Genomic DNA, 57,671 nt, shown 5'->3' with positions numbered 1-57,671 from the left:
ATGTAACGCTGTTGTATGATATGTTGGTAAGGTAATTAAATGATGGAAAATACCTGCTTCTCTTGCTCCATCTATTTGGAATGTACGGATTTTCTCATCTGCTAATTGACAAAGTTGCGAACCATCGTATACCGCATCCATTAAATTATTTCTATCATACATTGAAACATCATATCCTTGTATTACCATTTCATCATATGCTTGATTACGGAAGTTTAATGTCCAGTTAAACGATGGTGAATTGTTGTATACCAATTTCGCATTAGGTACTACAGCTTTTACTCTATTTACCATATTTGCTATTTGCCCTACATGAGGTGTAGGCGTTTCAATCCATAGTAAATCGGCACCATTTTGTAAGCTTGTAATACAATCTAGTACTACCCTATCAATATTTGTTCCTTCTCTAAACTTATATAAACCGTTTGCTAAACGTACAGGACGCACTAATTTTCCATCACGTTTTAACAATACATCATCTTCTTTTGCTTCTTCAATTGTAATTTCTTCAGCTTCTACAAATGCTAAATATTGAGAGGCTAAATCTCCTGGTTCTTGACTTACTGGTAATTTTTGAGTTAATCCTGCTCCTTCCGAATCGGTTCTAGCTACAATAACTCCATCTTCTACACCTAACTCTAAAAAAGCATATCGAATTGCATTTAATTTTGCTGTAAAATCTTCATGTGGCACGGTTACTTTACCATCTTGATGTCCACACTGTTTAGCATCTGAAACTTGATTCTCTATCTGAATAGCACAAGCACCAGCCTGAATCATTTTTTTAGCTAACAAATAAGTAGCTTCTTCATTTCCAAAACCTGCATCAATATCAGCAATAATTGGAACTATATGTGTTTCGAAATTATCAATTTCACTCTGTACATCTTCTCCGTTTTCTAACCTTCTAAACAAATCATTCAACTCAATAGCGTCTGCTTGACGTAGAAAATCATAAATTTCTTCAATCAAAGACGGTACTGCTGTTTTTTCATGCATTGATTGATCTGGTAATGGACCAAACTCTGAACGCAATGCAGCTACCATCCATCCTGAAAGGTATAAATATCGTTTACTCGTTGTTTTGTGATGTTTCTTTACTGCAATCATTTTCTGTTGTGCCACGAATCCGTGCCAGCACCCCAATGATTGTGTATAATTAGATGAATCTGCATCGTAAGCTGCCATATCTTTTCGCATGATTGCAGCGGTATATCTAGCGATATCTAAACCTGTTTTAAAACGATTTTGCGCTACCATTCTAGCTGCATTTTCTGGAGAAACTGAGTTCCAAGTTGTCCCGTACTTTTTCTTTAATTCTTTTACAGTTTGTAAAGCAGAACTATAATTAGCGTGTGCTAAATTTTTCATAATTTTGTAATTGATAAGGTTATTAATTTTTATTGATAGCTTGCCCTCTTAAATGTTGCCGCATTTTTGGGGGCTTTTTCTCGATAATCGAGATTTAAATATTTTAAGTTTAGTCTTTAATTTAAATTGCTTTTCTCTACAAATATCTTCTAAGCTTACACCTAAATGGCTTGCTCTATAAATGTTTATATGCTGGTAAGGTTAAAAACTCAACAAATTCTTTGTTTAAAATTAACTCGTCAAATAATTGAACGGCTAATTCAAACTTTCCATTGTCATACCTGTCATCACCTACATAACTTCTTATTTTTTTGAGCTCTTCTTTTTTGAATTGCTCATACATGCCTTCAGTAAATGTTCTACCGTCTTCAAGCATTACACTTTTATGCAACCATTGCCATAGCTGTGTTCTGGAAATTTCAGCAGTTGCTGCGTCCTCCATTAAATTATACAAAGCAGCAGCTCCTTGTCCCATTAACCACGACTCTACATAAAGAATACCAACGTTAATATTTTCTCGTATTCCTTTTTCTGTAATAGTCCCTTCTGGCAATTCAACTAAATCCTTTTCAGTAATTGTTAAATCTTCTAGCTTTTTATCTATCTGATTCGCATTAGGCATTGTTGCATTAAAAACGTCCATTGCAATTGCTACTAAACCAGGATGCGCCACCCAAGTTCCGTCATGACCATTCCTAACTTCTTGCTCCTTATCTTTCTTCACCTTTGAAAAAGCTTCTTTATTCAACTCTTCATTATTCTTTACAGGAATTTGTGCTGCCATTCCTCCCATAGCATGTACACCTCGTTTGTGACACGACTGAATAACTCGTAACGAATACGCTTTCATAAATGGGCTACTCATGGTTACTTGTGAACGGTTTGGCACAATAAAATCAGTATGATTTCTGAACTTTTTAATGTATGAAAAGATATAATCCCAACGACCACAGTTTAAACCTGCCATATGATCTTTTAACTCATAAATAATTTCATCCAACTGAAAACTCGCTGTAATTGTTTCTATTAACACCGTTGCTTTAATTGTTTTTTGTGGCACACCCATATACTCTTGCGCAAATACAAAAACATCATTCCACCAACGAGCTTCTTTGTAATGTTCTAGTTTAGGTAAATAAAAATAAGTTGCACTCCCCTGTCCTTGTAACGTTTTGATATTATGGAAAAAAAACAACCCAAAATCAACTAAAGAACCAGACATTTCTACGCCATCAATCAACAAATGTTTTTCATTTAAATGTAATCCTCTTGGTCTTACCAACAATGTAGCTACACTATCTTTTAATTTATAAGTCTTATCTTTTGCTTCATTATAAAATGAAATTGTTTTATTTACTGCATCTCGTAGATTTACTTGACCATCTAAAATATTTTGAATAGTTGGTGAATTACTATCTTCAAAATCTGCCATAAACGTTTTTGCACCAGAATTTAATGCATTGATAATCATTTTACGCTCTACTGGTCCAGTAATCTCTACTCTCCTATCCAACAAATCTTCAGGCAATGAAGCACATACCCAATCACTCTCTCTTATCTCTTTAGTTTCTAAAGGAAAAGAAGGATAGTTTCCTGCATCAAAATAAGCTTGTTCGATTTCTCTTTCAGCTAATAATTGAAGTCTTTGACTATTAAATTTCTCTTGAAGTTGAATTAAAAATGCTTTGGCTTCATTGGTCAAAACACTTTTATACTCGGCTTGATCAAAACCTACACATTGAATTTCTTTTGCTAAAACATCTTGATTCATACTATTTTATTTTTTTCTTATTGATTGACAGTTCAATATTAAAAAAAAGAACTCAAACAAAAAAGCGAACGTTCGCTAAAAATACAAAATTTACTAATTTTTATTAATTCGCTAATTTTTATACCTTTGAATTACGAATCTTTTAATAAAAACACCTTGGAAGAAGAATATATCAGATTAGTTTTCGGATTAAAACTGAAACAAATACGTACCGATAAAAACCTATCACTCTTTGGATTAGCCAAATTAACAGGTTTATCAAAATCATATTTAAATGAAATTGAGAAAGGAAAAAAGTATCCTAAGACCGATAAAATTGTTATTCTTTCTGAGAAGCTAGAAGTGCCTTATGACCATTTAGTATCTCTAAAACTAGATAAAAACCTAGCACCAATTGGTGAAATTTTACAATCTAAAATTTTAAAAGAAATTCCTTTAGACCTATTTGGTATTAAAGAAAATAACCTGATTGATATTATCGCCAATGCTCCTGCAAAGGTTAATGCGTTTATAAGTACCATTATTAAGATTTCGCAAAACTACAACTTAACAAGAGAAAGCTTTTTTCTTGCTGCATTACGTTCATACCAAGAGGCACACAACAATTATTTTGAAGATATTGAAACAAAGGTTACCGATTTTATTGAGGCTTATCAAATAAATCCAAATAAACCTATTACTTCAAAAGACTTAGAAGAAATTTTAGTTGAAGAATATGGTTACACTATTGATAGTGAAGAACTATCTAAACATCAAAAACTATCTGAACTCAGAAACATCTATATTCCAAAGAATAAAACACTCCTTATATATAACGACATAAACGAAGCGCAAAAAACATTCATTTTTGCTAAAGAAATAGCCTATAATTATTTAGAGATTGAAGACAGACTATACACGTTTCCATGGATAAAATTTGAAAGTTTTGATGAAGTATTAAATAATTTTATAGCTTCTTACTTTGCTGGTGCTTTAATTATTCCAAAAGATGATTTAATTCAAAAACTAACACAACTTTTTTCTTTAGAAACCTGGCAGCCTATACAATTGCATAAAATTATTAGAAGTTATAATTGTTCTGACGAAACATTCTATCAACGTTTAACCAATATTTTACCTAAGCATTTTAATATTAAGAACCTGTTCTTTTTACGTTTTACACATAAAGAAGGTTCTCCTGTACATAGACTTTCAAAAGAGCTACATATTACACAACAACAATCTCCACATGCCAATCGTAACAATGAACATTATTGCAGAAGATGGATTGCCATTAAAACAATTCAGGACTTGGAAGTTTCAGAAGAAAAAAAATCGGCTTATGGAATTCAAATATCATCGTACGAAAATTCTCAAAAGGAGTATTTAGTTCTTTCTGCAGCTACCGCAGATCCTTTTAAAGAAAAAATTAATCGTAGTGTAAGTATAGGTATGTTACTTTCTCCACACTTAAAACGCAAACTTCATTTTTTTAATGAAGATACTTTTACTAAAAAAACAGTAGGTGTTACTTGCGAAACATGCGCAGTACAAAACTGTAACGAACGAGTGGCTGAACCTTATATTTTAATGAAACAATCTAGAAATAAAGAAATAGAAAACACTGTTGAAAACATCATTCAATCGTATACCTAAACACCTTGTTTTGTACGTTGTTTTTCTTATTTTAGCACACGCAAACAAATAACTTACCATGGATCTTAACTTCAATAAAAACGAAGACCACAATAAACTTTTAGTATCAGATTTACGTAGACGCTTAGCCAAAGTTAAATTAGGCGGTGGACAAAAACGTATTGATAAGCATCATGAGAAAGGAAAATTAACAGCTCGTGAACGTATTGATTATTTATTAGACAATAAGTCTAAGTCTATCGAAATTGCTGCTTTTGCAGGTGAAGATATGTATCAAGAACACGGTGGATGTCCTTCAGGTGGTGTGGTTGTAAAAATGGGATATGTTAGTGGTAAACAATGTATTGTTGTTGCTAACGATGCTACAGTAAAAGCTGGTGCTTGGTTCCCAATTACAGGAAAGAAAAATTTAAGAGCTCAAGAAATAGCAATTGAAAATAAATTACCTATTATTTATTTGGTAGATTCTGCTGGAGTTTATTTACCAATGCAGGATGAAATTTTTCCTGATAAAGAACACTTCGGAAGAATTTTTAGAAACAATGCTGTAATGAGTAGCATGGGAATTACCCAAATTGCTGCAGTTATGGGAAGTTGTGTTGCTGGTGGCGCTTACTTACCTATTATGAGTGATGAAGCACTTATTGTAGACAAAACAGGAAGTATTTTCTTAGCTGGTAGTTATTTAGTTAAGGCTGCTATTGGTGAAACTATTGATAATGAAACATTAGGTGGAGCAACTACGCACTGTGAAGTATCTGGTGTTACCGATTATAAAGCAAAAGATGATAAAGATGCTTTAGATACCATTAAAAACTTAATGGATAAAATTGGAGATTATGACAAAGCTGGATTTAATCGCAAAGAAGCGTTCCCTCCAAAAGAAAATGAAGATGATATTTTTGGAATTTTACCAAAAGCTCGTAATGAGCAATACGACATGATGGAAATCATCAAGCGTTTGGTTGATAATTCTGAATTTGAAGAATACAAAGCAGGTTACGGTCAAACCATTATTACTGGATATGCTCGTATTGATGGATGGGCAGTAGGTATCGTTGCTAACCAACGTAAAATTGTAAAATCGAAAGGAGCCAAAACCAAACCTAGCGAAATGCAGTTTGGTGGAGTAATTTACAACGATTCTGCTGATAAAGCTACTCGATTTATTGCCAACTGTAATCAAAAGAAAATCCCGTTAGTTTTCTTACAAGATGTTACTGGATTTATGGTGGGAAGTAAATCTGAGCATAGCGGAATTATTAAAGATGGAGCTAAAATGGTGAACGCTGTTAGTAATTCTGTGGTTCCTAAATTTACAGTAGTTATAGGTAATTCTTACGGAGCAGGAAATTACGCTATGTGTGGTAAGGCCTATGACCCTCGTCTTATTTTTGCATGGCCAAGTGCTGAACTAGCTGTGATGAGTGGAGCATCTGCTGCAAAAGTATTACTACAAATTGAAACTGCCGCTTTAAAGAAAAAAGGAGAAGAAATAACTCCTGAAAAAGAAGCAGAATTATTTGATAAAATAAAATCGAGATACGATAATCAAATATCTCCTTACTATGCTGCTGCAAGAATTTGGACCGATGCTGTGATTAATCCTCTAGATACCAGAACATGGATTTCTATGGGAATAGAAGCTGCTGACCACGCTCCTATTGAAAAACCTTTTAATTTGGGAGTTTTACAAGTTTAAAACAAAGAAAGTAGCATGAAGAGGAAAGTATTTTGGGGCATTATTGCCCTTATAATTGGATTTGTAATCTACCAGGTTTATATTTTCACCCTATCTGAAAATGATAATATCAAATCTATTTACTTAGTTCCTGATAATGCTGTTTTTATAGTTGATACTGAAAGGCCTATTGACACTTGGGATGAAATAAGCTCAAGTGAAATTTGGACACATCTTCAATCCAATCAACAAATCAATAAGCTATCTGAAGGTCTCCATAGTTTAGATGAAACTTTTAAAGCAAAAAAGGAAATTTTTGACTTTATCGGGGAACGTAATCTGGTGATCTCAGTACATGTATTTAGCCCCAGAAAATATGGGCTGTTATACGTTGCTGATTTACAAAAATTCTCCAAACTTATTTTTCTAAAAAGAGCTATAAGTAATTTAGCAGGTGAAGATTATAAAGTAACCAAACGAGTATATAAAGAACAGGAAATTATAGAACTGTATAATAAGAAGACTAGAGAAACTTTACATCTTTCCTTTATTAAAAACCAAGTTATAGCTTCCTATACTCACCTCTTAGTTGAAAAATCAATAGATCAATACTTAAATCCTGTTATTGGACGTGATATAAATTTTATAGAAATAAAAAAGAAAACAGATACTGATGGATTTTTTAATATCTATTTACAACATAAATATCTAAAAGACTATTTAAATTGTTTTACCAGTTCTAGCAATTTAGATTTCTTAAATAAAGAAGCTTTTTTTTACACAGGTTTAGACATTTCAATTATAGAGGGAGTTATAATTCAAGCCACAGGTTATACTAACGTTGACACTAATTCACAAACCTATTTAAAAGTATTACAAAAGTCTGGAGTTGGTAAGCGTAGTGTTGCTAAAATAGCTCCAAAGAACACCTCTTTATACCTTAGCTTTGCTTTTGATGATTTTAAAACATTCAATAGTAATCTAGAAAAACTCCAACAAGAAAGTCCTGCCGATTTTAAGATGTATTCTGATCAACTTGCGATGATTGAGGATAAGTTAGACATTAATGTTTCTGAAAACATTTATAGTTGGATTGGTAGTGAAATAGCTTTAATTCATTTTAACACTGAGCTTTCAAAAAACAAAAAAGATGTCGCTGCTATTATTAAAGCTGATGATATTGATGACGCTAAAGAAAACCTTCAGCTTGTTCTTTCTAAAATTAAAGAAAATACCCCTTTAAAATACAAGCAAATCGATTACAGAGGTTATCCTATTAACTTTTTTGATTTAAAAGGATTCTTTAAAATGTTAGCAGGAAACATGTTCTCTAAAATGGAGAAGCCTTACTTTACAATTATTGATGATTTTGTAGTTTTTAGTACTAGTCCAAATACTATTAAAGAAATTATTAATAACCACTTAATAGGATACACACTAGAAAGCTCTGAAAAATTCGATGATTTTAATTATCATTTTGAGAAAAAATCTAGTGTCTTTGCTTATGTAAACACTCCAAACTCCTACAAAGATCTTTTAAGTTTAGTTGACAACAAAACTCGACGTGAACTTCAAAAAAACAAACCTTATATAACTTGCTTTTCACAAATTGGAATGCAGCTAATTGCTTCTGATGACTTATTTGAAAGTAATATTTCTCTTGTTTTTGAAGATCCTAAAAACATTGATATAAACACTAAAAAAGATAAAGAATTAAGAGAGAGACTATTATTAGAGTTAACTCCCTACAAAGATTCTACAAATACTCAAAATTCAACAACATTTTTTAAGCTTACGCCAATACACCCTTCTGATTTAAGCGCTAAATCATACAAAGAGTTTTATAAAAACGGAAAACTAAAATTTGAAGTTGATTTAGAAGATGGCTTAAAAGATGGTTCTTATAAGTCCTTTTATGAAAACGGAAACGTAAAAGTTAAAGGGCATTATAAAAATGATAAGCAAAGTGGAACTTGGAAAGCATATGATGAACAAACAGGTGATGTAATTTTCAAAAAACATTTTTAATTGCAATATTTTATAGCATTAGTTACATTTGCCAAGCAAAATTAAAACAGAATACACATGGGAAGAGCATTCGAATTTAGGAAAGCAAGAAAAATGAAACGTTGGTCAGCCATGGCTAAAACCTTTACTCGTATTGGTAAAGATATCGTTATGGCAGTTAAAGAAGGTGGTCCAAACCCCGAAACCAACTCTCGTTTGCGTGTAGTAATTCAAAATGCTAAGGCTGCCAACATGCCGAAAGATAATGTTGAACGTGCCATTAAAAAAGCATCTGATAAAAGTACTGAAAACTATAAAGAAGTATTATTTGAAGGATATGCGCCTCACGGTATTGCTGTTTTGGTAGAAACCGCTACTGATAATAATAACCGTACAGTGGCTAATGTACGTGCTGCTTTTAATAAATGTAATGGAAACTTAGGAACCTCTGGTTCTGTTGCTTTTATGTTTGACCATGTGGTTAACTTTAAAGTAAAAGAAGATTCATTAGGAATGGATTTAGAAGAGTTTGAAATGGAAATGATTGACTTTGAAGTTGAAGAAGTTTTTGCCGACGAAGAAGATAGTTCGGTTATGTTGTACGCTCCTTTTGAACAATTCGGTGCTATTCAAAAATATTTAGAAGAAAATAATATTGAAATTCTTTCTTCTGAGTTTGAACGTATTCCAACAACCACTACTGCGATTTCAGATGAACAAAAAGAAGAGGTAAATAAACTTTTAGAAAGATTGGAAGAAGATGATGACGTAAACAACGTTTATCATTCAATGGAAGAGTAACAAACATCTTCTTATTCAAAACATATATATAAATCCAACGATCTTTATCGTTGGATTTTTTTATATATTTATCTCAACCAAACTTCTCACTATTATGATTTTCTACGGAACAAAAGGAGCGCATTTACACAGCGAAAAAGTTAGCGGTGTAAAATGTAATCACTGCGAACAACAAAACGCTCACACCATTAGTATTTTTGGCAAATATTTTTACATTTATTGGATACCTATTTTTCCTATAGGTAAAAAAGGAGTCTCTGAATGTAATCATTGTAAAGCTACGTACGAACGTAAAAACATGAGCGAACAATTAAAACTAGCTCACGACAACGTAAAACGAAATGCTAAAACACCTTTTACACACTGGATAGGTTCTTTATTAATGGGAGCTATAATTCTCTTTGGAATCTACTCAGCACAACAGCATGACAAAAATGTTGTTACCTACATTAACTCTCCTCAAGTTAACGATATTGTTGAATACAAATCATCCGACAAAGCCTACTCTACCGTGAAAGTAACAAACGTTACTACCGATTCTATTTTCTTTGTAGCCAACTCTATGGAAATAAGCAGAAGAAGCAAGCTTTATAAAATAGATAAAGAAGAAAACTACAATGCTGAACGATTCGGAATGAGTTTAATTGATTATAAAAAAGCTTTTGACGCTAAAGATTTTTTAGATGTTGACAGATAAAAAACAGGGCATTTAGCCCTGTTTTTTTTATTCTTAATTATACGTTTTCACTAATCTAACGAACTCTGCTTTATAACCATCCTTATCCTCTCCTATTTCTCCCTCTATCAAACTAAGTACATCTTCAATTTTTGAATTATTTTTAAATTTTGATTTACTTAATTGCATTCCAAATAAAGCTACTGCTGAAATAAAATTCATATCATTCGTTGATGCCAATACTTCATTTTTTACAGTTTTCACCAACTCTATGCTCTTAGTCCCTTTTGGTAATTTATACCTAAACTTCACGGTTAATAATTCATCATTAAAATTATTCAGTTGTTTATTTTGAGTATACTTTAATTTAGGTGATTTTTTTAGAAATTTACTTTTTACTCCTACAGGAATTACTTCATACAATGCTGTTACTGTATGACCACTACCTAATTCTCCAGCATCCTTTGTATCATCTACAAAATCTTCATCATTCAACAATCTATTTTCATATCCTATTAAACGATACGCTTGCACTTTTTCTGGATTAAATTCTACCTGAATTTTCACATCCTTTGCAATTGTATATAAAGTACCTCCAAATTCTTTACCAAATACTTTTTGTGCTTCTTGCATCGTGTCAATATACGCATGGTTTCCATTTCCCTTATCTGCTAAAACTTCTAATTTATCATCTTGGTAGTTTCCGTAACCAAAACCTAAAACCGATAAAAATACACCTGATTTTCTTTTTTCTTCTATCAATTCTTCCATTGCAGCATTGCTTGAAGCTCCTACATTAAAATCACCGTCTGTAGCCAAAATAACTCGGTTATTTCCATCTTTTATATAATTTTCCTTTGCTAGTTTATAAGCTAACTCAATTCCTTCTCCTCCTGCTGTTGAGCCTCCTGCTTCTAATTGATTCAAGGCTTCAAGTATCGTTTCTTTTTCACTTCCTGATGTAGGTTTTAAAACTACCCCTGCTGCTCCTGCGTACACAACAATTGCTACTTTATCTTTTTCTCTCAGCTGATTTACTAATAACTTAAAAGCTGACTTTAACAATGGTAGCTTGTTTTGATCTGACATAGACCCCGAAACATCTATTAAAAAAGTCAAATTAGAAGCCGGTAAATTCTCTTGCTTGTATTCTTTTCCTTTTAACCCAATTCTTACCAACTGAGTATTTTTATTCCATGGAGTCGTAATAATCTCTGTAGTAATTGAAAAAGGATGTTTTCCTTTAGGTTGCGGGTAGTTATAATCAAAGTAATTAATCATTTCTTCAATCTTAACTGCTCCTTTTGGTATTTTTTGACCGCTATTAATCATTCTTCTTATGTTACTGTAAGAAGCTTTATCAACATCAATAGAAAATGTAGACAAAGGAGAGTTAACAGGGCTTTTAAAAATATTCTCACTTCTTCTTGCATAAGAATCTTTATTTTCAATTTGATTATGCCCTCTAATTCCAACAGTTCCTGTAGAAAAAACCTTTTTACCTTTTAAAGTACCATAACCTGTTACTACAATCTCTTCTAAGAGACTATCATTTTCCATTACAACATTTATTAACGAACTTTTTCCTACTTTTTTCTTCACTGTTTTCATACCTACAAAAGAAAACACCAAAACATCACCTTGTATAGCTGATATAGAGTATTTACCATCAAAATTAGTTTCAGTTCCATTGGTTGTTCCTTTTACCACAATAGTAACTCCCGGTAACGGACCTGATTCATCTGAAACTACACCTGTAATTGTTCTTTGTTGCGCTGCAAGTGCTATTGAACTCAACAATATCATTGCATAAAATAGTTTTTTAAACATAGCTTTTCGTTTTAAAGTTTACATAAAACTAGCTAACGCTATATTTTTATAAAACCTTAAATGAGTAAACAAGCTTATTAGAAAAGTAAACGATACTTTTTAGTGAGGTAAAATTTTAGCGAGTGTTTTTTTACGTTGAATTTTTTTTGTTTCAGTTTCTATGAATTTATCTACAAAATAAATTGCTTTTGGGATTTCATACTTAGTAAGCCCCAATAGGTTTTTCACTTCGTTCGAAATGACGTCATTTTTCTCTCCTTCTACTATCAAAATTAATTTCTCTCCTAGTTTTTTGTCGTTGATACCTGTAACAAAAAAGCGATTTGAAATAATTTTTGAGAGTTTTTCTTCTATTTTCTCTGGATGTAGCTTTACTCCTCCAGAATTAATCACGTTGTCATAACGTCCCAACCATTCAAATTCAGTATCAGAAATCAAACGAATTACATCGTTTGTTATAATTTTTTCTTCGGCTACTTTTGGCGCATTAATCACTAAGCAACCTCGATTGTCATGAGAGAGTTGTACATTAGGAAGTGTCTTGTAGTAAGGTTTCTCACTATCGTTCGAAATGATATTGTTTAACTTTTTAACAGCAATATGTGTAATTGTTTCTGTCATTCCGTAAGTGGCATAAATTTCAGTTGATTTATTTTGAATAGCTTCAATTAAATCATTTGCTACAACTCCTCCTCCTACAATAAGCTTCTTTATTTTATCTATATCTCCTAAAGAGCTTCGTAATTGTAAAGGTACCATCGCAGAAAGATCATACTCTTTTATAATTTCAACTTTAGATGTTGGAGCAAGCACATCTATACTCCAACCTAAGGTTAATGCACGAACTAACATCATTTTCCCAGCAATATAATCGGTTGATAAGCACAATAAAGCTGTAGTATTTTCTTTTAACCTGAAAAAAGTTCCAGTGGCTTTTGCTGAGTTTACCATAAACTCTTTTTTCAATCGAATTGGCTTAGGTTTTCCCGTAGAACCTGATGTTTGTACTACTACAAAATCTTCTGTGCTAAACCAATCTAATAAAAATTGATATACAGAATCGTTTATAGTTTTCGAAAAGATCAATAATTCATTTTCATTAGAAAAAGACTTTCCGTTTAACTGAAAACTATTATGAAAGTTTAAATTGTCCACTTTGTTTGGAGTACTATTTTGTTGTTATTACTGGTTTCTCTATGTTACCAAATAGTTTTTCTTTCCAATTTTCCCAACCATATTTTTTTGAGAACAGTAGCAACATTAAAGGATATAAAACAAATACTGGTAAAAACATCTCTATCCCTACCGAAGGATCTGAAGTATCAACAAATAAAGCATCCGTTTGAAAAACGGTCCAATCTGTTGTTACCAAGAATGCAGCTACAATATTATTAATAGCATGCAAACCTAATGCTAGTTCTGTTCCTTCATCCATTAGTGTTGTTATTCCGAAAAAGAAACCTGTTCCTATATAAAAAACCATTGAAATATACCCTAGCTTCTCTACTTCTGGATTTGCTCCGTGTAATAAACCAAAAGCTACCGAAGTTACTATTAATGGAACCCATCTGTTTTTAAACCAAGTACCAAGTCCTTGCATAAAATATCCTCTAAAAAGTAATTCTTCAAAACTTGTTTGAATGGGTAAAAACAAAAAAGATACTACTACTAAAGTAAAAAAAGGAAGAGGCTTAAAGTTCCATGTATAATTTTCAGGAGATAAAAGAATGTCAGAAGATACCACTACTACAGATATTACTCCCCATACTAAGAAACCAAACCAAAAGCGATTCCAATCTATTTTATTTCTACTTGTTATAACTGTTTTAATAGCTCTCTTATGAATATATTTTATTCCTAAAAACAATGAAACTAATCCAAAGGCAAACATCACCACCATCATAAATAAAAACAAGTTTTTATTTATTCCTAAGCTCATAAAGCTATCGTCTGCAGCTCTTAAAAACTCACTAGTGTTTTCAGAATGTAAAATTGCTGTAACAGCCAAAGGGATTACACCTATAAATTGCCACCCTAATAAAACTATAAAAATAACTAGTAAGTATAAATACCACTGGTTTTGCCCTTTATATGCTTGTTGTATAAAATTCATTGTTATATATTAAAGTGCCAATTTTTGTTTGTATTGTATCCTAAACTTCCATTCGATACTTCCAAAGGACTCTCAAAATTGTTGGTAAACAAACTACCTGTTCCTAAACCTTGTGGCAACGGGTTATTTAATGTGTACGTCCATTGTGCTATTGCATTTAGTCCTATATTGCTTTCCAAGGCACTGGTTATCCAATTACCTGCGTTATGGTTGGATGCTATTTGAATCCATTCGTTACTTCCTTTAAACCCACCAACCAAACTTGGTTTTAAAATAATGTATTGGGGTTGAATTGTAGCTATACATTTTTCTTTCTCTTCTGAAGAAAACACACCTATCAATTCTTCATCTAGCGCAATTGGTAATGGTGTTTTTTCACATAAACTTGCCATTTCTTGCCACTGCCCTTGTTTTATCGGTTGTTCTATAGAGTGTAATTCTAACTCAGATAATCGTTGTAATTTTTCTAAGGCATTTTTGGGTAAGAAAGCTCCGTTAGCATCTACACGAAGTTCTATTTCTTTTGCCGAAAATTCTTTTCGTATTGATTTTAGCAAGGCTATCTCTGTATCAAAATCAATAGCTCCAATTTTCATTTTTATGGTGGTAAAACCTTGTTGCAACTTATCTTTTATTTGTTGCTGCATAAAGGCTTTATCTCCCATCCAAATTAATCCGTTTATAGAAATTTGTTGCTTTCCTTCAGTAAAGTCAGATGGAAATAATTCAAACGGTTTATTGCTTTCTAAGGATAAAAATGCTTGTTCTAATCCAAACTGTATCGACGGGAACTCTATGAGTTCGGGTAATAATTTCTCTAAACCAGAATTAATATTGTTACACACCCAGTGTAATTTCTCTTCATAATTAGGTTTATCATCAGCACTTAAACCTCTGAATAAACCACATTCTCCAAAGCCTTTCTTTCCTTCTCTTTCTAGAATTAGAAACCAAGTTTCTTTAGTTCTTAAAACTCCACGAGAGGTTCCACTTGCTTGCTTAAAGTTCAGTAAATATTTATGGCAGGTAGCTTTTATCAATTGTAAGTATTTTAGTTATGAGCTTCAGAAGCTTTTTTAAAGTTCTCTAAATATTGTTGACTCATTTTTTTAAGTGCTCCTTTAAAGTACGGGAACAAACAACTCATTACATACGATTCACTAGTACAGGTGGTAGTTTGTAATATCTTAGTTGAGTTTCCTTCTGAAGTGAATGTATAATCATCTGTTTTTAGCATATTTTCTGCATCAAAGTGAAGAGTAAGTTTTTCATTTTCTTTATATGCTAATACTTCTTCTGTCATAGTTACCAATTTACCTTGATTTTCGACAACTACTTTATATTTACTACCTATTTTATTAGTTTGTTCTTCTAAAGTTTCAATTGACTTCACCTCTGGCATCCACTCTTTCATTAATTCTTCATCCTGAAAATCCAAAAAAACTTCATTTACTGGCTTATTAATTGTTACTTCATTGGTATAAACTACTTCTTGTACTACTATTCCTGTTAAAAAAAATGCAAGAATTAAAACTGTTATAGCTCCTAAAATTATTTTGATTGTTTTCATGTATATAATACCTCAATAAAAAGTTTACTTAAATAGTTATTGTTTGTCCGATTTCTAAAATCACTAATTCCTTCTTAGCTTGTGTAAACTTTTCTTTGGCTTCATCTAAATTTATTTCTATTGGAGGAAAAGTATTAAAGTGACACCCTATAACCTTATTACAAATTACTAAGTCACTTGCTATTATAGCATCATCTACTCCCATAGTAAAGTTATCTCCTATAGGAAATATAGAGGCTGTTAAGTTTGTAGACATTGGTATTAATTGCATATCCATTGTAACAGCTGTATCTCCAGAGACGTACAAGGACTTTTCTCCTGCGGTTATTACAAAACCACCTGGTTGTCCTCCATAACTTCCATCAGCAAATGAAGAGGTATGAATAGCATTTACATATTTTGCAGAAAACACATCATTTTTATACGTACCTCCATGATTTACTGGATGTCCTTTCAAACCTTTAGCAGCATAATATGTTACAATTTCAAAGTTTGAAATGATTGTAGCTTCTGTTCTTTCTACAATGCGCTCTACATCTAATACATGATCTTGATGCGCATGTGTAAGTAATATATAATCTGCTTTTACTTGATCTACGTCTATATTTGATGCTAGTGGATTTCCTGTTATAAAAGGGTCAACTAATACGTGTGTTCCGTTAATTTCAATACCAAAACATGCATGACCGTAAAAAGTGATTTTCATGTATTTATTCTTTTCGTTTAATTCGTTTCTTTATGAATATAATTAATAAAACTATTAAAAGTATAAATGGCCAAATGTTTACCAAACCGATAAAAAACCATTTTATATTGTCTATTCCGTTAGTAAAAGCATCAGCTATACGTCTTCCAAAAGTTTTTGAATAAGCTTTACTTACTTCTTCTTTATAAAATCGAATTGTTAAGGTTGAGAAAGACACTTGATTTTGTAAGTATTTCAAACGTCCTTCCATCGATTCTATTTCAGATCTTACATTTGTTAATTCTCGCTCAACTTCTAAAATTTCTTTTACTGAACTAGCTTTTTTTAGTATTTCGCTATATCGTTGTTCTAATTCTTTTTTTACCTTCAAACGTGCTTGTACATCCAAAAATTGCTCTGTTACATCGTTTACAGAAATATTCTTATTATCAAACCTTTCTACTTTTGATGAAATTTCATTAAAAAAAGGATCAAAGTTTTCAGATGGAATTCGGACAGTTAAATTAGATGTTATATTTTGAGAAGACTTGTACTCGTTATCAGCAGAAATATATCCGTTATATTTTTTAACTGCTTGCTCTATATGATTTCTTGTTTCTAATAAATTATCTGTTTCAAAAGAAATATCGCCTGTTTTAATAAGCTTTCTTTCTATTGTCACTTCTTTGTTGTCAGTTACATTTTCTGATGATTCTACAACTTCTTCAGCAATGTCAAAATTTTCTGAAGCTTTAAGGCTTCCGTAAGAGTTGGGATTTTCTCCTTTGTTATTACAACTAGTTAGCAATAGAACTGCTCCTAAAAAAAATGAAATAATTCTCATAGTGTTAAATTTTATCGGGAAGTTACAAAATTTGACCTAATCCGAATAAAATTGAAAAAAGAAAGGTACTGAGTGCCACTTTTTTAAGCTCTCCATCTAACAACGCTTCTTCTTTATTTTTATATATAAAAACTAAATGCTTTACCAAAGGAAGATAAGCTATGACAAACAAAAATTGGTAAGGTGATTGAAACTTAATTACCGTGTACAATAATGCAAATATAAAAGACGCTACAATTAAAAAATAATGATAAAATTTTGCAGATTCTGCTCCCATTTTTACTACAAGCGTATTTTTTTCTGACACTGCATCATTCTCTCTATCACGCATGTTATTTAAATTTAGCACTGCAGTACTTAACAATCCAACTGTAATTGCTGGTAAAAAAATGATAAAGTTCAATTGTTTTGTATATAAAAAATAGGTTCCAACAACTGCTAATAATCCGAAAAAGATAAAAACGAAAACGTCTCCAAATCCGCTATAACCATAAGCAGATTTTCCTACAGTATATTTTATAGCAGCAACAATTGAAGCAATTCCTAATCCAAAGAAAATTACTGAATACAAAAAGTTGTCTTTTCCAAAGGAAACATAAATCAGTATCAATGCTATAATAGTCGTAATGACTCCTGTAACAATCATTGCGTTTTTCATTTGCTTTGGAGTAATTGCTCCTGAAGCCACCATTCGTGCTTCTCCTTCCCTTTCATTATCTGTACCTTTTATTCCATCTCCGTAATCATTAGCAAAGTTAGATAACACTTGAAAACCAATAGTGGTTAAAATGGCTAACCAAAAAATAGAAGACTCCAATATATTTTTTCTTCCAACACAAATAGTTGTATCAAAAAGAGTTGAAGATACTTTCAAAAAAGATTCATTTAATCCTAAAAAGGCTCCAACAATAATTCCTGAAACGGATAATGGTAAGGTACGTAAACGTGCTGCTTTTATGTAGTTTTTCATTGAGATAGTATGATTTTCAAAGATAGTTATTTACGCATAAAAAAAGGAAAGCTAAGCTTTCCTTTTATCTTAAAGTATATGAGTAGTTTATTTATTTACTACTGCATCAAAACCTACTTTTATTCCTGGTTTATCTATAAAATATTCTCTTTTATCTACTAAAACATTATCTCTAAAGACTTCCATTGTTATCGTATAGACGCTAAAATTGTCTGTGGCTTTATCTTCGTATTCAAAAGCTAAGTTAGCTGCAAAATTGATTTCATCTGTATAAGATTTCTTATAAGGAAAAACATTAGTTTCCGTTTCGTTATCATATTTAAAAAAACCTGACTCTAAAAAAACAGTTTTAACTCTACCATTGTTGTCATTACTTGTACTCGTTATATTAAATGTTATTGTTGCCAAGGCTCCATTTCCATCAAGAGATAAATCAGTATCATCACAGGATGTTAATAAAACCAAGCACAGAAAGGTAAAAAGGTATCTCATTCTTTTTATTTTTTGAATTATTTTTCAACAAACTTACTACAAAGAAAAAAGTGTGCTACTCTCGTAACACACTTTTAAGAAAAGTTTATATTTCTTTACTAAAGGTTATTAGCTTCTGCTATTAACTCTGCAATATCTTTTACTTGTATTTGCGATTCTTTTTCTTTGAACTTTACACCATCAGTCATCATGGTATTACAGTAAGGACATCCAGTAGCTATAATTTGTGGGTTTGTTTCTAAGGCATCTTCTGTTCTTAACACATTTATATCCTTATCTCCCTTTTCTGGTTCTTTAAACATCTGTGCTCCTCCTGCCCCACAACATAAAGCCGTTGATTTATGGCGTTTCATCTCAGTCATCTTTACTCCTAAACGACGAATTAATTCACGTGGACTTTCATATACATCATTTGCACGTCCTAAGTAACATGGGTCGTGATAAGTTAAACGCTTACCATTTAAATTTTCGTCTTCAATAGTTAAACGTCCTTCTTTAATTAGTTTACTAATATATTGAGTATGATGATACACTTTATACTTTCCTCCTAATCCAGGGTATTCATTTTTTAAAGTATTAAATGAATGTGGATCACAAGTAACAATTGTTTTTACTTCGTAAGCATTTAAAACTTCAATATTAGTAACAGCTTGCATTTGAAATAAAAACTCATTTCCTGCTCGCTTTGCCGCATCTCCTGTTGAACTTTCTTCGGTACCTAATACTGCAAAATCAACCCCAGCTTGTTGTAATATTTTTACAAAAGCTCTTGTTATTTTTTTTGCTCTATCATCATAACTTCCTGCAGCTCCTACCCAAAACAACACTTCTGGTTGTTTTCCTTGAGCCATCATATCTGCCATTGTTGGTACGTTCATAATTCTTTATCGTTTAATTGTTGAACTATTTTTTTGTTTACAACCTCAAACTACTACCGAGGTTACTTTTTAATTTTTACAGAATAGAATAGTAAATAACTACTCTTCGTCTTTCCAATTTAATCTATCCATTTGGCTGTACTGCCAAGGTGCTCCGTTATTTTCAATATTGGTCATCATCATATTTAACTCTTGTGGAGCTGCTGATTCTTCCATCACTAAATAACGGCGCATATCCATAATAATAGATAATGGATCGATACCAATAGGACATTCTTGTACACAAGCATTACAACTTGTACATGCCCATAATTCTTCTGGAGTAATATAGTCGTTTAATAATTGCTTTCCGTCGTCTTTAAACTCACCTCCATTTTCATCAATATTCATTCCTACTTCTTCTAAACGGTCGCGTGTTTTCATCATAATAGCACGTGGTGATAATTCTTTTCCTGTTAAGTTAGCAGGACAAGATGATGTACAACGTCCACACTCTGTACAAGTGTAAGCATTCATTAACTGTACCCAGTTCAAATCAGTTACATCTGAAGCTCCAAATTTCTCTGGTTCACCCTCATCCTCTCCTTCTTCAGGCATAGCATATGGGTCAGCATCTGGATCCATCATCATTTTTACTTCCTTCGTTACCGCTTCTAAATTATTAAACTGTCCTTTAGGATTTAAGTTTGCAAAAAACGTGTTAGGGAAAGCTAATAAAATATGTAAATGTTTAGAATAGTATAAATAGTTTAAGAAAATTAAAATTCCTACAATATGTAACCACCAAGCTGTTTTTTCAATAGTATGTAATGACTCTGTAGAAAAGCCATCAAACCAAGGTGCAATAAATTGAGAAATTACATTCCCTACTCCTGCTTCTTGAAAAGCAACATCTGTTGCATTCATTACTAAGAATAACGTCATTAATACCATTTCAAAGTATAAAATGATATTACCATCATTTTTAGGCCAACCTTCCATTTCTTTGTTCCAAAAACGCTTTACCTTTTCAATATTTCTTCGGAACCAAAAAACTGTTACTGCTACTAAAACTAATAATGCTAATACTTCAAAGTTACCTATTAAGAATCCGTATAGAGCATCTCCTATTATTGGTTGAAAAACGCGGTGTGTACCAAATAGTCCATCAATAACAATCTCTAACATTTCGATATTGATTAAAATAAAACCAACATATACAACTATATGTAAAATACCTGAAACTGGACGACGTACCATTTTATATTGCCCTAAAGCTATTTTTGCCATGTTTTTCCATCGCTCAGGTTTTCTATCCGTTCTATCAATGTCTTTTCCTAATTTGATGTTTCGTATTAACTTACGAACATTCATTACAAAATACCCGATACCTGCAATTAAGATAAGTGCAAAAAAGATGTTTGGTACGTATTTCTCCATCGTTCTTTAATTATTAAGTTTTGTTAGATTTATAAAATGTGAGCTTATTTATTACTTACATTTTTGGTATTATTTTCTTCGTTATACGGCTTTGCTTTTTTTCCAAATAACGAGAAGTGTACAAACCGTTTTGGGTTTAGTTTCATTTCTCTCAACAACTCTTCTAATTCTTTAGAAGCATTTGTAAGGTTGGTATACATTTTCTCATCAGTCATTAACTTTCCTAAAGTTCCTTTTCCTGATTTCATATTAGCTAACAAACCGTTAACATTTGCTAAAGTTGCTTCAAGTTTTTTTACTGACTCTCCTAAATTAGCTTTTACTAAATCATCTGATACCTTAGAAAAATTATCAGTAATCTTTTTGGTATTAGCTAAGGTAGCGTTTAAGTTTCCTTTATTATCTGCTAATAATGTATTTACAGAAGATAATGTTTTACGAACATCTGAAATAGTTCCTTCTAAACCTAAAATACTTCTGTTTAAGCTCTGGCGAGATTTTTCATCTAATACTTGGTTAAACCCAATTAATAAAGAGTCTGCCCCTACTAAAACATTTTCTAATTTTGCTTGAATAGGATTTAGTTTTTCTCCTACTGATGAAAATATATCTGATTCAACCTCTCCTTTTAAATAATCTCCTGACTTAGCTATTTCTCCATCATACTTAGGAACAATTGCCAAATTCTGACCTCCCATTAAGCTTGCTGAATAAATTTTAGCAATACTGTTTTTAGAGAAATTAAAGTCGGTGTCTAATGAAATTTTTACAATTAAGTTCCCTTTTTTATCTGGGCTTTCATTGAATCTAATTTCATCTACTTTTCCTACTTTCAAGCCATTAATGGTAACAGAGCTAGCTTCGTTAAGACCATTAATATTATTGTACTCTACAAAAAAGTGTCTTGCATTAGCACTGAACAAATCTTGTCCTTTTAAGAAGTTATAACCCCAAATAAATAGCGCAATAACAACGACAGCAACAATTCCTGTTTTTAGTTCTTTAGACATAGAATATATTTATACGAGCGAAAATAATAATAATTTTGGGAGTATAAATATAGAATACCTCTAAATTAACGGTTTTTCAATGCTTCTTTTATTGAAATTCGCTTTCCGTTTTTAAAAGCTACCACCCAAGCATCTTTATATCCTTTGCTTCTTACCTCTGGTAACACTTTTTTTATTCCAGATAAACTCGGTGAGTTCCCGTAGTAATATTTGTAATAATCATCTATAAATAAAGACTCTACATTTTCTAACCCTTTAAAACTACCTGTAGAAAGTTTTTTTCTAGATGCTGCTATCTGTACTCTAAACACAACACCTGTTGATACTTCTTTTGGTTCTGTATTTTTTTTCTTTGGAGCAGTTTCTTTTTTAACAACTTTCTTAGGTATTTCTTTTTTTATAATTGGTTTAGAAACCTCTTTTTCTACTAACGGTGCATTAACTGTTAGTGTTTCACTAATTGTGTTTAGCTTCAATCGCTCAAAATACTTTCTTATTGCTTGAGCTATCGACTTCGCCATTCTTATTTGGCCTTTTCTAGAATTTAGAAATTTACCTTCATTTTTATTAGTTAAAAAACCTAACTCTATCAAAACACTTGGCATAACAGTTTCTCTTAATACTAAAAAGTTCGCCTGTTTTACCTTTCTATTATTTCTTTTTATTGCTACAAAGTTATTCTGAACTAAACCTGCAATTCCTAAGCTATTTTCTAGGTTTTCTTCTTGAAGTACTGACAACCCTATTACTGATTCTGGTGAGTTCGGGTCATAATCATAGTTTTGTTTATAATTATCCTCTAATAAAATTACCGAGTTCTCTTTCTTTGCAATCTCCAAGTTCTCTTTATTTCCACTTAGCCCTAATACAAAAGTACTTGCTCCGTGCGGATCTGGTCTTCTAAAAGCATCACAGTGAATAGACACAAATAAATCCGCTTTCTTATCATTGGCTATTTTAGCACGATTATGCAGCTCTACAAAAACATCTTTTTTACGAGTGTAAACCACTTCAATATCTTTTGATGTTAACAACTCCTTACCTACATCTAGTGCTACTCTTAAAGCGATATTTTTTTCTCTAAAACCATTTCCTAGGTTTCCAGGATCTTTTCCTCCATGGCCTGCATCAAGAACAACTGTGTATTTTTTTTGAGCTGAAACCGATAATATCCCTCCATACAAAACAGTTAAAGAGGTTAGAATGATTAAGCTTAATTTTGAGATATTATATTTACGGAAATTTAAGAATTGCATCAATAAAATTTAACTATTTTTGGTTTTTAAAATATAGGCATTCAAATAGCACGCCAAAGTTTTTAAATATAACACAAAAATAGTATTAATAATATTGCGAGCAAATCCTACTTACATACTTTTAGCTTTCTACCTTTTTTGTTTTCAGCTTAGTACTGCGCAAGAATTTGGCAAGAAAGGTATTACTCCTCAAAAACCTAATAAAGACTCTATTTTTACTAGTTCTAAAGACACCTTAATAGGTTTAAAAAACAATGCTCTTGTTAACAAAAAAAGAGATACTGTTGCTAACGATTCTATTAAACCAAAAGAAGTAATTGATGGTATAATTACCCATGATGCTGAAGATTATACGATACAAAACGCCAAAGACAAAACAATTACCTTATACAATAAAGCTCATGTAACCTATACTGATATTGATTTAAAAGCTGGAGTTATTATTCTAGATTATAAAAACAATATGGTATACGCCAAAGGTATTAAGGATAGTACTGGCTATCATCAAAGACCTCAATTTAAACAAGGCGGGCAAGAATCTGAGCAAGACTCTATTTTATTTAACTTTAAAACTAAGAAAGCTTTAGTTTATGGTGTTAAAACGGATCAAGCAGGAATTATTACTTACGGAGAAAAAACAAAACGAGTAAATGACTCTACCATTTACATGCGAAGGTTACGTTTTACCACTTCAAAAAAGAAAATTCCAGATTACTATATTCAAACAAACAAAGCAAAACTAGTTCCGGGTAAAAAAATTATTGTTGGTGGTAGTAACCTAGTCTTGGCAGATGTTCCTACTCCAGTGTACTTACCTTTTGCTTATTTCCCTATGACAGATAAGAGAACTTCAGGATTTATTATTCCTTCCTGGGGAGAAAGCAACAGTCAAGGTTTTTTTATGCAAAACGGAGGGTACTACTTTGCTTTAAGTGACTATTTTGATTTAACTGTATTAGGAGATTTATATACTAATGGTAGCTGGGGATTAAATGCTTCCTCTAACTACTATGTTCGTTATAAGTTTAGTGGAAATTTTAGCGTTCGTTTTGAAAATATTATTCAAGGTATACGTGGTTTAAGCGATTATCAAAAATCTACTAATTTTAATCTTAGATGGAGTCATAGTCAAGATGCAAAATCGAGTCCAAACTCTCGTTTTTCTGCCTCTGTTAACTTAGGGAGTAGTAAGTATTATCGTCAATCTTTAAATGAGTTTAATAGTTCTCAATTCTTAAACAATACATTAAGCTCTTCTATTTCATACTATAAAAATTTTGTTGGCACTCCTTTTAATGTTAGTGTAACAGCTACTCACTCACAAAATACCAATACAGAGTCCATTACTATGACACTTCCTTCTTTACAACTTAATATGGATCGTATTTATCCGTTTGCAGGAAAGGGAGGAATTAAGAAGAATGCTATTCAACGTATGGGCCTTAACTATAGTATGCAAGGTCAATATCAGATTAATACTACTGACGATGAGTTTTTTACTTCTAAGATGTTTAAAACAGCAAAAAAGGGAGTACAACATAACTTAAGTACAAATACAAGTTTAAAAGCTTTTAAATACTTTACATTATCCCCTAGTGTAAACTATAAGGATGTATGGTACTTTGATCAAATCAAAAAACGATATGATCCTACTGCCGTAAACAAAGACGGTAATTTTGGTGCTGCTGTTAATGATACTATCAGTGGCTTTACTCGTTATAATGAATATAATTTCGGAGTTTCATTATCTACCAACATATATGGTACGTTTAACTTTAAAAAAGGACGTTTAAAAGCAATTCGTCATACGATTAGACCCTCTATTTCATACGGATATCGTCCTAATTTTGCAGATGATTACGATTTAACAGTTCGTCAAAGTTCTGATCCAAATGACTTACTAACCTACTCTCCTTTTGATGGTGGAATTTATGGAGAACCAGGAAGAGGTGTTTCAAATTCAATCGGAATCTCTGTAAATAATGTCTTAGAAGCTAAAGTATCTCCTAAAGACCCCGATAGTGATGAAGAAGATAAAAAAATTACAATTCTTAACAATTTAAATTTTAGCACAAGCTACAACATAGCTGCCGATAGTTTACGTTGGTCTCCTGTAAGAGCTAATGCTGGTACACGTCTTTTTAAAGACAAACTAGCTTTAAATATGAATGCTACTTTCGATCCTTATCAAGTAAACAATAAAGGTCTAAGAATAAATAAATTTAATGGTAGCCTTCTTAGGATGACTAATTTAGGCGTAACAGCAAACTACTCTATTTCTAGTAAAGATTTTGAAAAGAATAAAGATAGTAAAGATGAGTCTGACAATAAAAGTGGAAATGGAGCCCAAGACACCCCAGACGTTTTTGGAGAAGATATAGGCCCTACCAATGGCTTCCCTAACAATAGAAGTAACAAAAAAGGTGAAAGCGAAACTAAAGAAACTGAGCTTTACAAGGCTAAAATTCCTTGGACTCTTAATTTAGCGTATAGTATGAGCTATACAGATAACGGTTTAGAAAGTAAAATTGGTAATAATACATTAATGTTTAGTGGTGATGTTGAACTTTCACCTAAATGGAAAGTTGGCTTTTCTTCTGGTTACGATATCAAAGACAACGCTTTTACCTATACAAGATTGAATTTTTCGAGAGATTTAGATAGTTGGCGATTCAACTTTAACTGGACTCCTTTTGGTGTTAACTCTTCTTATAATTTCTTTATTGGGGTGAAATCTTCAGTATTAAGTGACTTAAAATGGGATAAAAACAAACCACCAGATAGAGTTTTATTTTAGAAGTTAGAAAAATCTAACTTTTCCCTTTTAACAAAGCAAACAACTTTATAAACTCAAACTTAAATGAAAAAAATAATAACAACAGACAAAGCTCCTGCTCCAATTGGCCCATATAACCAAGCTGTACTTAGTGGGAATACTTTATACACTTCTGGACAAATAGCAATTAACCCTAAAACTGGTGAATTAGTTTTAAACTCTATTGAAGCAGAAACGAAACAGGTAATGCAAAATATGAAAGAAGTATTAGCTGCTGCTGATATGACATTTGAAAACGTTATTAAAACTTCTATTTTTATTTCTGATATGCATAACTTTTCAAAAATTAATGCTGTTTATGGTGAGTATTTTGATGACGCTACTGCTCCTGCTCGTGAAACAGTAGAGGTTGCGAACTTACCCAAGTTTGTAAATGTTGAAATAAGTATGATTGCTATTAAATAAACTAATAATAAAACATTAAATAAATAAAAAATCCACTTTTTGAAAGTGGATTTTTTATTATATCGCTTTGATTAATAATTCTGCTGTTGAAGGATTCGTAGCTAACGGTACATCATGTACATCACACAAACGCATTAGCATAGAAATATCTGGTTCATGCGGATGTTTTGCTAAAGGATCTCTAAAAAACAACACCATTTGACATTTCCCTTCTGCTACTCTACCTGCAATTTGCGCATCACCTCCAATAGGTCCTGACAAATATTTTGTTACTTCAAAACCTGCTTTTTCAGCTTTCTCCCCTGTTGTTCCTGTAGATATTAGCTGAATACTTTTTTGGCGTAAGACTTCTTTGTGTTCATTTAAAAACTGAACCATTTCAGCTTTCATTCCATCGTGTGCTATAATTGCTATTTCCATAAATAGTGTTTAAAAAAGTATTCCCGCCAAAAGCGGGAATACAATATTACAAAATATTTTATGCTTTTATAAAGAAGCCGAATACTCCAACAAGTCTACAATTTTTGTTGCGTAACCAAACTCGTTATCATACCAAGATATTACTTTAAAAAAGTTTTCATTTAATTCTAAACAAGCATCAGCATCAATTACTGAAGTTCTGGTTTCAGACACAAAATCTTGTGACACTACCTCATCTTCAGTATATCCAATAATTCCTTTGAATTCACCTTCTGAAGCTTCTTTTAATGTTGCTAAAATTTCTTTTAATGAAGTCGATTTATCTGTTCTGAACGTTAAATCTACTAAAGAAACATCTGCCACAGGAACTCTAACTGCCATTCCTGTTAATTTACCCTCTAACTCAGGAATAACCTTCGTTACAGCTTTTGCTGCACCTGTTGAAGTAGGAATAATATTATTTACTACCGAACGTCCTCTTCTCCATTTCTTATTAGGTCCGTCAACAGTATTCTGTGTTGATGTCGCAGCATGAACTGTTGTCATTAATCCCTCTTTCAATCCAAAATTATCATGAATTACTTTTGTTAATGGTCCTAAACAGTTTGTTGTACATGAAGCATTTGAAAAAATAGTTTCATCAGCAGTTAAATCTTTATGATTTACTCCCATCACGTACATATTAGCATCTTTAGAAGGTGCTGATATAATTACTTTCTTTGCTCCTCCAGTAATATGCTTTGCTGCTTTATCTTTATCGGTAAAAAAACCTGTAGATTCGATTACATATTCTGCTCCTGCTTCATTCCATTTTAAGTTTTCAGGATTTCTTTCAGCAGTAATTCTTATTGTTTGTCCATTTACTACTAAGTTTCCATCTTTCACTTCAATATCTCCTTCAAATCGTCCATGAACAGAATCATACTTCAATAAATAGGCTAAATAATCTACATCTAACAAATCGTTAATAGCCACAACTTGAATGTTGTCTCTTTTCATTGCAGAACGGAATGCTAATCGACCAATCCTTCCAAATCCGTTAATTCCTATTTTTATCATTATTTAAAATTTTATATTCGTGTTTAAGTGGTCATTATATCTGACACTCTTAGTAACTCAGTATCAATATTATGTTGACCTTTGATTGCTTTTTCTAAATCAGTAGCTACTACTTTATTATCTTTTAACCCTACCATCAAGTTTGTCTTTCCATCAAGTAATAATTCTACGGCGCTTACTCCTAATCTACTCGCTAAAACTCTATCAAAACATGATGGAGAACCTCCTCGCTGCATATGTCCTAACACAGAAACCCTCACTTCATATTCAGGTAAGTTTTCCTCTACATAATCAGCTAATTCAAATACGTTCTTTCCTGTTTTATCCCCTTCTGAAACAACTACAATACTTGATGATTTCCCTGACCTTCTACTCTTCTTCAAAGATTCTAACATTCTTTCCAGTCCTAAGTCTTCTTCAGGAATTAAAATCTCTTCTGCTCCTGCTCCAACACCAGCGTTTAATGCTATAAATCCTGCATCACGCCCCATAACCTCAACAAAGAAAAGTCGATTATGAGAAGATGCTGTGTCTCTAATTTTATCAATAGCTTCTACAGCTGTATTCAAAGCTGTATCGTAACCAAGTGTATGACTTGTTCCAGAAATATCATTATCTATGGTTCCTGGAATACCTATAATAGGGAAATTGAATTCTTTATTAAAAATCACTCCTCCTGTAAAAGAACCATCTCCACCAATTACCACCAAAGCATCTACATTGTTCTTTTTTAAACTTTCATAGGCTTTTTGCCTCCCTTCTTTTGTTCTAAAATCTTTTGAGCGAGCCGATTTTAAAATGGTACCTCCTTTGTGAATGATATTATTCACGCTTCTAGCGGTTAATGGAATTAAATCACCTTCTATCAATCCTTGATACCCTCTGTAAATCCCCATACAATCTGTTCGGTAATAAGCACAAGTCCTTACAACAGATCGTATCGCGGCATTCATTCCTGGAGCATCCCCTCCAGAAGTCATCACTGCTATTTTTTTAATTTTTCTCATAAAACGAATATCAAATTTACTCAATTTTAGTCATTTTTAAGTAAAAAAACAGCAAATTCATTTTGCTTTTTAATTGAAGTTTAATGTTTGATTTTATTTGATTACTTCCAAGCGATGTAACAAAGCAAAATAGATAATCAATATCTTTGAGATACACTATTATTGTAAAGCTTTACCCTTGTATTAATTTTTGCTTTTAAGTTCAAAAACAGATATTATAAAGCACTAAAGTTAAATATGTTCACATTGTAAAACATCAAGTTTAGGAAGAAGATATATTAGCAATAAAGTTTTAATCTATACTTTTAAGTTAGAAGAATTGAGGTATTAATTTTAACAATAAAATTTAAATAGCTACTGAACTGCTTTATCGTAACTAGATATAATTTTTTGTATTCTTTTATTTTCGAAAACAGAAGGATATAATTCTTTTACTATTGTATGGTACTCAAAATCGATGGCTAAAGCATTATTCAGATGTGTTACACTATATTCTTCTTTTCCAAGAATCATAAACAACCCACAAAGTCTATATTCAATTTCTGCAAACTCTTTATATGTTTTTTTTGCCTGAATTAATATCTTAAGAGCCTCATTGAACTCTCCTAAGAACAATAATATATCTGCCAATGCAACATATATTTCAATTTCTCTATCCCCGAGTGATAAGCAAGTTCTGAAAGCTTTAACAGATTCTTCGTAAAAATTGAGTTTTAAATTGATATCTCCATAACGCCTCCAATATAAAACGTTTGCTTCATCTATATGAATAGCTTTATTAATGTAATAAAGTGCCTTTTGATAATTTCCTTGGTTATAACAAGCATTAGTTAATAAAATCCAACCTCTATCTAAAAGAGGGTCTTCATGTACTGCCTTTTTATAAAAATGTATTGCTGTTTGTGTATTCTCAAGTTTCTCATAACATTCTCCTATTCTTATGTAAGCATAAGCCGTTGGATCATCTAACTCAAGTGTAACCAAATAATTTTCTATAGCTTCTTCATAACGCTTTAACTCTTCTAAGGATTTTGCTTTTTCTAAATACCCTCCTATAAAGCTATCATCAATTAATACAGCATAATCAAAAGCCGTTAATGCTTCTTTAAACATTCCTAGCTCAAAATATTGTCTCCCCAATTGATGCCACGCTACTTCGCAATATGGATTTTTATCTAAATATGAATTTAAAAATTTTATTGCATCTTCATGACTATCCTCCATGTCAAAACAATAAACTATATTGTATAACGATGAATAATCTTCATAATCTACCTCAATACATTTAGCAAAGTTTAAACGCGCATTTTCAAAATCATCAAGATATAAATACTCCATACCTATCATAGACCAAATATCAGATGGATCCTCAATATATTGTAACGACTCTTTTAAAATAGCAATTGCTTCGGTGTGCTGTTTCTTTTTAGATAAGATAATTGCTTTTTGAATAAATACCTCATCGTTATGAGGTTCTACAGCTTCAATATTAGAAAGCATCTTAATTGCTTCATGCAATTCATCTTCAAAAATTAAAATTTCTACTTTCATTAATTTTAATTGAATTGAAGAAGGATGCTGCTCTAAACCTAACTGTACAGCTTTTTTTGCCAACGACTGTTTACCTATATTTAAATAATGCTCTATAATTGTTTCAAATTCTACAGCATCAAAAAAATATACCTCATTGGTTTTCAACATGGATTCAAATTTTGATAATGACATAGGCTACAGATTTGAATTTATATAAAGTTACTACAAGATCAGTACCTATTTACCCATGTGTTTATTTCTTTTCAACAATTTAATTAACAATATTAGGCTCTCTTTCTTATTAACACTAAGTTATTTGAAAGAGTTAATTATTTTTCTATATTTGAAAGAACAAAAAATTAATATCTAATTTTAAACAAAAAATCATGAGTAAATTTGACGAAAAAGTAGCGCTTTATAAAAAATTTATGGACGATAGAGATATTCGTTCTAATACTGATTTATTAACTGCTGTTACTAAAGGATTAGGGCCTTCTATTTATAAAAATGATGCTGAAACAGTATCAGGTAGTGATCCTAAAGAACTAGAAACAGTTAAGAAAAACTTCTTAATGAAAAAATTAGGTTTAGCTGATGGACCTGAATTAGATAAGGCTATTGAAGAAGTGATGGAGAGAATTGGAAAGTCTGAAAGAAATAAGTATCGTGCAGTTGTATACTACATGTTAGTTAAGAAATTTGATAAAGAGTCTGTTTACGGAATGTAGTAACTTTCTTTTTAAGAAAATATAAGTCCTGTATTTGAGTTTTAAATACAGGATTTTTTTATTTTAGCCACCAACAAACAACTTATATTTATGTCGCAATTTATTAGCGTTTTTGACATGCTTAAAATTGGGGTGGGACCTTCTAGTTCTCATACCCTAGGCCCTTGGAGAGCGGCTCAACAATGGATACAAAAATTAAAAGAGACAAATGAATTTCTTTTAATTGAAGAAATAAAAGTAGACTTGTATGGTTCTCTTTCATTAACAGGTAAAGGGCATGCGACAGATTTAGCTGTTTTATTAGGTTTAAGTGGAGCTGATCCTGAATATATTCCAATTGAAACAATTGATGTTATTATCAATGATATTAAAACCAAAGAGCTTTTATTTTTTAATAATGAAAGAAATATTTCTTTTGCCAATGGAGCTGTAAAATTCAATAAAGAGTTTTTACCTTTTCATGCAAATGGAATGACTTTTAGAGGATATGCTAACGGTGTAGAGATTTCTACAGAAACATACTATTCTATTGGTGGGGGATTTATTGTGCAAGAAGACGATAATCTTGCTGAAGATATTGAAATTAACAAACAAAACTTCCCTTTCCCTATCAACAGAGCTACTGAGCTTGAAGCCTATTGTGAAAAGCAAGGGTTAAACATTTCTGATATTGTTTACCAAAACGAACTTGTAATAAATTCTGCTGAAGAAATAGATAAAGAGTTACATCGTATATGGAGTACCATGTTAGAATGCATGTACATAGGTTGTCATACTCAAGGAATTTTACCTGGTGGGTTAAATGTAAAGCGACGTGCATTTGAAACACACCAAAGACTTATTAAAGATGCTCAATACACTAATCAACAAGAATGGATTACTGCTATTAGAGGCACCGAAGTTAAGTTTCGTGAAATTTTAAAATGGGTAAGTTGTTTAGCTTTATCTGTTAACGAGGTGAATGCTTCTTTAGGTAGAGTTGTTACTGCTCCAACTAATGGAAGTGCTGGTGTAATTCCCGCTGTAATCATGTATTACTTAGTAATAGAAAACCACGACGCTACTTTTGAGCATGTTAAAAAATTCTTACTAGTTGCCGGGGAAATAGGTAGTATTTTTAAGAAAAATGCAACAATTTCTGCTGCTATGGGTGGTTGTCAAGCTGAAATTGGAGTTTCATCTGCCATGGCCGCTGCTGCATTAACTGAATTATTAGGCGGAACTCCGTCTCAATGCTTAGTTGCTGCTGAAATTGCTATGGAACATCATTTGGGACTTACTTGTGATCCTATTGGCGGATTAGTACAAGTACCTTGTATTGAACGTAACGCTATGGGGGCAATTAAAGCTATTAATGCTGCTGAGTTAGCCTTAGAAACTAACCCAAAAGAATCTAAAGTTCCTTTAGACAAAGTAGTAGACACTATGTGGGAAACTGCTAAAGATATGAATAGAAACTATAAGGAGACTTCAGAAGGTGGTTTAGCTGTTACTGTTCGTTTAGCTGATTGTTAAGAATCATTTTATTTCAACAGGTTCTCCTAAAAACTTAGGACTTACATTTAAGAGAATATCAACAAATACTTTTACCCTTGCTAAATATTCTCTTAATTGAACTTTTATAGCTTTTTTTCCTGAAACACCTCTAGCATTATACCCTATTGCTTCAATATCAAAGTGGTTTGCCAAATACAATGCTCTTTCATTATGAAATTGTTGAGATATTATAGTTACAGAGGTTTGACCGAAAACGTCTTTAACTCTTACTATCGAATCTAAGGTTCTAAAACCAGCATAATCTAAAAAAATTTTATCCTCAGGAATTCCTGCTTCAATCAAATCATTTTTAAAATCAGTTGGCTCATCATATCCTTCAGAACCATTATCTCCACTCACTAAGATAAAATCAATCTTTTCAGCTTTATATAATTCCACAGCAGCACTCAATCTGAATTGATAATACAAATTTACCCTGCCATCAGACAAATACTTTACTGTACCCAATAACAGCCCTACTTTATTTTTAGGTATATTTTCTGTAGAATTAAATAGTTTTCCTTCTGCTTTATTAATTATTACTTTGTTTGAAACATAGATAGAAACAATAATTAGTAAACAACTTAAAAGAAAAAGAATAGCAACTTTTTTTCGTTTCATTTATCTTGTAAATACTAATTCAGTTTCGGTAGACATTTCTTCAGAAAAACCATATCCTTCCACATCAAAACCTTTTAACCCCTCTAAAGTTTCTACATTATTATCTATAATATAACGTACCATTAATCCACGAGCTTTTTTAGCAAAAGTCATAATAGTTTTATACTGTCCATTTTTAAAATCTTTAAAAACAGGAGTTATCATAGGTACTTTTAATGCTTTTTTGGGAAGCGCTTTAAAATACTCTGTACTTGCTAAATTAATTAACAACTCACCATCTCTTAATTCTTCATTTAGTGACTCAGCCAATGTAGTATCCCAAAACTTATATAAATTTTCCTTTCTACCTACTTTTAACTTAGTTCCCATTTCTAAACGATAAGGCTGAATTAAATCTAAAGGTTTTAACAAACCATACAACCCTGATAAAATTCTTAACTTCTCTTGTAAAACTGGAATTTTGTCTTCTGATATAGAATTGGCATCAATACCTCTGTACACTTCACCTGTAAATGCGAATACAGCTTGTTTGGCATTATCTAAAGAAAAAGGAGGTTGCCAATCTTGATTTCTATCATAATTTAAACTTGCTAAATCATCAGAAATCTTCATTAACTCACTTAATTTTTTTCTCGATAATGTTTTTAACTTCTTATTCAATTTTTCAGATTGCTCTAAAAAACTAGGTTGTGTATATACATCGGTAGTAGCTTTGTTTTCAAAGTCTAACGATTTTGCTGGTGATATAATAATTTTCATGCTGTAAATATTTAAAGTAAAAATAAGAAGCTATTTTAAAATCATCAATTACTTCAGGTAATTTATATTGATTGTAGTATTGATTTTTTTAATACTAAACCTGTAACCCGTCATAAGCCAAGAACACGTTTTTAGGCAACTCTTTTTCAACCTCATCATGTAATCCTAGAAGCTCACTAATATGCGTTAAATATGCTTTCTTTGGTTTAATCTCTTCTATAAAACTTAACGATTCTTCTAAGTTAAAATGTGTGTTATGAGGTTCTCTTCGCAAACCTGTCACAACTAAAACATCAAGGTTTTTTAGCTTTTCTTTCTCTTCTTCTGAAATAGTTTTAATATCGGTTATATATGCTACATTATTAAAACGGTATCCGAGAATTGGTAAATCACCGTGCATTACTTCAATGGGAGTTACCTCTACCCCCTCTAACTCAAAACTTTCTTTATGTGAAATAATAGTTGGAGCCACACTTGGTGCACTTGGATATCGATTTTCTGTTGCAAAAATATAATCGTATCTTTTTTGTAAAATACCTAGTACTCTTTTTGTTAAATATATGGGTACTGGTCCTATTTGAAAGCAGTACGGACGTATTTCATCTAAACCAGCTATATGATCTGCATGTTCATGGGTAAATAAAATCCCGTTGATTGATGCCACTTCTTCACGCATCATTTGCTGACGAAAATCTGGTCCACAATCAATCACATAATTAATATCATTCCATGAAACTAACACTGAAGATCGTAATCTTTTGTCTTTCGGGTTTTTAGATAAAGCTACAGGATGTTTACTTGTAATCATTGGAACTCCAGTAGAAGTTCCTGTTCCTAAAAAAGTTATTTTTACTTGATTTTTTTTCTTCATTTTCACCACAAAAATACAACAAAAATTGTCTGTTCGTTTGTAATTTCAGTACATTTGTACTACGTAACAAAAAACAACGAAATGGCAATTACGTTAAAAGGAGATCAAAAGATAAGTACTGTACCAACTACCAAAATGAAATCGTTAAAGATTAACTTAAACGCTCATATATATGGAACTTTTGCAGAGATTGGAGCTGGTCAAGAAACTGTTCGTAATTTTTTTAGAGCCGGTGGAGCTTCTGGTACAATAGCAAAAGCTATGAGTGCTTACGATAAAGATTTTTCTGATGCCATTTATGGAGTTGAAAAAGACAATCGTTATGTTACTGAACCTCGATTAAAAAAGATGCTAAAGCATGAAATGGATTTAATTGAGGAGCGTCTTGATCGTCAAAAGCATCCTGATAAATTATTTTTTAGTTATGCTAACACAGTAGCAACCATTAACTTTACCAAGAAATTCAAAGGTCATGGTTGGGTTGGTATTCGTTTTCAATTAGATCCATTAGAAGATTACAACGAAATTGTTTTACACCTCCGTTTTAAAGAAACTGATGCTCGTCAGCAACAAGAAACGTTAGGTGTTTTAGGTGTAAACTTAATTTATGGAGCATACTACTTAAATGACAATCCAAAAGACTTATTAAAGTCTTTTTACGACAACATTGATAAAGACCGTTTAGAGATTGATATGATTAACTTCTCTGGTCCTCGCTTTATGTATGTTGATAATCGTTTAATGAGTTTACAACTTGTTAAAAATGGGATGACTAATGCTGTAATGTTTGGCCCTGATGGGAACAACTTATTACCAGCACAAGTACTTTACAAAAAGAATATATTAGCACTTCGTGGTAGCTACAGACCTGTTACCAAGGTAAACATGGATATGTTTGAACGTGCTAAGCAACTATTCTTTGACGAGAATAAGGTAGACCCGAAAAAGACAAAAATTATTTTTGAGATTACCTTGAGTAACCTTCGTGCTGAAGGAGAAATTAATGAACGTGACTTTTTAGATAGAGCCGAACTTTTATGTTCTCTTGGTCAAAATGTTATGATAACCAACTATCAAGAGTACTTCAAGCTAGTAGAATACTTTAGTGAATATACTAAAGAACGTATGGGACTTGCTATGGGAGTTTACAACTTGATTCAGATTTTTGATGAAAAATACTACCGTGATTTAAGTGGTGGTATTTTAGAAGCTTTTGGTAAACTTTTCTACAGAGACTTAAAAGTATACATGTATCCTTATAAAAATGAGGAAACAGGAGAGTATATAACTAGTGAAAATCTAAAAGTACACCCTAGAATGAAAGAACTTTATAAGTTCTTTAAAAACAATGGTCGTTTAATTGATATTAAAGATTTCAATCCTAATATTTTACATATTTTCTCAAGAAAAGTTTTAAAGAAGATAAAAAATGGAGAAGAAGGATGGGAAGAAATGCTTCCTAAAGGGGTTTCTGAAACTATCAAGGAAAAACGTTTATTTGGATGCACAAAAAGAATTAAGTAACCTTTTTACACTTCTTTTTAAACCTTTTATTATCTTTAAAGTCTAACAGCTAAATAGTTTTTAGTTGATTGACGAAATTACACTTATAGATCAATTACAGCAATCTACTACCAAAGAGGTTGCTTTTAAAAGCCTAGTATCGCAATATAAAGAGCGATTGTATTGGCATATACGAAAGATTGTAATTTCTCATGAAGATTCTGATGATGTTTTACAAAACACCTTTATAAAGGTTTACAAAAATATTAATCAGTTTAAAAGAGATAGCAAACTATTTTCTTGGATGTACCGAATAGCAACTAACGAAGCTATAACCTTCATCAATAAAAAAGCTAAAGAAAAAAACATTCATATTTCCGATTATCAACTACAAATCACTTCTACTCTAGATAGTGATTATTGGTTTTCAGGCGATGAAATTCAGCTTATTTTACAAAAAGCAATTGCTACATTGCCTCAAAAACAACAATTAGTCTTTAATATGAAGTACTTTGATGAAATGAAATATGAGGAAATTTCTGAGATTCTTGACACATCAGTTGGTGCTTTAAAAGCCTCGTATCATATAGCTGCAAAAAAAATAGAACATTTTATAAAGAACTACAATTAAACCTTTTACAAAAAGAAGAGTCTTACTAGAGTAATGAATGAAAAATTAAAACATACTATAAATTTTATAAACCAAAAAGCTGGTAAAAATTGTGGTTTTTCAGTTCCTCAAAACTATTTTGAAGAAATTGAAGAAAGGATTAACACTTCCATTTTTATAGATAGTTTACCTAAAAAGAAAGCATTCAACACTCCTTATGATTATTTTGACAAGATTGAAGCTCAAATACAATCAAAATTAGAAACAGAACAAACTACAGAAACTAAAGTAATTTCTTTACGTAAAAGAATTCTACAATATATTCCTGTAGCAGCTGCGGCTTCAGTTTTACTTTTTATTGGTATTAATTATTTTAATACTCAAAAAATTACTTTTGAAGATATTACTATTACTGATATAGAATCTTGGTATGAAAATGGATATGGTGACATTGATAACAGCGAACTTGCAGCAACATTAAACACTTCTGAACTAGACGAAGATATATTGGCCACTATTAGTGATGAAACACTAGAAGACTACTTAAACTCTATTGATACGCCAACACTTATAAACGAAATAGAACAATGATGAAGAAATATTTACTTATATTATTTATAGCTTTCACATCCATCTTTTCTGTTCAAGCACAAACAAGGAAGGGAAATTATGAAAAAATTAAAGCTTTTAAGGTTGCTTTTCTTTCTGAAAAGTTAAACTTAACAGAAGAAGAAGCCGATAAATTTTGGCCACTATACAATGTATACGACAAAAAAATGATTGAACTTCATAAAGCAGAACGCTACAGTATAAAAAAGAAGATACTTAGTTGTGGAGGAATTGATAGCTTAACCGATAAAGAATCTAAAGAAATTGTCAATAAAATTAAGTCTGTTTCAAAAGAACAATATAAAACTAAAACTAATTTTTATGACAAACTTTCTACCTTTTTATCAGATAAAAAAATCCTCACCTTGGAGGTGGCTGAACACGAATTTCACCGAAAGCTTATAAAAAAGCTAAAAGGTGAAAAAAGAAAACATCGAAAATAAAAAAAGGAAGCTTTTAAGCTTCCTTTTTTTTACTTATCGACTAAGGCTAAACAAACATATAAATCTGGTTTATTAGCCGTAAATTGTTTTAGCCAAATAGTTAGTTCATCTATTTCATAAGGTAGTAATCTACCTAAAGCTTTTTCAAGCTCTTTACAAAATAAATCAGCGTTAAAACTAACCTTTTGAAGTACAGTTTTCGTGTACTCGTACATAGCTCTTGCCATATTTATTGGGGTTATCTGTTATTAAATACTGAACGTAATTTACGAAAATTTATTCCAATGTTGGTGTTAAAATTTATCAAAAAAAAAGCGAGACTTGAATACGTCTCGCTTTTTAAACATATAATTTATAGTATTTATAAACTATTTACTTTTTCTATTAAAGCGTTTGCTCTTGACTCTAACTCAGCGCTTACTGATTTATAGTGAGCCTTTTTATCTTCAACATTTTTTGCATTCACCTTTGCAATTAAATCATCAAAAGTTACAATAACTTCATCTACAATAGCATTTGCTTTTGCTTTATCAGCTTCAGGGTTTAACTCTCTAGTTATTTGACAAATACTAATAATGTCTCCTAATGTATAGTTAATATCTTTCTTTAAATTTTTTATGCTTGCCATAATTATAAATTTTGATGCAAAATTAATCGATTTTATCTAATTCTTGTTGAAATTTTTCAAAAAACTGCCCTACATGATATCCATCTACCAAAACATGGTTTACATTTATCGCTACAGGCATTAATATTTTTTCCTTTTGCTGCTTTATTTTACCAAAAGCCAATTGAGGTACGCTATCGTTTTTATTCCCTGAAAAAGGTTCTTTATGACCTGTAAAACTTACCCAAGGAATCGCTGAAGAGTGTATACATCCTAAAGAATACCTTGGAGGTAATAAGTTAGTAGAATTTTGTATTCGCTCTTTTTCTTCTATGTAATTTTGATTAAAAATTTCAAAATCTTCTGAGTAATCAAAATAAGAAAAGCCAAATGTTGTGTCTACTCTTGCAACTGTTGTTGATGCATTAATTACATCATAAACTGTCACTTTATCCTCTTCAATTCTATATTTAAAATTTTCAACAGCGTTTATAGCTTTCATACATGCGTGAAAATATCTAATAAAAAAGGATTGGTTTTTATCTTTTGCTGATTGATAAGCCTTAGATACATCCACATCTGCAACTAGACCAAAAGTAGGGTCTTCTAAAGTTCTAAAGTGTTTAAAAAGTTCTTTTCTGTTCCAACTTTCAATATCTAGATATTTCATCTATAAAAACTTTAACACATCTGTAATATTAGATACTGTTTTGTAAGCATCTGATTTTTGTTCTTCATTAACCTCTTCGTGTGCCCATGTTGTATGAAACGGAACATGAACTGCAGTTGCCCCTATTTCTATTAATGGCAAGACATCTGATTTTAATGAGTTTCCAATCATTAAAAACTCTGAAGGATTAATATCTAAACGTTTTACTAATTTTTTATAATCAGCTTTCTTTTTCTCGCTCATCACTTCTGTATGATGAAAATATTTTAAAATTCCTGATTTAGCCAACTTACGCTCTTGATCTAACAAATCTCCTTTTGTTGCTACAATTAACTTATATTTTCCGTGTAGTTCTTGCAACACCTCTTCTACCCCATCTAATAACTCTATGGGTTTTTCTAACATATCTTTTCCTATTTCAAGAATTGCTTCCATTTTTTTAGGGCTGATTTTATAATTAGAAATTTCGAGAGCACATTCAACCATTGACAACATAAAACCTTTTACTCCATAGCCATAAATCTTAAGGTTTTCTATCTCCTTTTTAAATAATTCTTGATGGATTTTATTCTCTGTTTCATAATCAGACAACAATCGAGCAAAATCATCTTCAGCATCACGAAAATAAGTCTCGTTTACCCAAAGTGTATCATCTGCGTCAAAAGATATTATTTTAATATTATTCATTTTCTAGTTGTTTTATAGCTTTTTCTAAATCTTCAGGAGTATCAATACCAATACTCTCTACTGAAGTTTCTATCATTTTTATTTTTTTTCCTACTTCTAAGTAACGAATACATTCAATTTTTTCAGCAGCCTCTATTGGTGTCATAGGCGTATGATAAAAATCAATTAACGCTTCTTTTCTAAAAGCATAAACTCCTTTATGCTTATAGTAGTTAACAGTTACCTCTTTATCTCGATGATAAGGAATTACACTTCTTGAAAAGTAAATAGCAAAATCATTTGCATCAGTAATTACCTTTACGTTATTTGGGTTTTGAATATCTTCCTCATTCGTCATTTTTACTTTTAGTGATGCTAAATCAATTTCCTTTTGAGAATCTGATTTAAAGACTTTAATTAATTTTGATAAGGAAACCGTATCGATAAATGGCTCATCTCCTTGTACATTTACCACAATATCTACATCTAAATTTTCAACTGCTTCTGCTATTCTATCAGAACCACATTCATGCTCCTTTTTACTCATTAACACCTTTCCTCCTACCTTCTCTATAGAATTGTATATTACTTCGGAATCGGTTACCACATATACCTCATCAAAAAGGTTTGCCTTTACTGCTGCTTCATAAGTTCTTACAATCACAGATTTTCCTCCTAAATCTTTCATCAATTTCCCTGGAAAACGTGATGCACTATAACGTGCAGGAATCATTGCTATTATCTTCATAAATAATACGAGTGTTTATGTATCAAAGATACATATTTAAACTACTATTGTAAAAACCTATAAAGTTCACATTGATAAAACTTTAACATTAAATACTTTTTGATTTTGTTTAATTATTGAAAACTTTTACTACTTTTGAATCATTATGAAGGCGCTTTTAGGCACATACACGTTTATTTTTAACACAATCAACTCGATTATGTGTAATGCCCGCATGCATAAACAATATGTATATGTAACTAAAAGTACCCCAAAAAACAGATTTAAACATCGATTTTAAATAATCAATTTTAATATAAATTTAACCAAAGGTGCTTTTCTAGAAAAGCACCTTTTTTATTTACTAATATTTTAAATTCTAACATTATGAACACTTTTAAGTATCGAAACTCAATTAGAAAACATGTAGCCTCAACTGTAATGTACTCAGTACAAAATCCATTTTACAGAGATCCTGAATTACTAATACTTAATCCTTAAAATTATCATGAAAACATTAAATATCACATCAAACAATCAGCCAAATCAATTTATAGTTAACAAAAAGCAGGTTAGCAAAAATAAAGTGTTAAAAACTTCAGTTTTATACGATAAAATTGAATCTAGCGCGAATACTTCTTTAGGCTTTTATCCAGACTCTTCTAATTTTAGCTTTAACAGTATCGAGTTTGATCTGTTAGGCAACGCATACCTTAATGATAAGCTTGTTATCAAAAACAATATTAAAAAATTGAGTGATACTGAGATTATTTTCAATATAACAGTATCTAAAAAAGAAGAAAAGAAACAAAATATTATATGTACAGCTACTTTTGGCTATACAATTAAAAAAGCATCTTAATTATTCCTATAAATTGATTTTACTATCGATTAAGCAATCGTTAAGTTAGTTTGGTTTGTTATAAGCTTAGGAGGTTTTTCTCTTAAGCTTATTTTACACACGTTTCTAATAGTTCTGAAGATTTTTTTGATAAAATTTCCACTTTATCAATACATGCTGGTATCAAAATTGTTTCTCCTTTTCTTACAACTTCTTGTTGACTTTCATAAAAGAATGTTACCTCTCCTTCTACACACATGTAAATTACAAAACAATCTTTTTTAGATAAATCAATTTCTTTCTTTCCTTCTACTGGGAGTATATTAGTTGTAAAATAAGGACATGTAACTACTTGATTTGCTACATTCTTTTGTTTCTTATAAGTTGTTTTGTAGGAATTCTTCGCTGAGAAATCAATAGCTTCTAATGCCTTTTCTGTATGAAGTTCTCGATAATTACCATCTATATCTTTCCTATCCCAATCATAAATACGATAAGTTATATCTGAGGTTTGCTGAATTTCTGCAATCAATAAGCCAGCACCAATAGCGTGTACTCTTCCTGGTGGCACAAAATAAACATCTCCTTTAGATACTTTATCTACATTTAAAATACTTAAGAGAGTTTTGTTATTGAGGTGCTGTATGTATTCTTCTTTACTTGAGTTTTCTTTGAATCCTATGATAATGTTAGCTTCACTATCAGCTTGCATTACATACCACATCTCTGTCTTTCCAAAAGATTCTTGGAGCCCTGCCAAGTCATCATCAGGATGTACTTGAATACTTAAAACCTCTTTAGCGTCTATGAATTTTATTAATAATGGAAACTGTTCTCCAAAAGTTTTATATACATAGTTACCTACTAAATTGTGCTTATACTCTTTTAAAAGGCTTCTTAATGTTCTTCCTTTAAGATTACCATTACTAACGATTGATTCATCTCCATCAACATCAGAAATTTCCCAGCTCTCTCCTATATTGGATCCATCTGAATTTTTATGAAGTAATTGGTTAAGTTTTTTTCCTCCCCAAATTTTTTGTTTTAAAATTGGAGTAAATCGTAGTAATTGGTTTATCATAGATTATGCACCTCTATAAGTTACGTAGTTTCTTGGTGTTTCGTATAATGTAACTTCTAAGTCTAGTTTTTCTGGAATACTTACACGTAACTTGTTATAAATTACCACCGATATATTTTCTACTGTAGGATTAACATTCTTAAACTCCTCAACTTCAATATTTAAGTTTTTATGATCCAAAGCGTCTTCTACTTTCAACTTAATTAAGTCTTTTAACTTACCAAGATCATATACATATCCTGTTTCTTGGTCTATTTCACCAGTTAATGAAACAATTAGTTCATAATTATGACCATGGTAATTGGGATTACTACATTTACCAAAAACTTCGTAATTTTTCTCATCAGACCATTTAGGATTAAATAATCTATGGGCTGCATTAAAATGTGCTTTTCTATGAACTGTTACTTTAGGCATAATTAAATATACTTAGATATTTTATCGTAAGATTCTTTAAAAATTATTTTAAACCAAGCTGTATACTTTTCTGGATGATTTTCTATATCGTTTTTCACCTCCTCTAAAGGCATCCATTTATACGAAGCTACTTCCTCAGGGTTTATAATAGGTTCGTCGTTAAATCTACCAATCATTACATGGTCGTATTCATGTTCTGTTAAGCCATTATCAAATGGTGCTTTATAAATAAAAGAAAATACTTCTTCCAACTCACATGAAAACCCCATTTCTTCTTGTAATCTACGTTTCCCAGCTCCAATATTCGACTCTCCATCTCTCTGATGCGAACAACAAGTATTTGTCCATAATAAAGGAGAATGGTATTTTTCAGCAGCACGTTGTTGTAGCATCAATTCATTTTTATCATTAAAAACAAATACCGAGAAAGCTCTGTGCAACAAAGCTTTTTCATGTGCTTCAATTTTTTCCATTAACCCTATCGGATTGTCTTGCTGATCAACTAAAATTACTTGTTCTTTCATCTAGAAAATTTACGAAAAGCAAACTTACGAAATTGAGACCAGTTCAACAATTAAAACCTTTTGAACAGTTCGCTTTAAAATGTATCTTTGCAACCTTAAAATTTATAGATGAGTTTTTTAGAAGAAATACAGAAGAGGCGTACATTCGGAATTATATCACACCCCGATGCTGGTAAAACTACCCTAACTGAAAAGTTATTACTTTTTGGTGGAGCAATTCAAGAAGCTGGTGCGGTAAAGAATAATAAAATTAAAAAAGGAGCTACTTCCGATTTTATGGAAATTGAGCGCCAACGTGGTATCTCTGTTGCCACTTCTGTATTAGCTTTCATTTATAAAGACAAAAAAATAAATATTCTAGATACACCTGGTCACAAAGACTTTGCCGAAGATACCTTTAGAACGTTAACTGCAGTCGATAGTGTTATTGTAGTGATTGATGTTGCAAAAGGGGTTGAGGAACAAACCGAAAAATTAGTAGAGGTTTGTCGTATGCGAAAAATCCCTATGATTGTTTTTATTAACAAGTTAGACCGTGAAGGTAAAGACGCATTTGATTTATTAGATGAAGTTGAGCAAAAACTAGGCTTAAAAGTAACTCCATTAAGTTTTCCTATCGGAATGGGATACGATTTTAAAGGAATTTATAACATTTGGGAAAAGAAATTAAATATTTTTTCTGGAGACAATAAACAAACCATCTCAGAAGGTGTTGAATTTGATGATATAGATAATCCTGAACTAGATAAAATTGTTGGAGAAAATTCAGCAAATACACTTCGTGAGGAGTTGGAGTTAGTAAATGAAGTTTACCCTGACTTTGACCAAGAAGCTTATGTTAATGGAGACTTACAACCTGTATTTTTTGGTTCAGCTTTAAATAACTTTGGTGTAAAGGAATTATTAGATTGCTTTATTGATATTGCTCCAAATCCACAACCAAAACAAGCTGAAGAACGTTTAGTAGATTCTAAAGAAGAAAAACTAACTGGATTTGTATTTAAGATTCATGCTAACATGGATCCTAAACACCGTGATCGTTTGGCTTTCGTAAAGATTGTATCAGGAACTTTTAAAAGAAATACTCCTTATCTACACGTTCGTAACGGTAAAAAAGTAAAATTCTCTAGTCCGAATGCCTTTTTTGCAGAAAAGAAAGAGATTGTAGAAGAATCTTTCCCGGGAGACATCGTTGGTTTACACGACACAGGAAACTTCAAAATTGGAGATACTTTAACCGAAGGAGAACAATTAAACTTTAAAGGAATTCCTAGTTTCTCTCCAGAACATTTCCGTTATGTAAATAATGCTGACCCAATGAAGGCTAAACAACTTTACAAAGGTTTAGACCAATTGATGGATGAAGGGGTTGCACAGTTATTTACCTTAGAAATGAACAATCGAAGAATTATAGGTACCGTTGGAGCCCTACAGTATGAGGTAATTCAATACCGTTTAGAGCATGAATATGGTGCTAAATGTTCATATGAAAATATTGCTGTACACAAAGCTTGTTGGGTTGAACCAGAAGACCCTAAAAACGAAGAGTTTAAAGAGTTCAAACGTGTTAAGCAACGTTATTTAGCTAAAGACAAGCAAGGTCAACTAGTGTTTTTAGCCGATTCACCATTTACTATTCAAATGACTCAAAGTAAATATCCAACGGTTAAATTACATTTCACTAGTGAGTTTTAGCCAATAACTGGCGTTAACCACCTATTTGATTATGGAAAACAAAAATTATATTGTCTTTACGAGAAACAAAGTAATCTTCTTAAAGAAATTACTTCACTACGTTCGTAATGACATATACATCTTTATTCTCTTCTCTCTTCTTTCTTCTCTTACAATCTACAGTCAAGAGAATTTATCGAGTTTACAAGGAAAAGAGTTACACAATAAGGTTCGTTTGAATTTTATTCCTGTTGAAATGCCTTCGGATAAGTTCCCTGACTTAAAACCAACGATGGGATTAACTGGTTTACATTATCAAATTCCTATTAATGATTGGTTGTACGGTGGTGCTGGATTTCATTTCGCTGTAACCGGAGATCAAGGAGGATTATTTACCTTAGGTGCTGAGTTAGGAATTAATAAAAAACTATACAAAAACTTATATATTGATGCTAACTTCCACTTTGGTGGCGGTGGCGGGTATCGCTACCTGGTAAACGACGGCGGTTTTATCAACCCTAATATCGGATTACAATACAAGAAGAATGATTATTCTTTTGGAATACAATACAGCCACGTAAACTTTTTATCAGGAGAAATAAAAAGTAACTCCGTTTCTTTCTTTGTAGAAATACCAAGTATTTTACGTTTTACTGATTATAACAAAGCTCATCAAGAATTTGTAGCTGAAAATTTGTCTCCAGATAGTTTTTGGAATAAACCCGCTGTTAAAAATGCACAACAAATCCGTTTTGATTTTTTTAAACCTATCGGAAGTTCAAAAAAAGACAATGGTGATGATTTAAATGAAATACTGTATGTACTTGGGTTTGAATATCAAAAATACTTGAACGAAAACACCTTTTTATTTGCACATACCGATGCTATTTACAAAGGTTTACGTGCCGGTTTTATGGATTTATTTGTAGGTGCTGGATATCACCCATATCAATCAAAATACATTAATATCTTCGGGAAATTAGGTATTGGTGCTGCTGGTGGTCGTGTAGCTCCTGAAGGCGGATTGATGATCTACCCTTCCGCAGGAATTGACTTAAAACTATTTAAAAACATTGCCATTAGTGGTCATGGCGGATATTATCGTGCCATTGCTGGTGATTTAGAAGCGTATACTTTCGGGTTTGGTTTAAAATACTTCGGATTAAATGGCGGAACATCTTCCGAAGAAAACAGTACTTATAGTACAAAAGGGTTACGTTTTGAAGTGCAAAACCAAAGTTATTTTGATGTTGCAAAAACTGATGATGTTTACGACGCTACTGAAATTGATTTACAATTAATTGGTTTTAAAGTTAACTATGATTTAAATCATTCGCTATATATTGCTGGTGAAGCAGGTTTTGCCTATGATGGTCGTTCAGGTGGTTATGCTCACGGATTAGTAGGTGGAGGTATTTACAGTCCTCGTTTTTTTAACAATAAAATGCGTGGTTTTATAGAAATTATGGTTGGTGCTGGTGGAGGTGCTGGTGTAGATACTGACGAAGGAATTATAATTCGCCCTACGTTTGGTTTAAGTTATGATATAGTAAATCAAGTTTCTATAATTGCATCTGGAGGTAGATACTATTCTCCTTTTGGGAATGTTAATTCAAACAATATTAACATAGGTTTAAGCTTTAACCTTTCAACTTTATCAGTAAAAAACTAACTTTGTCATTGCTAAGAAAAACAATGATTTAGCTATTTTAATAAAAAGATTCTTTTTTCCCTTAAATTTTGGACACTGGAATCATACATATATAAATAAACAAGAGAAAAATGGATAACGGAATTTATGCAAAGTTCACCACTCCAAAAGGTGATATTTTAGTAAACTTAGAATACGAAAAAACTCCTGGAACTGTAGGTAACTTTGTTGCTTTAGCAGAAGGAAATTTAGAAAACTCAGCAAAACCACAGGGAACTCCTTATTATAATGGATTAAAATTCCACCGTGTAATTGCTGATTTTATGATTCAAGGTGGTTGCCCTCAAGGAACAGGAACAGGAAACCCAGGTTACAAATTTGATGACGAAATTCACCCTGAATTAAAACACGACGCACCAGGAAAATTATCTATGGCAAACGCAGGACCTGGAACCAACGGTTCTCAATTTTTCATTACACATGTTGCTACTCCTTGGTTAGACGGTAAACATACTGTTTTTGGTAGTGTTATTGAAGGACAAGACGTTGTTGATGCTATTGCTCAAGACGATACTATGGATGTAGAGATTATCCGTGTTGGTGATGCAGCTGAAGCTTTTAATGCTGTAGAAGCTTTTAGAACTTTTGAAGGAGCTCGTGAAAAACGTGAAGCTGAAGCAAAAGCTAAACAAAAGGAGTTATTAGATCAAGTAGCTGCTGGATACGATGAAACTCCAAGTGGTTTACGTTATAAGATCTTACAAAACGGAGATGGAAAACAAGCTACTAAAGGGGCTATGGTTTCTGTTCACTATAAAGGTCAGTTATTAGATGGAACTGTATTTGATTCTTCTTACAAACGTAAACAACCTATCGATTTTGCTATTGGCGTAGGTCAAGTAATTCCTGGTTGGGATGAAGGTATTCAGTTATTAAAAGTGGGTGATAAAGCTCGTTTAGTAATTCCTTCTGACTTAGCATATGGTGCACAAGGTGCTGGTGGTGTAATTCCTCCAAACGCAACTTTAATCTTTGATGTTGAGTTAATGAATGTAAAATAATAATTTACAACATATTATATAGTCAATAAAGCCTTCATAGTTTATGGAGGCTTTATTTATATTCTAACACCCCTTAATATTTAATTAATATTCATAACATTAAAGAACATATTACTTAATAGATTTATCATAATTACTTAAGAGCAAAAGAATAAAAAAGAGTGATTTTTACATCACCAAACAAGCTCTTAAGTCCTATGAAAACAACTTTACTTTTTTTAACATCTCTTCTTTTCTCTTCTATTACAATAAAAGCTCAAGAAGTATGTACTACACCAGAAGATAATGCTATTGATTTAAATATCATAAGTGTGAAAAAATGCGATGTTGTTAATGAAAAACAAAATCCAAGAGAAAGAACTACAAAAATATTAATTACCAGAAATAGAATAAAAAAAATAAGAAAAACACCTCAAAAAAGTCAATCAAGCTTAAATGCTTCTTCTGAAGTTTCTATTATTACAACAAACAATGATATATCTATAAAAAACTCTTTAGAATCTCAAACTAAAGAAGTTTTATTTTCTGTTGTTGAACAAGTTCCTTTATTTCCTAAATGTAAAAATAGCTCTAACGAAAAAGCAAAAAAATGTTTTAAAGACAATATGCAAAAACATTTTTTAAAAAATTATTTCCCTGAAGTCTTTTCAGAAGAAGGTATACATGGTAGAATTTTAATCCAATTTACTATAGATATTTACGGTAATCCAAAAAACATTCAAGTTGTTAGCTCTAAACCTAGCAAAATTATTACTAGTGAAATTAACCGAATTATCAACAAACTTCCTCAGTTAGAATCAGGTAAGGAAAAAGGAATTCCTGTAGATGTTACCTACTCTTTTCCTATAAATTTAATCTTAAATTAATATAAGATGTTTATCTAGGTTTTCAGATAATTTTATTTTCGTGCTTCTTAAAAAATTCCTCTTTAACACACACAAATGAAACATATCTTTACCTTTTTTTTATTTTCAATATCATTTTCTTTTGCTCAAGAAAAATGTGAAACTCCAAATGAAAATATCCAAGATTTAAATACTATTAGTATTACTAAATGCTCTATAGAAGATGTAAAAGAAGCTCTGGAAACTGAAAAAGTTAAAGAAATTTCGACAAGAAAAAGGCATCGTAAACTTAGAAAAGCGAATGCCATTTCAACAAAATCAAATAAAGTAGAGGAAATAAAAAGTAAAAATTCTCTTGTTGAAAAACTAAATCTGAAAGAAGATATTTTAACTTCTCTAGATAAAGTTCCTTTTCATTTAGTTGAACAAATTCCTTTGTTTAATGAGTGTAAAAAAACTCCCATTCTGCAACAGTCAAAATGTTTTGAAAAAGAAATGATAAAACACATTGTTAGAAATTTTGATTATCCAAAGGAAGCTTTACGAAAAAAGATTGAAGGTAAAATTCTAGTACAATTTACTATTGATAAGAAAGGAAATGTTGTTGACATAAAGAAAAAAGGGCCTGAAAATAGTGAGCTTTTAAAAAAGGAAGCTCATAGATTAATTGATGCTCTTCCTAAATTTATTCCTGGTAGCCATAAAGGAAATTTTGTTAATGTAAAATACGCTTTACCTATAATTTTTAGAGTTCCATAAAAATTAATTTTATTTATTTTTCCCGTTAAATAGCTCTTTATAAAACTGAATAACATAATAAATTTGTTATATTCTATTTTTTATTTATATTTACGGCGTTAGTTAACGATTAATTAACTTTACCAAACACTTAAAAATAGAGCACAATGATTAAAAAATTCCCCTCAGTAGTAGCCGCCATGCTACTTTCTTTAGCGGCTGTAGGACAGGAAGTATGTACTACTCCAGATGAGCAAATCGCAGATCCTAACAGTATAACAAAATGTGCAATTGAAGACACCGAAAATGGTGCAAAAAAACAACTATCTATTGAAGTCTCTACCAGAAGACGTGTTGTTCGTAAGAACAAAGAAGCAGTTTCTGCTATTGGAGGTATTAATTCTTCACAAAAGGTAGCTGACATTAAAAAGAAATCTTTATTAATTGGTAAGCTTGAACTAGAAGATAATTCTTCTACAATAGAGAAAGTACCTTTTAATTTAGTAGAAGAAATTCCTTTGTTTAGCAAGTGTAACAACGTTCCTTTAATTAAGCAGGCAAAGTGTTTTGAAACTAATATGACTAAACATATAATTAAAAACTTCAACTATCCTCAAGATGCTATTGATGCAGGAATACAAGGTAGGGTTTTAGTACAATTTACTATAAACGAGCAAGGAAATGTTGAAGATATTTTAATGCGTGGACCTAAAGGTGGTGAGTCTTTAGAAAAAGAAGCTGAAAGAATCATTAATGATCTTCCAAAATTTATTCCAGGAAAGCACAACGGTAGAACTGTTAAGGTAAAATACGGAGTACCTATTACGTTTAAATCATCTGGAGCAACTAATAATAATAGTAATTCATCAAAAGCTACGAAAAAGGTTGTTGCTAAGAAAACTTCTAATGTTGTTAAAAAGGAAAAAGTTATTACTGACTTTGTAAAGTTTGTGGAGGTACAAAGTATTCCTCAGTTTAAAGCTTGTACAAAGGTTCCTGATATGCAAAAATTAACATGTTTTAATGAAAGAATGGTTAGCCATATTCAAAGAAACTTTAACTACCCAGCTGCTGCAGCTCAACAAAACATTGAAGGTAGAGTTTGGGTACGCTTCATAATTGACAAAAAAGGAGAAGTGACTAATATTAAAATGAAAGGTCCTGAAAATGGTCAATTATTAGAGCAAGAAGCTAAGAGAATGGTTTCTAAACTACCTAAATTTGTTCCAGGAGAACATAATGGTAAAACAGCAAATGTTGAATACTACATTCCTGTTAACTTTAAATTACATGAATAAAAACTCTTAAAAGTGTTTATATATAAAAAAGCTTCTAATTAAATTTAGAAGCTTTTTTATTTTTATATAGACTAGTTAATATACTTTTTTTCCAAAGTACAGTACTTAATAATTTCAAAAACCAATACAGATTAGAGTACTATATTGATTGATATACCTACTGCTTCATTAATATGTAAATGATACATGCTTTAGTTTTTAACCCAGTTTATGACGTATAATAAACAAACTTCTACACCTAATTAATCTTCTATTGTATTATCCTTTTAAAACAGAAAAGAGGCAGTATTTAATTAAATACTACCTCTTTCTTTTTTATTACTCTAATCTAATAATTACTTCTTCTCTTCTGGAAATAATATTTTCTTTAAAGCTTCTTTGTCTTTTCTGATTTTCTCTTTTTGCTCTTGAATCTTTTTATCAAGTTCACTAAGCCTTTCATTAGCTTTACGTACTACTTCTTCCTTTTCTTTAGCTTCTTCTTCTGAAATTTCCTTATTCTCTTTAGCTTCTTTTATTCTCTCTTGAGCTTTTTTTACCTTTTCTCTTCCTCTATTTAAAACACCTTCACTATCACGGATGTTTTTTTCTTGCTCTTCAACTCTTTGTTTAGCTTCATTTGATCTCATTTTTCCAAACTCTCTTCCACTCATTCCATTCTTATCTCGACCATAAGCATTACCTTTTCCTTTGTTCTCTTTATTTACTTCAGATTTTTTCTGCTTTTTATCTTTCTTTTCTTTCAACTGTTTTTCCTTCTTCATTTCTTGAGCTTTGTCTTTCCCTTTTTCTTTTGTCTTATCAACTTCTTGCTCAAGTTCTTCTTTTACTTCTTTTGCTTTCTCTTTTCCTTTTTGCTTAACCTCTACATTTTTTTCTTTTCCTTTACCCTTTCCTTGTGCAAATGTTTGCTGAGTTCCTATAAAGGCAAAAAGCATTACGATTGATACTATTAGTTTTATGTTTTTCATAATGATTAAGTTTTTTAGTTTATATACTATCTATTTCTTGCAACTGTTCTTCAAGCTTCTTAGTTGCTTCATTTAATTTATCTATACCAGCTTTTACTTCGTTTTCAATAGAGTCTATTTTTTTAATAGCTGCTTCAATTTTCTGTTTTTCTTCTTGTTCTTTCTTTTTATCTGTACAAGAAATCATAAAAAGAATTCCGAATGTTAAAATCAATAGTTTTTTCATAATTTAATTAATAGGTTAATATATACTAAGACACTTAAATTGCTACAAAGTCACTATGATGTATAGCTATTTAAGTAAAAAACCAGCAAGATGCTGGTTTTTTATTTTTTTAAAAATGATTAAGGTTTGATACTTTCTTCCTCAGCTAATAAACCAAAGAACTTATCTAAATTTGGTAAAATTACAATTCTAGTTCTTCTGTTTCTAGCTCTATTAGCAGCTGAACTATTTTCTACAAGTGGTACTGAGCTACCTCTTCCCGAAGCTATCAATCTGCTTGGATCAACCTTATATTTTTTCTCTAAAAGTCTAACAATAGACGTTGCTCTTTTTACACTTAAGTCCCAGTTGTCCTCAACAACTTCATTTCGAATTGGTCTTGAATCAGTATGTCCTTCAATCATTACATCCATACTTGGCTCAGAGTTAATTACATCTGCTAATTTTTTTATTAGTTTATGTGCATTCTTTTTAACTCTGTAACTTGCTGTATTGAATAACATTTTATCTGAAACAGAAATCATTACAACCGTTTGATCAATATCAATATTTACATCTTCATCGTTTTCTAACTCTGATGTATTTATTGATTTTTTAAGGTTATGAGCAATCGCTACATTCATTGAATCCTTTAACGTTTTAGCATTAGCTAACTCAGTTGGATCAACATTTTTAAGCGTTTCCCTCATTTTTTCTTTTACAGAATTAGAAATTACAGCTGATTTTCCAACCATGTCTAACTTAACGTTATTTTCTTCATGGAGTGATTCATTTACACTTTTTAATGAATTAATTTTTTCATTGTAATCATCAACTCTCTTCTCAATTTTAGCAAACTTAGCTTCAAGCTGCTCCTTTTCTAGAGTTGTCTTTTGTAAATTTCCTCTTGTATCATTGTACTTCTGTTCTAACTCAACATACTTCTTTTTTGACACACAAGACGTCATTGTTAAAGCCAATAACGCCAAAGGAATAAATAGTTTTTTCATAATTAATAATAATGATAATAAGTTAATGTAACCTTATAACTTAATTTTTCCCATAATATTATACTAGTAGAAATAAAAAACTCCTTTTAAAAAAGGAGTTTTTTAACTTGATAACATTACTGTTATTTATGTAAGAATCTTAATTTCTATAATTCACTTTTACTTCTTTATCTATTTTATCACAATCTTCTTCTTTTCCTTTAAAACACTTATTATTCTCAGGTCTTAAACTTCGTCCTGACCTCTTTAAATTCTTACTTAAAAACTCTAAAAAATTACTTTTTTTAGTAGCTATTCTTTTCCTTACTCTTCTTTTTTCTTGTTCTTGTCGTATTTCTATAGATTCACTTCCTTTTATAATATAAAAATATGAACGTCTGTTTAATTGGTACTCTTCTTCAGTACAACTTTTTCCGTCTACACAATCATTTAATGGTTTATCTTCTCCGTAACCTATAGCACTTTCAATTCTATTACTTGCAATACCTCTTGATAAAATATAATCTCTAGTAGATTTTGCTCTTTTATCAGACAAGATTCTATTATAATCTTTACGACCACGACTATCTGTATGTGATTCTATTTTAATCACTAACTCTGGGTGGTTTGTCATTACTGTTACAATATTTTCTAACTCATATTCGGCATCCTCTCTAATAACAGATTTATCATAATCAAAATAAATAGGTTTTATTACTATTTGGTTTCCTATAATTAGCGGTGTTAATTTTATGTTTGTTGTAACTTCATTATTTCTTTTACTATTGGTTGATACAACGCTTCTACCCGATCTATGGTCTAATTTAGTTGCTGTAACTGTATAGGTATTATTACATGGTACATCTTTAAAAGTATAGTTACCTGAATCATCAGAGATTGTTTCTGCTATAATTTCTTTTTTATTATTAATTAGTTTTACAACAACAGCATCAACTGGAGCATTTGTTTTATTGTTTTTTATTACTCCTCTAACTATTTGTGTACAAACTGGTGGATCTGTATAAATAAAGAAACTGTAAATATCATCATCTCCTTTTCCCTTTTCTCTATTTGACGAGAAGAAACCTCTTTTTCCATTTTTACTTATAAAAAACGAAAAGTCATCCTTTTTACTATTAAATGGATGTCCTAAATTTTCTGGTGAAGACAATGTACCATCGTCATTAATCTTTGCCTGAAAAATATCAAGAAGACCTAAACCTAAATGTCCATTTGATGAGAAATATAGTACATTATCATTTCCTACATAAGGAAAAACTTCTTTCTCGGATGTATTCACATTACTTCCTAAATTTACAGGCTTTCCGTACTCGTCTTTACCTTTTATTTCTACCTTATAAATATCAGATTGTCCATATCCTCCAGGCATATTAGAAACAAAATATAATGTTTTTTCATCTGGACTTAAGGCTGGATGTCCCGAGGAATACTCATCATTATTAAATGGTAACTCTTTAACATTAACCCAATAACCATTCACATAACTAGCTTTATAAATTTTTAAGTTAGATGTATTTTTCTTACTACTTCTGGCTCTCTTTCCTTCTGAATTATTTCTTGTAAAATAAATAGTTTTTCCATCTTTTGTAAAGATAGGTGTAGATTCATGAAGTTCAGAAGCTATTGGTTCTCCAAGCTTTTGAACGTTACCTAAAACTAAGATAGTATCTTGTTTACTACCTTCTAATGTTTGTATATCCTCTTCTGCCTTGTAAATATTTAAGAATGGTTGGTTATTCCATTTATATATTTTTTGTCTTTTTGAATCATTAGGTACAGAGGATGTAAAATATGATTTTCCATTCAATAAGAAACCTCCAAAATCTGAGTATGGGGTATTTATTGCTAAATTTCTTACTCCTATCCTTTTTTCTTGACTGTTGTAATCTGATAAATAACTATCTTTCTTGAGTTCTTCATTTAGGCTACTTTTTTGAGCTTGAGCTAATGTTAAAAATATTGAGTCTGATTTTTTATATTTCCCATTACTCCTTAAAGCTTGAGCATATTTAAATAAATGTTTTCCTTCAACCTTTTCGTTAAAATTAGAAATAAGTTTTTGGTACCAAACTTCTGCTTCTTTAGTATCTGAATTATTATAGTAAGATTCTGCTAACCTACTTAATACATGTTGTGAACTATCTCCTTTAATTAATACTAAATCTTTATATAATTTGGCTGATTGAACATAAGAAAACTCTTCAAAATAACGATCTGCTACTTTTCTACTTTGACCAAAACCATTTACAGCCAACATTAACAATGCTGCTAACGCTAGTAATTTTTTAAAATTCATTTTTTCCTTTTTTAGAAGAATCTTGGGGACCTATATCTAATATCTTTAAATATTTCATACTGTAACATAATTTCGTGTGTTCCCGAATTTGTTACATTATAGTTTGATGTTGTTAAATCATATGAATATCCAATAAGCAAAGAGTCTGTTGCTTGAAAACCTAAAAGTGCGCTTACAGAATCATCCCATCTCCATGAAGCTCCAACTCTAAATTTTTCATTAAACAATAAATTTGCTGAGATATCTAATGATAGCGGAGCTCCTGAAACTCCTTTTAATAAAGCAGCTGGTTTAAATTTTAAATCTTCGTTTATATCAAAAACATACCCTGCTATTAAGAAAAAGTGCATTCTTTCTACAGCTACTTCTCCTGGAGTATCGGCATCGTAATGCTCCATTCTTAAAATATTTGGTACTGATAATCCGACATACCACTGTGGTTGGTGATAATAAATACCTGCTCCAACTGTTGGTAAGAACTTATTGATATTATCTTGAAAAACTACTTCATCATCTTTATATGTTCCTTTTGACCAATCTATATTTAACAGCCTACCTCCTAAGCGTAAACCAAAAGCTAAATTTCCTTCTTCTCCGGTTTGAATATTATAAGAAACATTAGCATCTAAATATATTTCACTAGAAGGACCTACTTGGTCATTCATTAAGTTAATTCCTAACCCTAACCCTGAGTACCCTAAAGGAGTATCATATGATAAATTTTGAGTATTAGGAGCTCCTTCAAAACCTACCCATTGCATTCTACCTAGGGCAGTAATTACTGTATGCCCTCTTGATCCTGCATAAGCTGGATTCACATTCATGGTATTATACATATACTGAGTATACTGAGGATCTTGTTGTGCATGAATATCTGTCGTTAAACAGATACTCATTGCACATATTAAGATTAAACTTAAATATAATTTCATTTGATTAAAACTTTTATTCATCAGTCTTTTTTATAAATCTAGATTATCTATTAATGTAAATCCAGCCTTTTTTAACTTTACTTCCATTTCCAAGGTCTAAAATATAGAAGTATGTTCCAACTGGCAATTTATCACCTACATTTATATTTGCTCTTCCTTCAGAAATTCCCCTGAACACAATACTACTATTATTATATCCTTTTGCTCTATATACCGTGTTACCCCATCTATTAAAAATTTCAATAGTATTACTAGGGAAGTTCTCAATACAATCAATATGTAAATAGTTATTTGCAGAATCTCCATTAGGACTCATAAGATTATTAACTTTTACACAAGTATCTTCATCAATAGCATCACCAAAGCCGTCTAATCCATCTACACTATCTGAAATACCATCTCCATCAGAATCTATTCCACTATCATCTACTATGCCATTTCCTCCACTATTAGGATCAGTTGGATCTGTATCATTATCTGGAGAGTTTGCATCTCCATGACCATCTAACCCATCCACACTATCAGCTATACCATCTCCATCTGTATCTTCAGAAGGATTGTCTACTTGACCATCTCCATCTTCATCAGAATTCCCTCCTTCTACTACATCATTAATTCCATCATCATCACTATCTAAATCTTGATAATCAGGAATACCATCTCCATCTGTATCTGGTTCTTCATCATTATCTACTGAATCATCAGCCTGTCCATCTCCATTAGCATCTGTATACCCTGAATCATTAGAGTCTATAACACCATCTCCGTTGGTGTCTAAATCTCCATCTCCTCCTTCTATCACGTCATTAATACCATCGTTATCTGAATCTAAATCTAATGAGTCTGGAACCCCATCATTATCTGTATCTACTGCACCATCTCCTTCATCTACATCTGGGATACCATCATTATCATCATCTACGTCTATGGCATCTGGTATACCATCATTATCTGTATCTACACAATCTTCTCCTGATAATCTACCATTCACTACAAAATCTTCAGAAGATCCTCTTGCACAACTACCACTTGCACTTACCGTATAGGTAATTCCAAAAACATATCCGCTAATAACACCATTTTCATCAACATTTAATGTAGAATCGTTGAAAATATAGGTTAAACTTGAATCGTAATTACTAATTACAGCTCTACCTGGTGTTGAACATGTAGCTCTTTCAACTGATATAATTGGTGCTGAAGGAGCTGCTTCTTCTGTTACTACTACCTCTGATATTGCATCTGTTGTACATGAGTTTGTTGCTGGTACCGTATAGGTATAAGTTCCTCCTCCAGCTAAAACTGGTGACCAACTTCCATTGTTATCTGGTGTACCTCCTAAAGATGCAAATAACTGTGCCTCTGTAACTGTTGTTCCTTCACAGATTGTTAACGTTCCGTTGGTTCCTGCATTTGGTGCTCCTGTTATAGTTAAAACTACAGATGTTCTTGTTAAACTAGTACAAGTACCATCGTTATACTCTGCGTAATAGGTAGCATTCCCTACT

At 31.4% G+C, this 57,671-nt stretch carries 56 protein-coding genes (1 of these 56 running past the window's edge); 20 read left to right on the top strand and 36 right to left on the bottom strand.

Translation table 11 applies throughout. From position 1 onward, the window contains the following. Positions 1 to 1,371, bottom strand: the 5' portion of a protein-coding gene (locus tag ACKTTR_RS06410) for an isocitrate lyase (RefSeq protein WP_408027050.1). 261 nt of this gene lie to the left of the window's left edge; only the first 1,371 of its 1,632 coding nucleotides appear in the window; it begins with the start codon at positions 1,369 to 1,371; its stop codon lies off the left edge, out of view. Positions 1,372 to 1,546: 175 nt separating this feature from the next. Next, positions 1,547 to 3,142, bottom strand: coding sequence for a malate synthase A (aceB, locus tag ACKTTR_RS06405; protein WP_408027049.1), 1,596 nt, complete (start codon positions 3,140 to 3,142; stop codon positions 1,547 to 1,549). Positions 3,143 to 3,298: 156 nt separating this feature from the next. Here aceB and ACKTTR_RS06400 point away from each other — a divergent pair, with 156 nt between their 5' ends. From ACKTTR_RS06400 to ACKTTR_RS06380, 5 genes are all read left to right on the top strand, one after another. Continuing rightward, a complete protein-coding gene (locus tag ACKTTR_RS06400) occupies positions 3,299 to 4,777 on the top strand; it encodes a helix-turn-helix domain-containing protein (RefSeq protein ID WP_408027990.1) in 1,479 nt (492 codons plus the stop codon). 58 nt (positions 4,778 to 4,835) lie between these two features. After that, a complete protein-coding gene (locus ACKTTR_RS06395) occupies positions 4,836 to 6,479 on the top strand; it encodes an acyl-CoA carboxylase subunit beta (RefSeq protein WP_408027048.1) in 1,644 nt (547 codons plus the stop codon). Positions 6,480 to 6,494: 15 nt separating this feature from the next. Then, the gene (locus tag ACKTTR_RS06390) at positions 6,495 to 8,486 is read left to right on the top strand and encodes a DUF3352 domain-containing protein (protein WP_408027047.1); all 1,992 of its coding nucleotides are present in this window, start codon (positions 6,495 to 6,497) and stop codon (positions 8,484 to 8,486) included. A gap of 57 nt (positions 8,487 to 8,543) precedes the next feature. After that, entirely contained in the window at positions 8,544 to 9,266 is a 723-nt protein-coding gene (locus ACKTTR_RS06385; protein WP_099216239.1) for a YebC/PmpR family DNA-binding transcriptional regulator, read from the top strand. 94 nt (positions 9,267 to 9,360) lie between these two features. Beyond that, positions 9,361 to 9,963, top strand: coding sequence for a hypothetical protein (locus ACKTTR_RS06380; RefSeq protein WP_408027046.1), 603 nt, complete (start codon positions 9,361 to 9,363; stop codon positions 9,961 to 9,963). 33 nt (positions 9,964 to 9,996) lie between these two features. Here the strand turns inward: ACKTTR_RS06380 and ACKTTR_RS06375 are convergent, their stop codons facing one another. From ACKTTR_RS06375 to ACKTTR_RS06315, 13 genes are all read right to left on the bottom strand, one after another. Next, the gene (locus ACKTTR_RS06375) at positions 9,997 to 11,772 is read right to left on the bottom strand and encodes a vWA domain-containing protein (RefSeq protein ID WP_408027045.1); all 1,776 of its coding nucleotides are present in this window, start codon (positions 11,770 to 11,772) and stop codon (positions 9,997 to 9,999) included. 99 nt (positions 11,773 to 11,871) lie between these two features. After that, on the bottom strand, positions 11,872 to 12,927 hold the full coding sequence (locus tag ACKTTR_RS06370; RefSeq protein WP_408027044.1) for an AMP-binding protein: 1,056 nt from the start codon (positions 12,925 to 12,927) through the stop codon (positions 11,872 to 11,874). Positions 12,928 to 12,940: 13 nt separating this feature from the next. Further along, positions 12,941 to 13,885 (bottom strand): CPBP family intramembrane glutamic endopeptidase, encoded by a 945-nt coding sequence (locus ACKTTR_RS06365; protein WP_408027043.1) that lies wholly within the window; start codon positions 13,883 to 13,885, stop codon positions 12,941 to 12,943. A gap of 2 nt (positions 13,886 to 13,887) precedes the next feature. Then, positions 13,888 to 14,925, bottom strand: a complete 1,038-nt coding sequence (locus tag ACKTTR_RS06360; protein ID WP_408027042.1) for an o-succinylbenzoate synthase — start codon at positions 14,923 to 14,925, stop codon at positions 13,888 to 13,890. An 11-nt stretch (positions 14,926 to 14,936) separates the two neighbouring features. Beyond that, complete coding sequence (locus ACKTTR_RS06355) at positions 14,937 to 15,455, bottom strand: SRPBCC family protein (protein WP_408027041.1); 519 nt, start codon at positions 15,453 to 15,455, stop codon at positions 14,937 to 14,939. A gap of 28 nt (positions 15,456 to 15,483) precedes the next feature. Next, on the bottom strand, positions 15,484 to 16,161 hold the full coding sequence (locus ACKTTR_RS06350) for a metal-dependent hydrolase (protein ID WP_408027040.1): 678 nt from the start codon (positions 16,159 to 16,161) through the stop codon (positions 15,484 to 15,486). Between the two features lie 4 nt (positions 16,162 to 16,165). After that, a complete protein-coding gene (locus ACKTTR_RS06345; RefSeq protein ID WP_408027039.1) occupies positions 16,166 to 16,984 on the bottom strand; it encodes a DUF4349 domain-containing protein in 819 nt (272 codons plus the stop codon). 22 nt (positions 16,985 to 17,006) lie between these two features. Beyond that, entirely contained in the window at positions 17,007 to 17,960 is a 954-nt protein-coding gene (gene menA, locus ACKTTR_RS06340; RefSeq protein WP_408027989.1) for a 1,4-dihydroxy-2-naphthoate octaprenyltransferase, read from the bottom strand. An 81-nt stretch (positions 17,961 to 18,041) separates the two neighbouring features. Next, positions 18,042 to 18,446, bottom strand: coding sequence for a hypothetical protein (locus tag ACKTTR_RS06335; RefSeq protein ID WP_408027038.1), 405 nt, complete (start codon positions 18,444 to 18,446; stop codon positions 18,042 to 18,044). Between the two features lie 98 nt (positions 18,447 to 18,544). Then, entirely contained in the window at positions 18,545 to 19,324 is a 780-nt protein-coding gene (locus ACKTTR_RS06330; protein ID WP_099216248.1) for a (Fe-S)-binding protein, read from the bottom strand. Between the two features lie 99 nt (positions 19,325 to 19,423). After that, positions 19,424 to 20,743 (bottom strand): 4Fe-4S dicluster domain-containing protein, encoded by a 1,320-nt coding sequence (locus tag ACKTTR_RS06325; RefSeq protein WP_408027037.1) that lies wholly within the window; start codon positions 20,741 to 20,743, stop codon positions 19,424 to 19,426. A 44-nt stretch (positions 20,744 to 20,787) separates the two neighbouring features. Beyond that, entirely contained in the window at positions 20,788 to 21,753 is a 966-nt protein-coding gene (locus tag ACKTTR_RS06320) for an MlaD family protein (RefSeq protein ID WP_408027036.1), read from the bottom strand. Positions 21,754 to 21,818: 65 nt separating this feature from the next. Further along, positions 21,819 to 23,009, bottom strand: a complete 1,191-nt coding sequence (locus ACKTTR_RS06315; protein WP_408027035.1) for an N-acetylmuramoyl-L-alanine amidase family protein — start codon at positions 23,007 to 23,009, stop codon at positions 21,819 to 21,821. Positions 23,010 to 23,103: 94 nt separating this feature from the next. Between ACKTTR_RS06315 and ACKTTR_RS06310 the strand changes: the two genes are divergently transcribed. Both ACKTTR_RS06310 and ACKTTR_RS06305 read left to right on the top strand, forming a co-directional pair. Further along, complete coding sequence (locus ACKTTR_RS06310; RefSeq protein WP_408027034.1) at positions 23,104 to 25,806, top strand: putative LPS assembly protein LptD; 2,703 nt, start codon at positions 23,104 to 23,106, stop codon at positions 25,804 to 25,806. A 63-nt stretch (positions 25,807 to 25,869) separates the two neighbouring features. Beyond that, positions 25,870 to 26,250: a Rid family detoxifying hydrolase gene (locus tag ACKTTR_RS06305; protein ID WP_408027033.1), complete on the top strand. Its 381-nt coding sequence runs from the start codon at positions 25,870 to 25,872 to the stop codon at positions 26,248 to 26,250. A 57-nt stretch (positions 26,251 to 26,307) separates the two neighbouring features. On the opposite strand, the gene ACKTTR_RS06300 is transcribed toward ACKTTR_RS06305, so the two are convergent. The 4 genes from ACKTTR_RS06300 to ACKTTR_RS06285 form a co-directional block, all read right to left on the bottom strand. Next, positions 26,308 to 26,670 (bottom strand): methylglyoxal synthase, encoded by a 363-nt coding sequence (locus ACKTTR_RS06300; RefSeq protein WP_408027032.1) that lies wholly within the window; start codon positions 26,668 to 26,670, stop codon positions 26,308 to 26,310. 66 nt (positions 26,671 to 26,736) lie between these two features. Continuing rightward, positions 26,737 to 27,729, bottom strand: a complete 993-nt coding sequence (gene gap, locus ACKTTR_RS06295; protein WP_408027031.1) for a type I glyceraldehyde-3-phosphate dehydrogenase — start codon at positions 27,727 to 27,729, stop codon at positions 26,737 to 26,739. 23 nt (positions 27,730 to 27,752) lie between these two features. Continuing rightward, positions 27,753 to 28,736 carry a 6-phosphofructokinase gene (gene pfkA / locus ACKTTR_RS06290; RefSeq protein ID WP_408027030.1) on the bottom strand — a complete coding sequence of 328 codons (984 nt, stop codon included), beginning with the start codon at positions 28,734 to 28,736 and terminating at the stop codon, positions 27,753 to 27,755. A gap of 354 nt (positions 28,737 to 29,090) precedes the next feature. Then, complete coding sequence (locus ACKTTR_RS06285; protein WP_408027029.1) at positions 29,091 to 30,461, bottom strand: tetratricopeptide repeat protein; 1,371 nt, start codon at positions 30,459 to 30,461, stop codon at positions 29,091 to 29,093. Positions 30,462 to 30,655: 194 nt separating this feature from the next. Here ACKTTR_RS06285 and ACKTTR_RS06280 point away from each other — a divergent pair, with 194 nt between their 5' ends. Further along, a complete protein-coding gene (locus ACKTTR_RS06280; RefSeq protein ID WP_408027028.1) occupies positions 30,656 to 30,997 on the top strand; it encodes a DUF2853 family protein in 342 nt (113 codons plus the stop codon). Positions 30,998 to 31,087: 90 nt separating this feature from the next. Then, positions 31,088 to 32,512: an L-serine ammonia-lyase gene (locus ACKTTR_RS06275; protein ID WP_408027027.1), complete on the top strand. Its 1,425-nt coding sequence runs from the start codon at positions 31,088 to 31,090 to the stop codon at positions 32,510 to 32,512. 3 nt (positions 32,513 to 32,515) lie between these two features. Here ACKTTR_RS06275 and ACKTTR_RS06270 read toward each other — a convergent pair whose 3' ends face one another. The 3 genes from ACKTTR_RS06270 to ACKTTR_RS06260 all read right to left on the bottom strand — a co-directional run bounded on the left by ACKTTR_RS06270 (position 32,516) and on the right by ACKTTR_RS06260 (position 34,784). Further along, positions 32,516 to 33,154, bottom strand: coding sequence for a SanA/YdcF family protein (locus tag ACKTTR_RS06270; RefSeq protein WP_408027026.1), 639 nt, complete (start codon positions 33,152 to 33,154; stop codon positions 32,516 to 32,518). After that, the gene (yaaA, locus tag ACKTTR_RS06265; protein WP_408027025.1) at positions 33,155 to 33,913 is read right to left on the bottom strand and encodes a peroxide stress protein YaaA; all 759 of its coding nucleotides are present in this window, start codon (positions 33,911 to 33,913) and stop codon (positions 33,155 to 33,157) included. Positions 33,914 to 34,007: 94 nt separating this feature from the next. Then, positions 34,008 to 34,784 (bottom strand): MBL fold metallo-hydrolase, encoded by a 777-nt coding sequence (locus tag ACKTTR_RS06260; protein WP_408027024.1) that lies wholly within the window; start codon positions 34,782 to 34,784, stop codon positions 34,008 to 34,010. A gap of 81 nt (positions 34,785 to 34,865) precedes the next feature. On the opposite strand from ACKTTR_RS06260, the gene ACKTTR_RS06255 reads away from it, so the two are divergent. The 4 genes from ACKTTR_RS06255 (at position 34,866) to ACKTTR_RS06240 (ending at position 37,949) form a co-directional block, all read left to right on the top strand. Then, positions 34,866 to 36,308, top strand: coding sequence for a nicotinate-nucleotide adenylyltransferase (locus ACKTTR_RS06255; RefSeq protein ID WP_099216260.1), 1,443 nt, complete (start codon positions 34,866 to 34,868; stop codon positions 36,306 to 36,308). 64 nt (positions 36,309 to 36,372) lie between these two features. Beyond that, positions 36,373 to 36,918 (top strand): RNA polymerase sigma factor, encoded by a 546-nt coding sequence (locus tag ACKTTR_RS06250; protein WP_408027023.1) that lies wholly within the window; start codon positions 36,373 to 36,375, stop codon positions 36,916 to 36,918. 33 nt (positions 36,919 to 36,951) lie between these two features. Beyond that, the gene (locus ACKTTR_RS06245) at positions 36,952 to 37,488 is read left to right on the top strand and encodes a hypothetical protein (protein WP_408027022.1); all 537 of its coding nucleotides are present in this window, start codon (positions 36,952 to 36,954) and stop codon (positions 37,486 to 37,488) included. Continuing rightward, on the top strand, positions 37,488 to 37,949 hold the full coding sequence (locus ACKTTR_RS06240; RefSeq protein WP_408027021.1) for a hypothetical protein: 462 nt from the start codon (positions 37,488 to 37,490) through the stop codon (positions 37,947 to 37,949). Before ACKTTR_RS06245 ends, ACKTTR_RS06240 begins: the two co-directional genes overlap by 1 nt. Before the next feature lie 29 nt (positions 37,950 to 37,978). On the opposite strand, the gene ACKTTR_RS06235 is transcribed toward ACKTTR_RS06240, so the two are convergent. The 5 genes from ACKTTR_RS06235 to kdsB form a co-directional block, all read right to left on the bottom strand. Then, entirely contained in the window at positions 37,979 to 38,176 is a 198-nt protein-coding gene (locus ACKTTR_RS06235) for a hypothetical protein (RefSeq protein ID WP_047789135.1), read from the bottom strand. 134 nt (positions 38,177 to 38,310) lie between these two features. Beyond that, entirely contained in the window at positions 38,311 to 38,577 is a 267-nt protein-coding gene (locus ACKTTR_RS06230; protein WP_408027020.1) for a hypothetical protein, read from the bottom strand. A gap of 22 nt (positions 38,578 to 38,599) precedes the next feature. Then, positions 38,600 to 39,226, bottom strand: coding sequence for a CatA-like O-acetyltransferase (locus ACKTTR_RS06225; RefSeq protein ID WP_408027019.1), 627 nt, complete (start codon positions 39,224 to 39,226; stop codon positions 38,600 to 38,602). Continuing rightward, the gene (locus ACKTTR_RS06220) at positions 39,227 to 39,913 is read right to left on the bottom strand and encodes an HAD family hydrolase (RefSeq protein WP_408027018.1); all 687 of its coding nucleotides are present in this window, start codon (positions 39,911 to 39,913) and stop codon (positions 39,227 to 39,229) included. After that, positions 39,906 to 40,640 (bottom strand): 3-deoxy-manno-octulosonate cytidylyltransferase, encoded by a 735-nt coding sequence (gene kdsB / locus ACKTTR_RS06215; RefSeq protein ID WP_408027017.1) that lies wholly within the window; start codon positions 40,638 to 40,640, stop codon positions 39,906 to 39,908. The genes ACKTTR_RS06220 and kdsB overlap by 8 nt, the downstream gene beginning before the upstream one ends. Before the next feature lie 487 nt (positions 40,641 to 41,127). Between kdsB and ACKTTR_RS06210 the strand changes: the two genes are divergently transcribed. Further along, a complete protein-coding gene (locus tag ACKTTR_RS06210; protein WP_408027016.1) occupies positions 41,128 to 41,481 on the top strand; it encodes a hypothetical protein in 354 nt (117 codons plus the stop codon). 88 nt (positions 41,482 to 41,569) lie between these two features. Here ACKTTR_RS06210 and ACKTTR_RS06205 read toward each other — a convergent pair whose 3' ends face one another. From ACKTTR_RS06205 to idi, 3 genes are read right to left on the bottom strand one after another with little or no spacing between them, the layout of a single operon-like run. Beyond that, positions 41,570 to 42,541, bottom strand: a complete 972-nt coding sequence (locus tag ACKTTR_RS06205; protein ID WP_408027015.1) for a type I phosphomannose isomerase catalytic subunit — start codon at positions 42,539 to 42,541, stop codon at positions 41,570 to 41,572. A gap of 3 nt (positions 42,542 to 42,544) precedes the next feature. Next, positions 42,545 to 42,958, bottom strand: coding sequence for a 6-pyruvoyl trahydropterin synthase family protein (locus tag ACKTTR_RS06200; RefSeq protein WP_408027014.1), 414 nt, complete (start codon positions 42,956 to 42,958; stop codon positions 42,545 to 42,547). A 2-nt stretch (positions 42,959 to 42,960) separates the two neighbouring features. Continuing rightward, positions 42,961 to 43,482, bottom strand: coding sequence for an isopentenyl-diphosphate Delta-isomerase (idi, locus tag ACKTTR_RS06195; protein ID WP_408027013.1), 522 nt, complete (start codon positions 43,480 to 43,482; stop codon positions 42,961 to 42,963). Positions 43,483 to 43,590: 108 nt separating this feature from the next. Here idi and ACKTTR_RS06190 point away from each other — a divergent pair, with 108 nt between their 5' ends. From ACKTTR_RS06190 to ACKTTR_RS06165, 6 genes are all read left to right on the top strand, one after another. Then, complete coding sequence (locus tag ACKTTR_RS06190) at positions 43,591 to 45,177, top strand: peptide chain release factor 3 (protein WP_408027012.1); 1,587 nt, start codon at positions 43,591 to 43,593, stop codon at positions 45,175 to 45,177. Positions 45,178 to 45,208: 31 nt separating this feature from the next. Beyond that, positions 45,209 to 46,828: a hypothetical protein gene (locus ACKTTR_RS06185; protein ID WP_408027011.1), complete on the top strand. Its 1,620-nt coding sequence runs from the start codon at positions 45,209 to 45,211 to the stop codon at positions 46,826 to 46,828. Positions 46,829 to 46,938: 110 nt separating this feature from the next. After that, a complete protein-coding gene (locus tag ACKTTR_RS06180) occupies positions 46,939 to 47,868 on the top strand; it encodes a peptidylprolyl isomerase (RefSeq protein WP_408027010.1) in 930 nt (309 codons plus the stop codon). A gap of 197 nt (positions 47,869 to 48,065) precedes the next feature. Then, complete coding sequence (locus ACKTTR_RS06175; RefSeq protein ID WP_408027009.1) at positions 48,066 to 48,734, top strand: energy transducer TonB; 669 nt, start codon at positions 48,066 to 48,068, stop codon at positions 48,732 to 48,734. A 75-nt stretch (positions 48,735 to 48,809) separates the two neighbouring features. Continuing rightward, positions 48,810 to 49,472 carry an energy transducer TonB gene (locus tag ACKTTR_RS06170; RefSeq protein WP_408027008.1) on the top strand — a complete coding sequence of 221 codons (663 nt, stop codon included), beginning with the start codon at positions 48,810 to 48,812 and terminating at the stop codon, positions 49,470 to 49,472. 146 nt (positions 49,473 to 49,618) lie between these two features. Further along, complete coding sequence (locus tag ACKTTR_RS06165; RefSeq protein WP_408027007.1) at positions 49,619 to 50,749, top strand: energy transducer TonB; 1,131 nt, start codon at positions 49,619 to 49,621, stop codon at positions 50,747 to 50,749. A gap of 335 nt (positions 50,750 to 51,084) precedes the next feature. Here ACKTTR_RS06165 and ACKTTR_RS06160 read toward each other — a convergent pair whose 3' ends face one another. The 6 genes from ACKTTR_RS06160 to ACKTTR_RS06135 form a co-directional block, all read right to left on the bottom strand. Then, positions 51,085 to 51,720 carry a hypothetical protein gene (locus tag ACKTTR_RS06160; RefSeq protein WP_408027006.1) on the bottom strand — a complete coding sequence of 212 codons (636 nt, stop codon included), beginning with the start codon at positions 51,718 to 51,720 and terminating at the stop codon, positions 51,085 to 51,087. 19 nt (positions 51,721 to 51,739) lie between these two features. Then, positions 51,740 to 51,946 (bottom strand): hypothetical protein, encoded by a 207-nt coding sequence (locus tag ACKTTR_RS06155; protein WP_124591056.1) that lies wholly within the window; start codon positions 51,944 to 51,946, stop codon positions 51,740 to 51,742. Between the two features lie 119 nt (positions 51,947 to 52,065). Further along, a complete protein-coding gene (locus ACKTTR_RS06150; protein WP_408027005.1) occupies positions 52,066 to 52,935 on the bottom strand; it encodes an OmpA family protein in 870 nt (289 codons plus the stop codon). 139 nt (positions 52,936 to 53,074) lie between these two features. Continuing rightward, complete coding sequence (locus ACKTTR_RS06145) at positions 53,075 to 55,231, bottom strand: OmpA family protein (protein ID WP_408027004.1); 2,157 nt, start codon at positions 55,229 to 55,231, stop codon at positions 53,075 to 53,077. A gap of 11 nt (positions 55,232 to 55,242) precedes the next feature. Further along, positions 55,243 to 56,163, bottom strand: coding sequence for a PorP/SprF family type IX secretion system membrane protein (locus ACKTTR_RS06140; RefSeq protein ID WP_408027003.1), 921 nt, complete (start codon positions 56,161 to 56,163; stop codon positions 55,243 to 55,245). Positions 56,164 to 56,206: 43 nt separating this feature from the next. Further along, positions 56,207 to 57,671 (bottom strand): gliding motility-associated C-terminal domain-containing protein (locus ACKTTR_RS06135; RefSeq protein WP_408027002.1); only part of this gene is annotated, 1,465 nt, incomplete at its 5' end.

It is taken from the genome of Tenacibaculum litoreum (assembly GCF_964513915.1).
In the GTDB taxonomy this organism is placed as follows: Bacteria; Bacteroidota; Bacteroidia; order Flavobacteriales; family Flavobacteriaceae; genus Polaribacter; species Polaribacter litoreum.
This window is presented reverse-complemented; position numbering and strand designations above follow the sequence as displayed.

Bases quoted from the DNA above. Each gene is read 5' to 3' on its own strand.
- aceB (WP_408027049.1), bottom strand. From the start codon at position 3,142: ATGAATCAAGATGTTTTAGCAAAAGAAATTCAATGTGTAGGTTTTGAT.
- ACKTTR_RS06395 (WP_408027048.1), top strand. From the start codon at position 4,836: ATGGATCTTAACTTCAATAAAAACGAAGACCACAATAAACTTTTAGTA.
- ACKTTR_RS06390 (WP_408027047.1), top strand. From the start codon at position 6,495: ATGAAGAGGAAAGTATTTTGGGGCATTATTGCCCTTATAATTGGATTT.
- ACKTTR_RS06385 (WP_099216239.1), top strand. From the start codon at position 8,544: ATGGGAAGAGCATTCGAATTTAGGAAAGCAAGAAAAATGAAACGTTGG.
- ACKTTR_RS06380 (WP_408027046.1), top strand. From the start codon at position 9,361: ATGATTTTCTACGGAACAAAAGGAGCGCATTTACACAGCGAAAAAGTT.
- ACKTTR_RS06375 (WP_408027045.1), bottom strand. From the start codon at position 11,772: ATGTTTAAAAAACTATTTTATGCAATGATATTGTTGAGTTCAATAGCA.
- ACKTTR_RS06365 (WP_408027043.1), bottom strand. From the start codon at position 13,885: ATGAATTTTATACAACAAGCATATAAAGGGCAAAACCAGTGGTATTTA.
- ACKTTR_RS06355 (WP_408027041.1), bottom strand. From the start codon at position 15,455: ATGAAAACAATCAAAATAATTTTAGGAGCTATAACAGTTTTAATTCTT.
- ACKTTR_RS06350 (WP_408027040.1), bottom strand. From the start codon at position 16,161: ATGAAAATCACTTTTTACGGTCATGCATGTTTTGGTATTGAAATTAAC.
- ACKTTR_RS06345 (WP_408027039.1), bottom strand. From the start codon at position 16,984: ATGAGAATTATTTCATTTTTTTTAGGAGCAGTTCTATTGCTAACTAGT.
- ACKTTR_RS06335 (WP_408027038.1), bottom strand. From the start codon at position 18,446: ATGAGATACCTTTTTACCTTTCTGTGCTTGGTTTTATTAACATCCTGT.
- ACKTTR_RS06330 (WP_099216248.1), bottom strand. From the start codon at position 19,324: ATGAACGTACCAACAATGGCAGATATGATGGCTCAAGGAAAACAACCA.
- ACKTTR_RS06325 (WP_408027037.1), bottom strand. From the start codon at position 20,743: ATGGAGAAATACGTACCAAACATCTTTTTTGCACTTATCTTAATTGCA.
- ACKTTR_RS06320 (WP_408027036.1), bottom strand. From the start codon at position 21,753: ATGTCTAAAGAACTAAAAACAGGAATTGTTGCTGTCGTTGTTATTGCG.
- ACKTTR_RS06315 (WP_408027035.1), bottom strand. From the start codon at position 23,009: ATGCAATTCTTAAATTTCCGTAAATATAATATCTCAAAATTAAGCTTA.
- ACKTTR_RS06305 (WP_408027033.1), top strand. From the start codon at position 25,870: ATGAAAAAAATAATAACAACAGACAAAGCTCCTGCTCCAATTGGCCCA.
- ACKTTR_RS06300 (WP_408027032.1), bottom strand. From the start codon at position 26,670: ATGGAAATAGCAATTATAGCACACGATGGAATGAAAGCTGAAATGGTT.
- gap (WP_408027031.1), bottom strand. From the start codon at position 27,729: ATGATAAAAATAGGAATTAACGGATTTGGAAGGATTGGTCGATTAGCA.
- pfkA (WP_408027030.1), bottom strand. From the start codon at position 28,736: ATGAGAAAAATTAAAAAAATAGCAGTGATGACTTCTGGAGGGGATGCT.
- ACKTTR_RS06285 (WP_408027029.1), bottom strand. From the start codon at position 30,461: ATGTCATTATCAAAATTTGAATCCATGTTGAAAACCAATGAGGTATAT.
- ACKTTR_RS06280 (WP_408027028.1), top strand. From the start codon at position 30,656: ATGAGTAAATTTGACGAAAAAGTAGCGCTTTATAAAAAATTTATGGAC.
- ACKTTR_RS06275 (WP_408027027.1), top strand. From the start codon at position 31,088: ATGTCGCAATTTATTAGCGTTTTTGACATGCTTAAAATTGGGGTGGGA.
- ACKTTR_RS06270 (WP_408027026.1), bottom strand. From the start codon at position 33,154: ATGAAACGAAAAAAAGTTGCTATTCTTTTTCTTTTAAGTTGTTTACTA.
- yaaA (WP_408027025.1), bottom strand. From the start codon at position 33,913: ATGAAAATTATTATATCACCAGCAAAATCGTTAGACTTTGAAAACAAA.
- ACKTTR_RS06260 (WP_408027024.1), bottom strand. From the start codon at position 34,784: ATGAAGAAAAAAAATCAAGTAAAAATAACTTTTTTAGGAACAGGAACT.
- ACKTTR_RS06255 (WP_099216260.1), top strand. From the start codon at position 34,866: ATGGCAATTACGTTAAAAGGAGATCAAAAGATAAGTACTGTACCAACT.
- ACKTTR_RS06245 (WP_408027022.1), top strand. From the start codon at position 36,952: ATGAATGAAAAATTAAAACATACTATAAATTTTATAAACCAAAAAGCT.
- ACKTTR_RS06240 (WP_408027021.1), top strand. From the start codon at position 37,488: ATGAAGAAATATTTACTTATATTATTTATAGCTTTCACATCCATCTTT.
- ACKTTR_RS06235 (WP_047789135.1), bottom strand. From the start codon at position 38,176: ATGGCAAGAGCTATGTACGAGTACACGAAAACTGTACTTCAAAAGGTT.
- ACKTTR_RS06230 (WP_408027020.1), bottom strand. From the start codon at position 38,577: ATGGCAAGCATAAAAAATTTAAAGAAAGATATTAACTATACATTAGGA.
- ACKTTR_RS06225 (WP_408027019.1), bottom strand. From the start codon at position 39,226: ATGAAATATCTAGATATTGAAAGTTGGAACAGAAAAGAACTTTTTAAA.
- ACKTTR_RS06220 (WP_408027018.1), bottom strand. From the start codon at position 39,913: ATGAATAATATTAAAATAATATCTTTTGACGCAGATGATACACTTTGG.
- kdsB (WP_408027017.1), bottom strand. From the start codon at position 40,640: ATGAAGATAATAGCAATGATTCCTGCACGTTATAGTGCATCACGTTTT.
- ACKTTR_RS06210 (WP_408027016.1), top strand. From the start codon at position 41,128: ATGAAAACATTAAATATCACATCAAACAATCAGCCAAATCAATTTATA.
- ACKTTR_RS06205 (WP_408027015.1), bottom strand. From the start codon at position 42,541: ATGATAAACCAATTACTACGATTTACTCCAATTTTAAAACAAAAAATT.
- ACKTTR_RS06200 (WP_408027014.1), bottom strand. From the start codon at position 42,958: ATGCCTAAAGTAACAGTTCATAGAAAAGCACATTTTAATGCAGCCCAT.
- idi (WP_408027013.1), bottom strand. From the start codon at position 43,482: ATGAAAGAACAAGTAATTTTAGTTGATCAGCAAGACAATCCGATAGGG.
- ACKTTR_RS06190 (WP_408027012.1), top strand. From the start codon at position 43,591: ATGAGTTTTTTAGAAGAAATACAGAAGAGGCGTACATTCGGAATTATA.
- ACKTTR_RS06185 (WP_408027011.1), top strand. From the start codon at position 45,209: ATGGAAAACAAAAATTATATTGTCTTTACGAGAAACAAAGTAATCTTC.
- ACKTTR_RS06180 (WP_408027010.1), top strand. From the start codon at position 46,939: ATGGATAACGGAATTTATGCAAAGTTCACCACTCCAAAAGGTGATATT.
- ACKTTR_RS06175 (WP_408027009.1), top strand. From the start codon at position 48,066: ATGAAAACAACTTTACTTTTTTTAACATCTCTTCTTTTCTCTTCTATT.
- ACKTTR_RS06170 (WP_408027008.1), top strand. From the start codon at position 48,810: ATGAAACATATCTTTACCTTTTTTTTATTTTCAATATCATTTTCTTTT.
- ACKTTR_RS06165 (WP_408027007.1), top strand. From the start codon at position 49,619: ATGATTAAAAAATTCCCCTCAGTAGTAGCCGCCATGCTACTTTCTTTA.
- ACKTTR_RS06160 (WP_408027006.1), bottom strand. From the start codon at position 51,720: ATGAAAAACATAAAACTAATAGTATCAATCGTAATGCTTTTTGCCTTT.
- ACKTTR_RS06155 (WP_124591056.1), bottom strand. From the start codon at position 51,946: ATGAAAAAACTATTGATTTTAACATTCGGAATTCTTTTTATGATTTCT.
- ACKTTR_RS06150 (WP_408027005.1), bottom strand. From the start codon at position 52,935: ATGAAAAAACTATTTATTCCTTTGGCGTTATTGGCTTTAACAATGACG.
- ACKTTR_RS06145 (WP_408027004.1), bottom strand. From the start codon at position 55,231: ATGAATTTTAAAAAATTACTAGCGTTAGCAGCATTGTTAATGTTGGCT.
- ACKTTR_RS06140 (WP_408027003.1), bottom strand. From the start codon at position 56,163: ATGAAATTATATTTAAGTTTAATCTTAATATGTGCAATGAGTATCTGT.